This is a genomic window from Pilosibacter rotomagensis, assembly GCF_045062245.2.
GTDB lineage: Bacteria > Bacillota > Clostridia > Lachnospirales > Lachnospiraceae > Pilosibacter.
The window spans coordinates 2,155,283-2,212,953 of sequence record NZ_CM170323.1 but is presented as its reverse complement, the minus strand read 5'-3'; the positions used below and the strand labels follow the sequence as shown (position 1 = coordinate 2,212,953).

The following is a 57,671-nucleotide window of genomic DNA, read 5'->3' as shown; positions in this document are numbered from 1 at the left end:
ACTTGACGGAGTAAACTTACGGGTCCGCCCCGGAACGGTCCACGCACTGATGGGAGAAAACGGTGCCGGTAAATCGACACTGATGAAATGTCTTTTCGGAATTTACAAGATGGATGAAGGCGAAGTCTATATCGACGGAGTGAAGACGGAGATCGCAAACCCGGATGACGCGCTCAAAAAGGGACTCGCCATGGTTCACCAGGAGCTTCAGCCGATTCCGGAACGCTCCATTGCTGAGAATATGTATCTTGGACGTTATCCGATGAAAAACTTCGGACCGGTCAAGGTCGTTGACCACGCGAAGATGAACAGCGAAGCTGAGAAATGGCTTCGGGACGTTAAGATGGATTTTAACCCGAAAGCGAAACTCGGCACATTATCAATCGGACAGATGCAGTCAGTAGAGATCGCAAAAGCGGTCAGCCAGAGCGCAAATCTTGTAATTCTGGATGAGCCGACGTCCTCCCTGACTGATAACGAGGTAGAGGCATTATTCCGGATCATCAGAGATCTGAAGTCCAGAGGTGTTTCTATGATATATATCAGCCACAAGATGGCTGAGATCCGCCAGATCTCCGACGATATCACGATCATGCGAGATGGTACATACGTTGGAACCTGGGCGATCGAAGATATCTCCGATGAGGAGATCGTAAAACAGATGGTTGGACGTGAGTTAAACAACGTTTATCCGCCGAAGGAAGATTACCGGACGGATGAGACAGTGCTCAAGGTCAGCCACCTGACAAGTATCTTACCGAATTCCTTTAAGGACTGCTCTTTCGAGTTAAAGAGAGGCGAGATCTTAGGATTCGGCGGACTTGTCGGCGCACAGAGAACAGAGCTTATGGAAGCGATCTTCGGAATGCGCCACATTGAGAGCGGTACCGTTGAGATCCTCGGAAAAGAGGCCCACATCAAGAGACCGCAGGATGCGATCAACAGTTCCGTGGGAATGATTACAGAGGACCGCCGTGGTAACGGTATTTTCGGATGCCTGAGCATCAATGATAATACGGCGATGGCTTCCTACAAAAACTACACCCATATGGGCAAGATCAACAGGAAAGAAGTTGACGCGGTCGTAAAGGACAGCATCGCGAAATTAAAGATCAAGACACCGAGCGGAAAGACCCTGATCCAGTCTCTCTCCGGTGGTAACCAGCAGAAAGTAATTATCGCAAGATGGCTTGCAAACAATCCTGATATCCTGATCATGGATGAGCCGACCCGAGGAATCGATGTCGGAGCCAAGTATGAGATCTACCAGATCATGATCGATCTCGTAAAACAGGGCAAATCCATTATTATGATCTCGTCGGAGATGCCGGAGCTGATCGGTATGTCCAACCGAATCATCGTAATGTGCAACGGTCACATTACCGGTGAGGTGGAAGGAGAAGACGCAACTCAGGAGAAGATCATGTCCTTCGCCACAAAGTTTACTTTAAGCGGCAAGGAAAACAAGTAGATTACAGGGAGGTTCAGTCATGACAGCGAAAAAAATAAATGCAAAAGATTTCCTTATCAATAATGGAATCATCGTCGTCCTTTTATTACTTGCAGTGTTTACTGCAATCAAACAGCCTACATTTTTCACACGCAACAACCTGATCAATATTGCGTTAAACGTAGCGCCGCGATTCATCATCGCCTGCGGCGTTTCCGGATGCCTGATTACAAAAGGTACAGATCTTTCCGCAGGACGTATGGTTGGTCTTTCTGCCTGCTTAGCAGGTACATTACTTCAGAAACCGGATTACAGCGGTAAGTTTTTCCAGAACCTTCCGGACTTCGGAAACGCATGGCCGTTATGGGTTCTCGCGGTTCTTCTGATCTGCGTTGCAGTCTGCTGTATTTTTGGTTTCATCAATGGTATCGTAATTTCCTACTTACAGGTTCCGGCTTTCATCGGAACTCTTGGTATGCAGCTTATCGTTTACGGTGTTTGCCTTGTTTACACAAACGCAACCCCGATCGGCGGTTATCACAACGCATACACAGCAGTAGCAAAAGGTAAACTCTTTGGTGCGATTCCGTACCTGTTCCTGATCGCCCTTGCGGTTGGTCTTGTTATGTGGTTCATCTACAACATGACTCCTCATGGAAAATACATGTATGCGATCGGCGGCAACGAGCAGTCCGCAGAGGTTTCTGGTGTCAACACAAAGAAGACAAAGATCATCATCTACATGACAGCTGCAGCTCTTTACGCACTGGGCGGCTTCCTTGTAGGAGCGAAATCCGGTGGTTCCTCCGTCAACATGGGTAACGGATGGGAGCTTGAGGCTATCGCAGCCTGCACCATCGGCGGCGTATCCGTAAACGGTGGTATCGGACGTATCTCCGGTGTTCTCATCGGTGTCCTTGTATTCGAGATCTTAAAGACCTGCTTACAGTACTTAGGAGTAGATACAAACTACCAGTACATTGCACAGGGTATCGTTATCGTAGTTGCGATCGCACTCGATATCAGAAAGTACATTGCAAAGAAGTAATAAAGAAACTGTTGTCAGGCAGTTTGAGAGAACGGGCGGCGGATGAGTTCCGAAGCCCGTTCTTTGTTTACGCGAACAACGAGCCAAAGTCCACGCTTGCGCGGACCTTGGCGACTGTCGCGATAACAAGGGGAAACTCGCAAAGTGTGTTTTCACTTGTTGCTGTTGTGTGAATCCGGAAAAAGCTGGAGGTGAGAGGATGGAAGAAGAGATGGAGAAGATGGGGGAGGCTGAGACTGTGGCTGAGGCCGCCAAAGAGGCTGTGGAGACCTTGAAGGAAAAGAGCCTGGAAGAACTCGCTGAAGAAAATAAACGGCTTCAGGAGGAGAATGAGAGGCTGAAAAACAGATCCATCAAGGAGCGCATGTACGATAAGATCAACGTGTCGGTCCGGACGATCGATATCTTTATCGGGTGCATGTGCGTGTTGTTTGTGGCAGTCGTGGTGATGGGAATGCTGAAATAGAAGAGTGCAGATCCGGGCGAAGAAGCGGAGACTGCGTGAAAAAGTCCGGACCGTGAAAGATATCTGCCTGAAACCAGACGAAGATGTGAAAATATGATCGGGCATAAGAAAAAGCTCTGAAGAACAATGTGAAAAGGTTCTTCAGAGCTTTTTAATGATTAGGGGGAAATCCAGATGGAATTTCCTGCTTAAATGAAAGAATGCTTTTGATGTAGGTTGTCAGCCGGATCTTTGAAATCGTGATTTCGGTTGAAGAATCTATTTTTTGTACAGGATCCGGATGGAATTCAATACGCAGAGGATCGCCACTCCTGTATCGGCGAACACGGCGAGCCACATGGAGGCGATTCCCATGAGTCCCAGTACCATGACGAGTGCCTTTACTGCGAGTGCGAACACAACGTTCTGGTTGGAGATCGCGCCGGTGCTCTTTGCGATCCTGATCGCGGTCGGGATCGCGTCCATGCTGGAAGTCATAAATACGACATCAGCAGCCTCGATCGCGGCATCCGCACCACTGCCCATCGCAGCTCCGACGTCGGCGCCTGCGAGAACCGGTGCGTCATTGATCCCATCGCCGACGAACATCGCGCTGCCGCTCTCGGCGCGGAGTTTCTGCAGGATTTCCAGTTTGTCGGCAGGGAGAAGCTTTGCATAAACATGGTCGATCTCGACAGCATCCGCAACAGCTTCGGCAGCGGCTTCCCCGTCACCGGTGAGCATTGCGGAGCGGATCCCCATGGATTTTAATGTCCTGATCGCATCCTTTGCCTCTGGCTTGATTGTGTCGGAGATCTGGATCGTTCCGGCGAAAGTACCATTGATCGCTACATAAACGGTGGTGACGGCTCCGTTTTCATCGTAAGTACCGCAGTCCACGTTGAACTCGGTCAGGAGCTTTCTGTTTCCGCAGAGGACATCTCCACAGGAAAGTCTGGCATGAATGCCCTTTCCGGAAATCTCTTCAAGCTGTGCCGGGTTTTCGAGGCTCAGATCCTGCTCTTTTGCTGCGAGAAGGATGCTTGTGCCGATCGGGTGGGTGGAAGCGGTCTCGCATGCAGCTGCAGCCTGAAGGACTTCGGCTGCTGTGTAATTTGCGGAAGGAACAATGTCCTGGACAATGAAATTGCCCTTTGTGATGGTTCCTGTCTTATCCATGACGACGGTCTTTACATTTTTCAGTGTTTCCAGGGCGATCCCGCCTTTAAAGAGGATCCCTTTTCTGGATCCGGCGCCGATCCCGGAGAAGAATGCGAGCGGTACGCTTAAAACGAGGGCACATGGACAGCTGATTACCAGGAAGGTAAGCGCTGTGTAGATCCAGTGGGACCAGTTTCCGGTGATCAGGGACGGAATGATCGCGGTCGCTGCTGCGAGAGCAACGACGAACGGGGTGTATACCCGTGCAAATTTTGTGATAAAGCGTTCTGCCTGTGGCTTGCTGGCTGCAGCGTTCTCTACAGAATCCAGGATCCTTGTGACCATGGACTCGGAGAGCTCTTTTTCCACGCGCATCTTTAAGAGACCGGAGGTATTGACGCAGCCGGAGGTCAGGGTGCTTCCGATCGTTACGGATACCGGAACCGGCTCTCCGGTGATCGGGGAGGTATCGATGCGGCTCTCGCCCTCGACAACGACTCCGTCGAGAGGGATGCGGTCGCCGGGGCGGATCTGCACGATATTTCCAACGGCGGCAGAACCAGCCGGGATCTCCCGGACAGTGCCGTTCTCATCCAGAAGAACAGTCTCCGGGCGGAGATCGACGGCTTCCATGATCTGACTGCGGCTCTTCTCGACTGCGCGGTGCTCGAACGCTTCACCGACACGGTAGAAGAGCATAACGCCGACCGCCTCGCCGAATTCACCGATCGCGAACGCACCGATCGTTGCAACGCTCATCAAGAAGTTTTCGTCCATGACATGGCCGGACTTCATGTTCTTGAGTGCGGTGAGGAGGACTTCACGTCCGAGGATCAGATAGGCGATCACAAAACAGCCGATCGATACCGGCGGCATCGAATGGGAGAGAAGCTCACCGATGATAAATAAAGCAGCTCCGGCGAGCAGCTCCGGAATATCGTGGTCGTGTTTGTCATCGCGGGTGTCGGAGGACGGCTTTCCTTCCTCACGGATCTCGATGACGGTTCCAGGTTCGATCTGATCAGCGATCTCCTGCATCTTCGGGAGAAGCTTTGTCCCCTCGGAAGAGTAGACACGGAGCTGTCTTGTCGCGAACGTCAGGATACAATCGTCGACTTCCGGGAGTTCCTGGATCTTTTTCTCGATCTTTGCGGAACAGTTCGCGCAGTCGATGTTTTTCATCACATAGACTGTGCAGACAGCCTTTGGATTCTTCGGGCGGACCTCGATGATGGTTCCGGGTTCGATCTGATCGGCGATCGCCTGCATTTTCGGGAGAAGTTTGGTGCCCTCGGAAGAGTAGACACGGAGCTGCCTTGTCGCAAACGTCAGGATACAGTCATCGACTTCCGGGAGTTCCTGGATCTTTTTTTCGATCTTTGCGGAACAGTTTGCACAGTCGATGTTTTTCATCACGTAGACGATGCACTCAGATTTCGGAGTGGAAGCGTGGTGGTGTTCCTCGTGACCTTCGTGATGCTCGCCGTGCTCATGTCCACAGTGATCGTCATCATCGTCATCATCGCAGCAGTGGTCCTCGCCATCGTGGTGATGGTGGTGTCCGCAGCTGCACTGTTCATGTTCATGGTGCTCGTTATGATGCTCGCCGTGCTCATGTCCACAGCAATCGTCATCATCGTCATTATCGCAGCAGTGGTTCTCGCCATCGTGATGATGGTGGTGTCCGCAGCCGCAGTGTTCGTGTTCATGGTGCTCGTCGTGATGCGCGTCATGATGCTCGCCGTGTTCGTGTCCACAGCAGTGGTCCTCATCGTGGTGATGATGGTGTCCGCAGCAGCATTCTTCAGCTTCATGCTCATCCGGTTCCTGCTTGGTTCTTTCTAATTCATCCATAGAGTCGGCCTCCTAAGAATTATATTTGCAATCTATTTATACATAAACATATGAACCATCGTTCATATGTTTAATATAATACAGTCCGTCGGGAAATGCAAGGTTGTTTTCAGTATTGCCCAAAGAACTAATAAAATAAGGTTTTGCCGGGAAAACAGGATGAAAAAGAAGCAGAAAAGAGAAAAACAAAAAGAAAGACTGTCCGCAGAAACAAACAGCGGACAGCTTTAAACATGCAGAAGTATGAGACTTAGATAACTCCGAACATCCGGTCCTCGATCAGATGGATCCCATGAAGGAAACACTCGCAGACCGGAGTCTCAACGCCGAGTTCTTTCCCGAGACGTACAACGGTACCGGCAAACATATCGACTTCCGTATGCTTTCCGGTTTCCAGATCCTGGAGTGTGGACGGCTTATTTTCATATGGAAGACGTCCGATCGTGTGCTCCTGGCGGTCGATCTCGTTCTGACCAATGTCGATTCCAAGTTTATTGGCGACATGGATCACTTCCCACATGGCTTTGTGACGGAAATAATTGGCGTCATCGCTCTTCTGGAAAGCGCCGAACGGAACGCCGAACATCGCACAGGTCATATTTTCGGCGACATTGCACATGAATTTGAACCAGATGCCTTTTAACATGTCTGCATCGACCTTATAGTCGATCCCGCAGAGATCGAACAGATTCTTTACTGCGAGAACATTCTCGGAATAGTGTTCCGGATCATTCTTCAGATCCCCGAAGTGGATCGAACCCTTGTGAGGATCGAACTCTGTCTTTCCGTCCTTCATGACAATGCTGATCCGCATGTAGGAATACAGGACATGTTCTTCTCCATAGACAGCTGCAACCTGCTTTTCACTCTCGACGCCGTTTAATACGGAGAGGATGATCGTGTCCTTTCCGACCTGATTTCTGATATCTTTGATCGCCTGCTCCAGATCATATCCTTTTACCGCGATGATGACGAGATCTGCCGGATCTCCCTCTACATCCGGGGTGATGATCGGAAAGCGATAATTGATCGTGTTGACGGTCACACCTTTTCGCTCCAGGCGCTCTTTTCTCGCACCATCCGCGAGGATCCGGAAATCAGCCCCAAGTTTTTCTGAAATACGCGGCGCAAAAAATACCCCCATCGCGCCGAGACCGATCAACGTCACCTTCTTTATGTCCTTCATAATACCTTTTATCCTCCTTATTTTGCCCCCTCTCCGCAGAGACGGGAGAAACTGCCGGAAACTGCCGGAAATGGCAGGCGGCAGACACTGTTTCCTCTTATTGTATAGTAAGTCGGGGAGAGTGTCAACGAATTACGGATTTTCAGACCAGAAAATCCACAGCGAAAAGTATCCTGCGGAATTTTCGGAGTGGAAAATTCTTACAAAATAATAGTATAAAAATTCCACAAGATGGAATATCAGGGGAAATCCTCCTTGTCTTGACGGAAAAAAGGTGATATGATGGAAAAGTATGGAGAAAAATTAACAATAAAGCGGAGAGGATCCGGTCACTGCGGCGCCTTTCAGAAGCTTTTTGGGGGAGAACATATATGATGGAAATCACGAGAGAAGACAGGCGGTCGGTGATCGATCACTGTTATCTGGCTTATTTTATCAGCGGAATGGTCATCCTGATCTTCGGAGTCATCCTGCCAAACCTGATCGAAGAGAGAAACCTGAGCTTTACGGCGGCGGGCGGTCTGCTGTCGTTCCTGGCGATCGGAAACTTATGTTCCAGCCTGGTCTACCCGGTATTTTGCGGGATGATGTCCCAGAAGATGGCTGTCGTGGTCCTCGCGATCCCGTATCCGGTCTGCCTGCTTTTATTTACATTCGGACTTCCGGTCCCGGTTCTCTATGTGATGATCTTTCTCATCGGTATTACAAAGGGAATGATCACGATCATCAATAACCACGCGATCCGTCAGGTGACGGGGAGCTCCAACAAATATTTAAACCTGCTCCACATGTGGTATGCGGTGGGCGCGTTCCTGTCCCCGTTTGTCACCATGATCCTTATGGGTGCGGGGATGAACTGGAAGACGATCTTACAGCTTCTTGCAGTCCTCACGGTTCTCATCGTTGTTTCTTATGCGACGATGGATTACCGCAAGATCGAAAAGGAAGAAAAGAAACCGGCAGGAGAGGAGAATGGTCCGGCATCAGGACAGAAGGACAAGCTCTGGTTCTTAAAAAATACAGGATTTCTCCTGGCAGTCGGCGCCCTGTTCTTCTATATGGGACTTGAAAACTCCGTAAACGGGTGGTTTGTTACCTATTTAAAGAGCACTGGATTTATGTCCGCAAGTCTCGCGACCGTTATGGTGTCTGTAACCTGGATCATGATCATGATCGGCAGGATCGTGATCGCTTCGATCTCGAAGAATGTGCCGCCGGCAAAGATCCTGGCTGTGATCTCCGTTCTTCAGTTTGCCTCGGTGCTGATCCTTGTATTCGCAGGCAATACGGCGATGGCGGTGGCAGCCCTGGTTCTTCTCGGTCTTGGCATGGCGGGCGCATTCCCGACAACGACGGCCTTTACCGGCGATCTCATGGGAAATTCCCCGCTTGGAATGTCGGTGTTTACGGGGATCGGTTCCCTAGGCGGGATCCTGACCCCGCAGGTGATCGGAGTCCTTGCGGACAGGCTGGGCTTCCAGGCGGCGATCATGTTCCTGGTGCTGGACGCTTTCCTTCTGGCACTTTTTGGCGTCGGAGCACTCCGGTACGCCGTGAAAAAAGTCAGATAGTCAGATAGGATGACAAAAATTGTCGTTCTGCATAGAATGCTGTCAGGGTCAGGAGTTCCGATGCTTTCTGTAGGTCTGTCTGCGGAGATAGGAGCGGACTTCTGACCACAATATCATATAAAAAGGGGTATAGAACATATGGATATTCGCTATTCCGCAAATCAGAGAGATGTAAAACGCTACACGACAGAAGAACTGAGAAATGAGTTCCTGATCCAGGATCTCTACCGCCCGGACGAGGTGGTATCTGTCTACTCTCATGTAGACCGCATGGTGACACTGGGCTGCATGCCGGTGAAAGAACATGTTTCCATCGAAAAAGGGATCGATTGCTGGAAAAACTTCGGGACTCATTACTTCCTTGAGCGCCGTGAGATCGGGATCTTCAACATCGGCGGTTCCGGATCGATCACAGCCGATGGGGTGGAGTACCATCTTGATTATAAAGACTGCCTTTACATCACAAAAGGTACGAAAGAAGTGATTTTTGCCAGCGACAATGAAAATGCTCCGGCAAAATTTTATATGGTGAGTGCGCCGGCCCACACATCTTACGAGACGAGACTTATCACGTTAAAGGATGCTGCGAAACGTCCGCTCGGTGATTCCGACACTTCCAATAAGAGAGTCATCAACCAGTTTATCCATCCGGACGTTTTAAAAACATGCCAGCTGTCCATGGGAATGACGGCCCTGGAACCGGGCAGTGTCTGGAACAGCATGCCGTGCCACACACATGAGCGCCGCATGGAGATCTATATGTATTTTGAAGTTCCGGAGAACCAGGTGGTCATGCATTTCATGGGTGAGCCGACGGAGACGAGACACATCGTCATGAAGAATGAGGAGGCGGTGATCAGCCCGTCATGGAGCATCCACTGCGGAGCCGGAACCTCCAACTACACCTTCATCTGGGCGATGGGCGGAGAGAACCAGGAGTTTGACGATATGGACACGATCACTCCGACAGATTTAAAATAAGATATCCTGAACGAAAGAACGGATGACGGCAGGATGATCGATACCTTATTATTAGAGAGAAAGGAAACAGACAAAATGGATAAGAAAAACATGTTTTCCCTGGAAGGAAAGATCGCTCTGGTAACAGGCGGGGCACACGGGATCGGTTTCGCGATCGCGGAGAGCTACGCGGAAGCGGGAGCGACCGTAGTGTTTAACTGCAGCAATGAGGAGTCCTTAAAGCGCGGACTTGCCGCATACAAAGAAAAAGGCATCGATGCCCACGGATATGTCTGCGACGTCACGGACGAGGAAGCGGTAAAGAAGATGATCGCTGACATCGAGGAGAAGATCGGCACTGTGGACATTCTTGTAAACAATGCGGGAATGATCCGGAGGATCCCGATGCATGAGATGAGTGCGGAAGAGTTCCGCAAGGTCGTTGATGTCGACCTGAACGCACCGTTTATCATGGCGAAGGCGGTTCTCCCGTCGATGATGAAAAAGAGATCCGGCAAGATCATCAACATCTGCTCCATGATGTCCGAACTCGGAAGAGAGACTGTATCCGCATATGCGGCTGCAAAGGGCGGATTAAAGATGCTCACAAAGAACATCGCCTCCGAGTACGGAGAATACAACATCCAGTGCAACGGCATCGGACCTGGCTATATCGCGACATCCCAGACGGCGCCGTTAAGAGAGCGCCAGGCGGACGGCTCCCGTCACCCGTTTGACCAGTTCATCATCGCGAAGACACCGGCAGCGAGATGGGGGACTGTCGAGGACTTAAAGGGACCGGCGGTATTCCTCGCATCTGAGGCATCTGATTTCGTGAACGGACATATCCTCTACGTCGACGGCGGAATCCTTGCTTATATTGGAAAACAGCCGTAAATCGGGAACCATATCTGAGACTGTGACTGCCCGTCGATTCATGCATATCATGCAGGAGTTGACGGGCGGTTTTTGCGAACTCGCACGAAGCTGAAGACTGTCGCAAGCGAAGTACTCCGGCGCAGGAATGTGCCGGGACAGCAGTGAAAACGGAACGGTCAGGACTGGAAAACAGTACTAACAGAGTAGGTTTGCCGATATAAGGACATAAGCTGTACTTGTCTTTATATCACGTTGAATTAGTATATTTGATATATTTTTTTCAATCGGCTTTGTTGACATTTGCGCAGAAAGCTGATATACTCAAATTACGATATTGTGAAAACTGCATAGAAACAAGGTGATTATGGGTGCTGATTTGTCAAGTACCCTTATGCGCCGAGAAAAATGTGGAATGTATTTCACAATACGGAATAACTAACCAACAAAAGTTTCTTAAATGAAACGAAACGAAGGAGGTGCGGTAAGTATATGTGGACAGGCGGTATGACCGTTGCGGATTCGATTGTCATTTCACTCGTTGGATTGTTAGTCGTATTCTCAGCACTTGCAGTGCTCGCAATCGCGGTTATCATTATCTCTAAGGTCATCGGTACATTATTTAAGGAGAGTGCGCCAAAGGCAGCTGCGGCAGTTGCAGCACCGGCTCCGGCTATCGATGAGGAATCCTATGCAGTGCTTCTCGCGGCAGTCAGTGAGGAAGCAAGATTGTCCGGGGAAGAGTTCCGTGTAGTAAGTATCAAGGAACTGTAAAAGACCCAAATGTAAAAGCAAAAGCAGCTATGCGAATATGAATCAGCTGCACGCAAAAAAAGGAAAGGATGTATTAAAAGAAATGAAATACGTTGCAACATTAAACGGAAAAAAGTATGAAGTTGAGATCGAGAGAGTAGACGAGTACAGACCGCTTGACAGAGGCGCGCAGGTAAGCGCACCGGCACCGATCCTCGCAGCAGCACCGGCACCGAAGGCAGCTCCGGCTCCGGCAGCAGCACCGGCACCGAAGGCAGCTCCGGCACCGGCTCCGGCTCCAGCACCGGCAGCAGCTCCGTCCGCAGGTGGACAGACAGTAGAAGCTCCGATGCCAGGTAAGATCCTTGACATCAAGGTTAAAGTCGGTGACGCAGTAAGCTACGGTCAGTGCGTAATCGTTATGGAAGCTATGAAGATGGAAACAGAGATCGTTGCTCCGGCAGCAGGAACTGTTGCAGCTATCAATGTAAGCACAGGCGATTCCGTTGAGACAGGTGCAGTTCTGGTTACCTTAAACTAAGCGGGAGGTGCCACACGTGAATATACTTTCAGTTTTCTCGGAGCTCCTCGCTCAGTCAGGTTTCGCCGCAATCACCTGGCAGCAGGGTGTTATGCTCCTTGTATCCTTCGTTTTATTATATCTTGCAATCAAGAAGCAGTTTGAACCGCTCCTTCTGCTCCCGATCGCATTCGGTATGTTCCTTGCGAACCTTCCGCTTGCAGGTCTTATGAATGAGGCAGATCACTGGTATCAGTCCGGTGTGTTAAGAATTATGTACATGGGCGTTAAGTCCAGCTTATTCCCGTGCCTGATCTTCATGGCAGTCGGCGCGATGACAGACTTCGGTCCGTTGATCGCGAACCCGGTCAGCCTTCTTCTCGGTGCAGCCGCTCAGTTCGGTATCTATGTTGCATTTGCACTCGCAAATGCAACCGGACTTTTCACACCGGGTGAGTGCGCAGCAATCGGTATCATCGGTGGTGCCGATGGCCCGACCGCGATCTATATCGCAAACAACCTGGCTCCGGATCTTGTAGCTCCGATCGCTGTAGCCGCATATTCCTATATGGCTCTGATCCCGCTGATCCAGCCGCCGATCATGAAGCTCCTCACAACAAAGAAAGAGCGTCAGATCGTTATGAAGCAGTTAAGAAAAGTCAGCAAAGTCGAGAAAGTCGTTTTCCCGGTATTCGTTGTTCTGTTCTGCTCCCTGCTTCTTCCGTCCGTAGCACCGCTTCTTGGTATGCTGATGCTCGGTAACCTGTTCCGTGAGTCCGGCGTTACCGGAAGACTTTCCGATACTGCACAGAACGCACTCTGCAACATGGTTACGATCATGCTCGGTACAACCGTAGGTGCTACAGCAAATGGTGAGATCTTCCTTCGTGTCCAGACACTTGCCATCATCGCTATGGGTCTTCTTGCTTTCGCTTTCGCGACAGTCGGTGGTATCCTGCTTGGTAAAGTTCTCTGCGCGATCACAGGCGGTAAGATCAACCCGTTAATCGGTTCCGCAGGTGTATCCGCAGTTCCGATGGCAGCCCGTGTTTCTCAGACAGTTGGTGCGAAAGAGAACCCGACCAACTTCCTTCTGATGCACGCTATGGGCCCGAACGTAGCTGGTGTTATCGGTTCTGCAGTAGCAGCCGGTTACTTCATGCTGATGTTCAAATCTTGATAAAATCCATTCCAGAAATGGAATCGAAGTTGAAATCCGTTTCATAACATGGTATATTTTTACAGGAACTAAAAAGCAGTTCAGGCCTGTCTGAGGAGAACAGGCAGGCCTTTTAACTGCAAATATAAATAAAGGAGGCTTTATTGTGGCTAATAAAGTTATGTCATTACACGACGCCGTAGAGAAGTACGTACATGATAACGATGTACTCTGCCTCGGCGGATTTACAACAAACCGTAAACCGTATGCTGCTGTTTACGAGATCCTTCGTCAGGGTAAAACTGGTTTTGTAGGCTGGTCCGGCCCGGCAGGCGGAGACTGGGACTCCTTAATCGGTGAGGGTCGTGTAAGAGCTTACATCAACTGCTACACAGCAAACTCTGGGTATACAAACGTTGCACGTCGTTTCCGTGCTGCAATCGAGAAAGGTGAGCTTACATATGAGGACTACTCCCAGGACGTTCTTATGTTACAGCTTCACGCAGCTTCCCTTGGTCTTCCGTACCTCCCGGTAAGAATGATGCAGGGCTCCGGTCTTGTTAAATTCTGGGGCATCAGCGAAGAGAAGAGAAAAACAATGGAAGGCGTTGACAACCTCAAATGCGTAGATATCGAGAACCCGTTTGAGCCGGGCGAGAAACTTCTTGCTGTTCCGGTTCCGAAGCTTGACTGCGCGATCATCCATGTACAGCAGGCATCTCCGGATGGAACCTGCATTATCGATGGTGATGAGTTCCACGATGTTGATATCGCAATCGCTGCAAAGCGTACGATCGTTACATGCGAGGAGATCGTAAGTGATGAATATATCCGCCGTGATCCTACAAAGACAAGAATCTTCGGTGAGTGCGTAGACGCTGTCGTTCGTACTCCGTACGGCGCATGGCCGGCACAGTGCTATGGCTACTATGATGATGATGATAAGGGACTTAAGGAGTACGATAAGGCTTCCAAGTACCTTGATGCTGAGGATGCTAAGGCACAGCTCGCAAAGGCTGCTGCAAAGGCTGAGAAGGCTGCTGCTGCTAAACCGGAAGACGAGAAGCTTGCAAAGGCTGCAGAAGTTGCAAAACAGGCTGCAGAGGATGCTGCTAACGGCACAAAGATTCCGGAGACCTTCAAGGATTACCTCCAGAAATACGTATACGGCTGCAAGGATCAGGATGATCTTCTTAATGTCCTTGGCGGCGCTCGCCTCATGAACCTTAAGAATGAGCCGCATCTTGGCTATTCTACCAGACACTAATTGAGGGAGGGAAATTCAAAAATGGCTGATTATACAAAGTATACAAAGCAGGAAATGCAGGCTTATGCCATCGCAAAAAATATTAAAGAAAATCAGATCGTTATCGTTGGTACCGGTCTTCCGTTAATCGGTGCTTCTCTTGCGAAGCGTGTGGTTTGCCCGAGCTGCCATCCGATCGTAGAGAGCGGACTTATGGACTGCTCACCGGTAGAGGTACCGCGTTCCGTAGGTGATAACCGTTTCATGGCTCACTGTGCAGTACAGTGGCCGAACGTTCGTTTCGTAGGCTTCGAGGCGAATGAGTGGCTTCATGACGCTGACCGTATGATCGCTTTCATCGGCGGTGCTCAGATCGACCCGTATGGTAACGTTAACTCCACATGTATCTTCGGTAAGGGCGACTACGTTCAGCCGACAACCCGTTTCACAGGTTCCGGCGGAGCTAACGGTATCGCTACATTCTGCAACACCATCATTATGATGCAGCACCAGAAGAGAAGATTCATGGAGCATGTTGACTACATCACAAGCTGCGGCTGGATGGACGGCCCTGGCGGACGTGAGAGAGCAGGTCTTCCGGGCAACCGCGGACCGCAGATGGTAGTTACAGATCTTGGTATCATGAAGTTCGACGAAGAGACCAAGAGAATGTACCTTGCTTACTACTATCCATTCTCCTCTCCGGAAATGGTTCAGGAGAACACAGGTTTCGAGATCGATACCACAAGAGCTCAGCTTATGGAAGGTCCGGATCCGGAGATCATTCGCGTAATTCGTGAAGAGATCGACCCAGGTCAGGCTTTCATCAAAGTTCCGAAGGAAACAAAGTAATCGAAACGATCATTTAAAATATAATCATGCCGCGGTCAGTGACTGGCAAAAACCGCTGACCGCAGCGATCGCGTATATATAAGGAGGAAGAACATGGGTTACTTTTCCATGCCGAAATATTTCCAGGAAATGCCTACTGTTGGTAAAGAGCTGGTAAATGTAAATGACGAGAACGCAAAAGAGATCAAAGCCGTAGAGGCTGACATCCATGAGTCCATCGAGAAAGCTCTTGCAGCTGGTATCACAACAGAAGAGAAGTTAAACGAGCGCGGACAGCTCTCCGCAATGCAGCGTATCAACGCTCTCATTGATGAGGGAACATGGTGCCCGTTAAACAGCCTTTACAACCCGGAAGGCAACAAGTTCGGTACAACAAACATTCTTAACGGACTTGGCCGTGTAAACGGAAAATGGGTTTACATCATCGCTTCCGATAACAAGAAGATGGCCGGCGCATGGGTACCAGGACAGGCAGACAACCTTCTGCGTGCTTCCGATGCAGCTAAGATGCTCCACCTTCCGCTCGTATATCTGTTAAACTGCTCCGGCGTTGAGTTCCCGAACCAGGATAAGGTTTACCCGAACAGACGCGGCGGCGGTACACCGTTCTTCCGTAACGCTGAGTTAAACCAGCTTGGTGTTCCGGTTATCGTAGGTATCTACGGAACAAACCCGGCAGGCGGCGGATACCACAGCATTTCCCCGACAATCCTTATCGCACACAGCCAGGCAAACATGGCAGTAGGCGGCGCTGGTATTCTTTCCGGTATGAACCCGAAGGGATATATTGACGAAGAGTCTGCTGAGCAGATCATCGCAGCACAGATCGAAAACGGCAAGAAGCACGTTCCGGCTCCGGGTTCCGTTCCGGTTCACTACGACGAGACTGGTTTCTTCCGTGAAGTATATGAGAACGATTACGGCGTAATCGAGGGCATCAAGAAGTACGTTAGCTACCTTCCGGCATACAACCTCGAGTTCTTCCGTGTTGATGATCCGAAGGCACCGGCTCTTCCGGCAGAGGATCTTTACAGCATCATCCCGATGAACCAGAAACGTCCGTACGATATCTACGATGTAATCGGCCGTCTCTTCGACGGCAGTGAGTTCGCTGAGTACAAGAACGGTTACGGCCCGGAGGTTGTAACAGGTCTTGCTAAAGTAAACGGACTTCTCGTTGGTGTTGTAGCAAACGTTCAGGGTCTCCTTATGAACTATCCGGAGTACAAACAGAACTCTGTTGGTATCGGCGGAAAGTTATATCGTCAGGGCCTGATCAAGATGAACGAGTTCGTAACACTTTGCGCTCGTGACAGAATCCCGCTGATCTGGTTACAGGATACAACTGGTATCGATGTAGGTGATGACGCTGAGAAGGCTGAGCTTCTTGGTCTTGGTCAGTCTCTGATCTACTCCATCCAGAACTCCAAGCTTCCGTCCTTAGAGGTTACACTTCGTAAGGCATCCGCAGCTGCTCACTACGTACTTGGCGGACCGCAGGGCAATGATACAAACGTATTCTCCCTTGCAACAGGCGCTTCTGAGTACTATGTAATGCCGGGTGAGACAGCAGCAAACGCTATGTACTCCAGAAAACTTGTTAAGGCTAAGAAGGCCGGCGAGGATCTCCAGCCGATCATCGACAAGATGAACGACATGATCCAGATGTACCACGACAAGTCCCGTCCGAAATACTGCACAATCAAGGGTATGGCTGACGAGATCGTTGATCTTACAGAGATCCGTCCGTACATCCAGGCATTCACAGAGTCTGCTTACCAGAATCCGGAGTCTATCTGCCCGTTCCATCAGATGGTAACACCGCGTGCGATCCGTGAGTGGAACACATTTAAAAAAGCTTGATTCTGACTGAAGGATAGAGTAAAATGATACGTATCCAGGCCAGGGGAGTACTTTCTCTGGCCTGGATATACTGGTATAACAAAGCCAGTTTCATTTTACATTTTCAGTATACCCGGAGGTTATTATGAGTGCAATTTACACCCTGGGAATTGACGTAGGATCCACGGCATCCAAATGCATCATGCTGAAGGATGGCGAGGAGATCGTAGCGAAATCCCTGATCGATGTAGGTGCAGGTACCAGCGGCCCACAGCGCGCGATCGATGCAGTGCTGGAAAACGCAGGTATGAAAAAAGAGGATGTGGCTTTTACCCTGGCAACAGGATACGGTCGTAACTCTTTAATGAATTTTGCAGACAAACAGATGAGTGAGTTATCCTGCCATGCAAGGGGGGCTTACTTCCTGTTCCCTGACGTTCACACTGTCATTGATATCGGCGGTCAGGACGTTAAGGTCCTTCATATTGACAACGGTGCAATGACCAACTTCCAGATGAACGACAAGTGCGCTGCAGGAACCGGAAGATTCCTCGACGTAATGGCAGGCGTTCTTGAAGTAAAGGTCCAGGATCTTGGTCATCTTGATTCCCTCTCCAAAAAGAGAGTCGAGATCAGCTCCACATGTACCGTATTTGCGGAGAGCGAGGTTATCAGCCAGCTGTCGATGGGAACCGACAAATGCGATATTATCGCAGGTATCCACCGCTCCGTGGCTCACCGTGTCACTGGACTCGCACACCGGATCGGAGTGGTTCCGGCACTCGTCATGACTGGCGGTGTCGCACAGAACGACGGTGTTGTCAAAGCTCTTCAGAATGAGCTTGGATGTGAGATCCACAGATCTCCTCTGACACAGTATAACGGTGCGCTTGGTGCAGCCTTATATGCATATCAGGCAGCAAGCCGCCGCGCATAAGACAGTTTGATGTTTATCGTCCATGCAAATCTGCATGGATCGGTGAAACAGAATTAGGTTATGCAATTTTATGGCTGAAAAACAGCTGCGGGATTGTCCCGCAGCCGCGGTCGGTCATGATTGATAAGAAATGGAGGATATTTATTATGGCAAAGCAGGTTAGCCCTGGTGTTCTTGCGCTGCGTAAAGTCGTAGACGACGTTCATAAAGACGCGCGTGAGGCCAAAAAGAGAGGCGAGTTAGTTGGATGGTCTTCTTCCAAATTCCCGTGCGAGCTCGCAGCAGCATTTGATTTAAACGTTATGTACCCGGAGAACCAGGCAGCTGGTATCGCAGCAAACCGTTACGGTGAGCTTATGTGCCAGGCAGCTGAGGATATGGGTTACGATAACGATATCTGCGGTTATGCACGTATCAGCCTTGCATATGCAGCTGGTGTCCGTGTTGCTCGTAAGTTTGACCCGGAGACAGGTGAATACATCATCGATCCGAGCACAGGTAAGCCGTTAAAGGATGCTGACGGTAACGTAGTGATCGACGAGGCAACTGGCAAGCCGAAGAAAGATCCGAAGACTCAGACTCCGTATCTTGAGGTTGTAAACCTTCTTGAGCTTGAAAAACTTCCGGATGGACCGGATAAAGAGCGCCGCATCGCAGCAATCTCCCCGATCCGTCAGATGCAGATCCCGCAGCCGGATTTTGTTCTCTGCTGCAACAACATCTGTAACTGTATGACAAAGTGGTATGAGAACATCGCTCGTATGTGCAACATTCCGCTTATCATGATCGATATTCCGTACAACAACTCTGTTGATGTTGCTGATCAGAATGTTCGCTATGTTCGTGGACAGTTCGACAAGGCAATCAAGCAGTTAGAGGAGCTTACAGGCAAGAAGTTCGACGAGAAGAAGTTCGAGCATGCATGTGAGAACGCAAACCGTACAGCAAAAGCATGGTTAAAAGTCTGTGATTACTTACAGTACAAACCGGCTCCGTACAGTGGTTTCGACCTGTTCAACCATATGGCTGACGTCGTAACTGCACGTGCAAGAGTTGAGGCTGCTGAGGCATTTGAGCAGTTAGAAAAAGACCTTGACGAGACGATCGCTAAGGGCGAGACAACAACTCCGTTCCCGGAGAAATACCGTGTAATGTTCGAGGGTATTCCGTGCTGGCCGAAGCTTCCGGCACTGTTCAAACCGTTAAAGGCTAACGGCGTCAACGTAACAGCAGTTGTATACGCACCGGCATTCGGTTTCGTATATAATGGTCTGGATGAGATGGCACGTGCTTACTACAAAGCACCGAACTCTGTATGTATCGAGCAGGGTGTTGCATGGCGTGAAGGCATCTGCCGCGACAACAAGGTAGATGGCGTTCTCGTTCACTACAACAGAAGCTGTAAGCCGTGGTCCGGTTACATGGCTGAGATGCAGCGTCGCTTCACTAAGGATCTTGGCATCCCGTGCGCAGGATTCGATGGTGACCAGGCTGACCCGCGTAACTTCAATGCCGCTCAGTACGAGACTAGAGTACAGGGTCTTGTTGAGGCTATGGAAGCAAACATCCAGGCAAAGGAGGCTAAATAGACCATGAGTATCAACGCATTATTTGACGAATTTAAAGTAAAAGCTGCAACTCCGAAACAGCAGCTTGCTGAATATAAAGCACAGGGCAAGAAGGTCATCGGCGTTCTCCCGTACTACGCTCCGGAAGAGCTTGTATATGCTGCAGGCATGGTTCCGATGGGAATCTGGGGCTCCAACAACAAGACAATCAGCCGTGCAAAAGAGTACTGTGCAACCTTCTACTGCACAATCGCTCAGCTCGCACTTGAGATGCTTCTTGACGGAACTATGGATCAGTTAGACGGAATCATCACACCAACAATCTGTGATACATTACGTCCGATGAGCCAGAACTTCCGTGTTGCTATGGGCGACAAGATGAAAGTTATCTTCCTTGCTCATCCGCAGAACCGTTTCGAAGAGTTCGGACTTAAGTTCTGTGAGGAGGAGTACGCAAACGTTAAGGCTGACCTCGAGGAAGTATGTGGCCACGAGATCACCAACGATGCGATCCTTGACGCAATCAAGGTTTACAACAAGAGCCGTGCAGCCCGCCGTGAGTTCGTAAAACTCGCTAACGAGCACTGTGACGTTGTAACTCCTACAAAGCGTTCCGCAGTATTAAAGGCATTCTTCTTCATGGAGAAACCGGAATACACAGCGAAACTCGAAGAGTTAAACAAAGAGCTCGCAGCTCTTCCGGTATGTGACTGGAAGGGAACAAAGGTTGTTACATCCGGTATCATCGTTGACAACCCGAAGCTTCTTGAGATCTTCGAGAACAACAACATCGCGATTGCAGCTGATGATGTTGCTCATGAGAGCCGTTCCTTCCGTACAGACGTTCCGGAGGACGAGCAGGATGCTCTTAGAGCTCTTGCAAAACAGTTTGCAAACATGGACTACGATGTCCTTCTTTACGATCCGCAGTCTTCCAAGAACCGCCGTGGTGAGTTCGTAGCTGACATGGTTAAGAAGAGCGGCGCTCAGGGTCTTGTACTCTTCATGCAGCAGTTCTGCGATCCGGAGGAGATGGAGTATCCGTACCTCAAGAAAGCTCTCGACAACGCAGGTATCCCGCACATCAAGCTTGGTGTTGACCAGCAGATGAGAGACTTCGGACAGGCTGCAACTGCTATCGAGGCATTTGCGGATGTTCTTGAGATGAGAAAGTAAATAATTCATAATAAATAGGGGCAGGCGTTCCTGTTTCTTAGTGTTCACGCGGAGTCAGGCGAAAAACCGCCGTACCGAACATGATTTCCTTTTGGGGAGATCGTGGAGGTGCGGCGGTTTTTTCTGCTTTATGGGATGCTGTGTCATAGTGGCTCCGGGTACGCGCAGGACCGTCTCCTGCCCCGGATGCTGGTGGATTCCAGGGGCGGTTCCTCTAAGCTCCCGAAAGAATGCTAAGGGCGGAGAACAGGGGACACAACTCGCCTGTGGCTCAAACAAGTGACCCCTGTCATCCAACGCATTCTCCCGGAAGCCAAGAGGAAGCCATGCCCCTGAAATCAGACACCCGTGTCCGGAGATGGTCCTGTGCTGAGGGGCTCGGTGATAGGGAAAAGAGAAAAAGAGGTTCCATGTTGGGGGGATAGAGGAAGGTTAGCCTGCAGATATAAATTTAACAACACTTTGCAAGAATTCTCCCATCCTCTCTAGGTGGTGAGATGAATTGCCTTTTGGGAAAATCATGCAATATCTGGCATCTTAAAACTCAACTTAAATGAAAAACTAAATTCGTCCGCATGCCCTCAAGACATATGGAATTAACTCTTGCATTCTGGAATTTAGTATTGCATTTAACTATCTTAAAACTCACATATCTGTGCACATAAATGAAAACAAACGCAGAAGAACAAATGTTCTAAAACACATAGACAAACAAGTGTTCCTGTGTTATGATATAATCAGTCGGAAGTAAAAGGAAAGGCTGATTTTATGAGAAAATTGGACAGTAATGCGCATTCAGTATTTCTACTCTGTTATCATTTGATTCTGGTTATAAAATACCGAAAAAAGATACTGACGGATCCTGTTTCTGATCGGGCTCGGGAGATTTTTGAATATATCGCTCCGAAGTATCATATTACGTTAGAGGAATGGAATCATGATCGGGATCATGTTCATATCATGTTTCGGGCCCATCCAAAATCGGAACTCAGCAAATTTATTAATGCGTATAAAAGCGCAAGCAGCCGATTGATTAAAAAAGAGTATCCGGAGATTCGGCAGAAGCTTTGGAAAGAAATGTTCTGGAGCCAGAGTTTTTGTCTGTTAAGTGCTGGTGGTGCACCCATTGAGGTTATCCGCCAGTACATAGAAACACAGGGAGAAAATAAGAGTGAACATCGTGTACCGTTTTCGGATCTACCCGAATAAATCTCAAAAAGAACTATTTGCAAGGACATTTGGCTGTGTGCGTTTCGTGTATAACCGGATGCTGGCAGAGAAGAAAGAATATTATGAGAAAACCGGAAAAATATTAAAGGTTACGCCTGCAAAATATAAGGCAGAGTTTCCGTGGCTGAAGGAGGTAGACAGCCTGGCATTGTGTAATGCACAGCTGCATCTGCAGACAGCCTACAGGAACTTCTTTCGAGATTCTTCGGTTGGTTTCCCGAAGTTCAAGTCAAAAAAGAATCCGGTAAGAAGTTATACGACAAACTGCGTAAATGGAAATATTACTTTGCAGAATACGAAACTGAAACTTCCGAAAGCAGGTTGGATCCGCATAAAACAGCATCGGAGCATCGATGATCGTTACATATTGAAGGGTGCCACCGTCAGCCAGGAAGCAGATGACAAGTATTATGTATCATTACTGTATGCGGCAGAAGAAGCGGAACATGAAATCAGGCCAGTAAAAACCGCAATCGGACTTGATTTTTCCATGAGCGAATTGTATGTAGATTCCCATGGAGCTCATGCAGATTATCCCCACTTTTTCCGAAAATCCCAGGAAAAACTTGCAAGGGAGCAGCGCAGGCTGAGTCATTGCGAAAAGGGGAGCAGCCGTTACATGAAGCAGAAAAAGAAAATAGCCAGACTCCATGCTCATATCGCACGTCAGCGGAAAGATTATCTACACAAGGAATCCAGAAAGATAACCAATTTTTACGATCTTGTGTGCATAGAATCTTTGAACATGAAAGAAATGAGCCAGGATTCAAGGTTCGGAACGAGTGTTCATGATAATGGATGGGGAATGTTTACTGAGTTTCTTTCCTACAAATTAGCACGTGCCGGTAAGAAACTGGTTCGTATTGATAAGTGGTATCCCAGTTCAAAAATCTGCAGCTGTTGCGGAAAACTCAAAAAGGAGTTGAAACTGGAAGACCGTATCTATAGATGCACCTGCGGAAATCAGATGAACCGTGATGAGAATGCAGCTATCAATATTTGCAGGGAAGGATTGAGAATATCGGGAGTTGAACTTGATACAGAAAGAAAAATTTCCTGATTTTCCCAAAAAACGTAGATTTTGTTCGGGACTGCGTAGATACGAAACAGTCCCGCTCATAATAACAGAACCGTGGGACACACGGGGATAGCTCGCCTATGCTTTGCCTAATAGGGCAATCGAACGAGAAGTCCCCACTTCAAGCGTTAGCTAAGTGGAGAGAGTATGTCACGTAAAGAACACTATCGGAAAATACTAAAATGTGGTATATTAGTTTGTAAAGATAATTACCGCGGCATAATATATGATTCTGAGAAAAAGGAACATTAATGCAAAATAAATGGAAAATTCAGAGAAAATAGTGTGTACAACTGTACAGATAAACATAAGTTTTAGCAGGGAGATGGAATCATGGGAAACACAAACTGGAATTACGTTATTGCTGCTGTGGAAGAGATGAATTTTGCAAAGGCCGCAAAGCGACTGTATATTTCGCAGCAATCATTGAGTAATTATATTGCAAAATTGGAAAAACAGTTTGGAATAGAGTTTTTTAACAGAAAGAATACGCTTACCCTGACAGCTGCAGGGGAAAGCCTGTACCGATATGCAAAATTTATCAAGATGGCGGTAGGAGAGTATGCGTCAGCACACAATGAGCATTTTATGGTGGATGAGCATTGGATCCAGTTGATGACAAGAGTGATGTGTATGGCAGCAGTAGCATTCCAGAATGAAAGCAGGGAAATACATGAATAATAAAAAAGAACGTATTGCAGATGTGATCGATCGCAGCAGGGATGAATTGTTTGAATTGTCAAAGAAGATCCATGATCATCCGGAACTTGGTTTTGAAGAGTTTCAGGCGGTGGAGGCAATTTCTTCGGTTCTGGAGCGTCACGGATTTCAGGTGCAAAAGGGGTATGGAGGTCTTCAGACTGCCTTTCGCGCAGATAAAGCGGGAAAAGGGAAGGGACCGAATGTTGCATTTCTGGCGGAATATGACGCACTCAGAGGCATTGGTCATGGCTGTGGTCATAATCTGATTGCCACCTGTTCGACGGGGGCATTTTTAGGACTTGCCTCCATGATGGCGGAATTAAACGGAAATGTTTGCCTGATCGGAACTCCGGCGGAGGAAGGAGGAGCTGGAAAGGTAAAACTTCTCAGAAATGGAGCATTTGACGATGTAGACTTCGCTTTGATGATGCATCCGTCATCCGGAGGAGCGAATCTGGTTGGCAGAGGCGGCAGGGCAGCATGTACGCTGACAATTAGTTTTACGGGAAAAGGAGCGCATTCCTCCGTGCCGAAGAATGGAATCAATGCGTTAAGTGCTGTTCTTCATGTGTTCCAGCAGATTGATCTTCTACGTCCGACATTCGATCCTCAGGACAATATCAATGGAATTATTACAAACGGTGGCAGCGCTGCAAATGTGATTCCTGCGCAGGCAGAATGCGAGTTCTGTGTCCGGGCGGATACGATGAAGAGGACGGAAGAACTGATTGAAATTTTGAAACGCTGTGTAGAAAATGCAGAAAAACTGACAGGAGCAAAGGCTTTGATCAATTTGGGCGATATCTATGCAGAACGATATCCAAATCAGCCGATGTGTCAGGCATTCAAGGATAATATGGAATTGATAGGAGTTCACATGGAATGGCCGGATCCGAAAAAGCAATACGGTTCTTCGGATATCGGAAATGTATCCATCAAAATTCCGGCGATTCATGATTATCTGTCCATCACAGATGACAAAACAATTCAGGGTCATACGATAGAGTATGCAAATGCGGCAGGAAGCTTAGAGGCGCAGGAAATCTGCTTAAAAGGCGCAAAAGGACTTGCCATGACTGGATATGATATTTTGGTGGATCCTGATTTTCAGAAAAATATCCGCACATATCACGAAAAACAAATCCCCAATTTTTATAAAGAAAAATAATTTGGAGAATGTATTGGCACTGTTGTTTCTTTTTATAGAGCAACAGTGCTATTTTTTGTGGCTTTTGTATAAGAAATATGATAAAATGGAAAAAAAGAGTGAATAGTAGAACTGAATATGAAAGGGATAAACAAAATTTGATCGAAATCAAAAGGGGGATTTCGGGGAGTGAAGGGAAAGAGAAACGTATGGGCGTTGTTCCTTGGAATTGCAGTTGCGGCGATGAGTGCGGCGGGCTGTAGCACAGGGGAGAGCAGCGGTCAGGGACCGGAGAAAGTGAGTGCGGAGAAGAGACTTACGGTGTATACTTCTCACAAGCAGGAGGTCTATGCGCCGATTATAAAGGAGTTTGAGGAGCGGACCGGAATCTGGGTAGAAGTGGTTCCCGGGGGAACGACGGAGCTTCTGGAGCGGATCAGGGAAGAGGGGGAAAAGGGATCCTGTGACGTGATGTTTGGCGGAGGTGTGGAGAGCTATGAGGTCTTTAAGGACTGCTTCGTGTCATACGAGAGTACCCAGAGCGATCATATCGAGAGTATATACCGGACTGAGGATCATGTCTGGACTCCGTTTACGGAGCTTCCCATTGTTCTGATCTACAACAATAAGCTGGTGGACGCGGCTTCCGCCCCGCGGGGATTTGAGGATCTGTTTGACGGGAACTGGGACGGAAAGGTGTCCTTTGCGGATCCGGGAAGATCCGGCAGCAGCTGCACGATGTTGGAAACGATGATTCAGGTCCTGCCGATGCGTGAAAATGAGGTCCTGGAACAGTTTGCCAGAGTGCTCGGCCGCCGGATGGCGGCGGGGTCAGGCGCCGTGCTCGATGAGGTGTCAGAGGGAACATATCTGGTTGGTCTGACTTTGGAGGAAACTGCGAAAAAGTATATCGACCGCGGCGCGGCGATCTCGATCGTCTATCCACGGGAGGGAACTAGCGCGGTGGCAGACGGATGCGCGGTGATCAAGGGTGCGGAGCATGAAGAAAACGCGAAGCTTTTTGTGGATTTTATCGTGAGTCCTGATGTCCAGAGACTGGCTGTCGAGAAGCTTTACAGACGGACGGTCCGCGATGATATTACCCCGGATCAGAAGGAAGAGGGCTCGATCATGGACTTCGATCTTGGATGGGCGGTGAAAAACCAGAAATCCATTTTGGAAACATGGGCGGCGCTCATGGCAGGAAACGGAGGTGGATCATGAAGAACTTTATCCAGAGATCTTTCCGGCGTGAGCTTCTTGTGAGTTTTCTCGCTGTGTCTGTTCTTCCACTGATCGTGTGCTGTGTGTTTCTGATTCAGATGTTTAAGGTGAAGGTCGGAAGAGATTTTGAGAAAAAGGATATGGAGCTTGCCGGTGCGGTAGAGCAGCAGCTGATGACGCTGTTTGACGCTTACCATGACGCGGCGGAGGAACTGTGTACGGATCCGCTGGTCGCCGAGGCGCTGGAAAAGGAGAGCTTTGGAAAGAAAAATGAAGTGTACCGCAGCCTGTACGGGGCGACCGCTGCATGCCGTGAGATGGCGGGATTTCATCTCTACAATGCGGACGGCTCCTGCCTGTATTCTACGGGAAACCGTACCTACGGACAGATGCTGCCGGTATACTGGGGGATCCTGAGAGAGGCTCATGCCCATCCGAATGACCTGATCATCCGGAGTGATCTGGAGATTGGCGGTGATGAGGTCCTGCGGTTTGCCAGAGCGGTGACCGGAAATTCAGAGGAATGTTCCGGATATTTTGTGGTCACAATGACGGCGGAGCATTTCGCAAAGGCGCTCTCCGGCACATACAGCGGTCAGGATGGAATCTGTATTCTTAATGGATTCCTGGAGACCGTGTACAGCGTAGGCACGGCATCGGGGGAGACGGTCGGAGATGTTCTGAGAAGCCGTTTTCTACAGGGAGAATCTCTGACGGAGGTTTGGAACAACAATAGTATTTACGTTTCAAAGCTGGGTAACACAGGACTTTACAGTGTCCTGATCCGTCCCCATGTTTTTACGAGTGATACCACGAGATCCATGTATACAGTTCTTCTTTTCATGGCCACGGGAAGCTTTCTTTTAAGTGTTGGTGTCGCGATCGGGATCAGCTCTTTTCTCTCCAAGCCGATCCATGTGCTTCATGATGCCATGGATGAGGTTCAGGAGGGAAATCTGGATACCCATGTGGACATGGAACGTCAGGACGAGTTTGGGGAGCTGGCGGAAAATTTTAATATCATGACAAAGAGGATCTCATCCTACATGGAGGAGCGTGTGCGGCGTGAAAAGGAGCTGAACGAGACCCAGATCGCCATGATGCAGTCCCAGTTAAACCCGCATTTTCTCTACAATACCCTTGATACGATGAAGTGGGTAGCGAAGGCGAACCATATTCCAGAGATCGCGACGCTGGCGGCAAAGCTTGCGAAGATCTTAAGGACCAGCATCTCAAGCGCCCAGTTTATCACGCTGCGGGAAGAGATGACATTGGTGGAAAGCTATGCAAAGATCCAGAAGATCCGGTTTAACGGAAAGTTTGATTTCTGCTATGAGATCGCTCCTGAGACGGAGGAGATCCTGGTTCCAAAGCTCATCGTTCAGCCCATCGTGGAGAATGCGGTGATTCATGGGCTGGCGGATGCGGATGAGGGACATATTTTTGTCAGGGCGTATCTGGAAAGGAAGGAGCTTGTGATCGAGGTTTCAGATGACGGATGCGGGATCAGTGATGAAGTGATCCGACGGCTCGGAAACCGGGACAAGGAACAGAAGAATGGCCACATCGGCTTTTACAATGTGGATACGATCATCCGGCTTCATTATGGAAAAGACTACGGTCTCAGGGCAGAGCGACTGGCTGCAGGCGGAACAAAGGTAACGATAAGAATACCGGTGAATGGCTATGGACAGCCGGATCCCGGTATGGAAAACAGATCCTGATGACCAATAGGGAAAGGAAATAAGGAAGGGGGGAGCTGTTATGATAAAGGTGATCGTTGTAGATGACGAGCGGTTCGTCCGGATGGGAATTGTCGGCGAGACGGACTGGGCCTCGCTGGGATGCGAGGTCGTCGGTGAGGCGGAAAACGGGTTGGACGCGCTGGAACTGGTCCATGAAAAGAATCCGGACCTGATGATCTGCGATATCCGGATGCCTAAGATGAACGGTCTTGAGATGTTAAAGAAGCTTCGGGAAGAGAAAAATCCGGTACAGGTGATCTTTCTGACCGCGTACAGCGAGTTTTCCTACGCCAGAGAGGCGTTGAAGCTTTATGCATTTGATTATCTGTTAAAGCCTTTCGAGGACGGAGAGCTGGAGAGCGCGATCCTCAGGGCGAAAGAGCGGATCGAGACAGATCGGGGGAAGCAAAGAGATACCGGTCTGAACAGATCTGTCCCGGATAAGGCACCGGTAAAGGGGCAATATCCGGACGCTTTGGAAGGTGACGGACCGGAGACCAATGCCACGATGATCCGGCTCTGCCTTCCATTCGATGAGAATACCGCGGGACTTACCGGATACGTCCGGGACGCGGTGCTTTATATGGCATCTCATTACGGGGAAAGTACGATCAATGTGGCGAAGATCGCAGGTGCGGTGGGGATCAGCGAAGGCCACCTGAGCCACTGCTTCAAGAAAGAGACGGGATATACGGTGATGGGGTGGCTCACGCGGTATCGGATGAAAAAGGCAGTGGAATTGCTTTTGGATCACCGGAACAAGGTGTACGAGGTGGCAGAAAAAGTCGGATATAAAGATATTGCGTATTTTTCTAACACATTTAAAAAAATTGTGGGCGTTGCTCCATCGGAGATACAGGAAAAATAATCGGAATCCTGAAAAAGCAAGTCGGTGGAGTCTGCCAATGGAAAAGGTAAGAATTAAAATAAAAATACAGGAGGAATCAGTATGAATGTAAAGATGTTTGGGGAGATCTGTGATGCGTTTGGACCGAGTGGTTTTGAGGAGGATGTAATCCGCACGGTTGCAAAGTACTGTAAAGGACTGGAGCTGGAAAATGACGCGATGAATAACCTTTATGCGCGTATGCCGGGTGAGGATCCGGAGAAACCGGTTGTGATGCTGGATGCCCATACGGATGAGTGTGGATTTATGGTACAGAGCATCAGAGAAAACGGAAGCCTGGAGATCCTCATGCTCGGTGGAGTGATCCTCACGAACCTTCCGGCACACACAGTGATGATCCGGACCAGAAGTGGGAAACTTGTGCGGGGAATTATTTCGTCCAAGCCGATCCATTTTATGAATGAGGCAGAGCGGGCTTCTCAGTCGCTGAGTATTGAGACACTGAGCGTGGATGTCGGCGCAGTGAGCAGGAAAGAAGTGACAGAAGTATTCGGTATTTCCATTGGAGATCCGGCAGTCCCGGAAGTTTCATTTTCCTACGATGAGGAACGTGACCTCTGCTTTGGAAAAGCGTTTGATAACCGTGCAGGCTGTGCATGCATTATTGACACCATGACCCGTCTGTGCGGGGAGAAAGATCAGCTGGCGGTACGGGTGACCGGAGCGTTTGCGGCTCAGGAGGAAGTTGGAACAAGAGGTGCCACAGTCACATCCCAGATTGTCCGTCCAGACCTGGCGATTGTCTTTGAGGGCTCCCCGTCGGATGATTTCTATTTCAGTGCAGCCCAGACTCAGGGGCATATGCGGGGCGGTGTCCAGATCCGCAGGATGGATAAGAGCTATATTTCAAATCCGGTGTTTATCGAGTATGCGGAGGAGCTTGCGAAGAAATTCGGAATCCCATTTCAGGAGACGGTCCGCCGCGGCGGAAGTACGAACGCGGGAAAGATCAGCCTGACAGCAAAGGCAGTTCCGGTCCTGGTTCTCGGCGTCCCGAGCCGGTATGTTCATACCCATTATAATTTCTGTGCGAAATCTGATCTTGAAGCGGCAGCAGATCTTGCTGTGGAAGTGATCCGGGGACTTGACGCGGAAAAGATTCGGCATATCTGCAGACAGGATATTTTAAAATAAGAAGATCCCAGAGACCTGAAAGCGGCAGTGTCCCTCAGACGGGTGAAGACAGAACAACAGAAAAAAGCGTTCGGATCCATAGGAATGGATTCCGGACGCTTTTTTCGTAAAAATGAGGAACTATATAAAGGAAGATAAGTGTACAGGATGTACCCTCGCGCAAATTGTCTGCTCAGGGGCGTGAGGGTCCGATCTTATACAATCCGGAAATGGGAAAACTCAGAGGCGGAGGTTTGTGGGGGTTATGCCTCTAATTTTTTCCCGGTGATCATCTCATATGCTTCCAGATATTTCGCGATGGTCTTATCGACGATCTCCTGCGGAAGTGTCCAGTCGTTGCCCGGATGGGAAGTAAGCCAGTCGCGGGCGAACTGTTTGTCGAAGGACGGCTGACCGTGGCCTGGCTCGTAGCCTTTTGCCGGCCAGAAGCGGGAGCTGTCCGGTGTGAGCATCTCGTCACCGATCACGAGGTTGCCCTCCTCGTCAAGACCGAATTCGAATTTTGTATCGGCGATGATGATTCCCTTTGCGAGGGCGTACTCTGCACATTTTTTATATAAAGCGATGGTGTTGTCACGAAGAAGCTCCGCATACTCGCGGCCCTTTCCCGGGAAGTATTTCTCGAGATGGTCGATGCTCTGCTCGAAGGAAATATTCTCATCATGGTCGCCGATCTCAGCCTTTGTGGACGGAGTATAAATCGGCTCCGGGAGTTTATCGGATTCCTTTAAGCCTTCCGGAAGACGGATTCCGCAGACGGTACCGTCTTTTTTGTAGCTTGCCCAGCCGCTTCCTGTAATGTATCCGCGGACAATGCACTCGATCGGCAGCATATGTAACTTGCGGCACATCATCGTCTTTCCTTCAAATTTTTTCTGCTGGAAGAACTCCGGCATATCCTTTGTATCAACGGAGATCATATGGTTCGGGAGAATATCCTTTGTCAGGTCAAACCAGAATTTGGACATCTGGGTCAGAACAGCACCTTTGGAGGTAACCTCATTGTGAAGGATCACGTCAAAACAGCTGATACGGTCGGTGGCAACCATGATCAGGCTGTCGCCATTGTCATAAATTTCGCGTACTTTTCCTTCTTTGATCGGTTTTAATTCCTGCATGTCTACACCTCTTCATTATATTTTCTTATACAGCGTTTGTCGTATCATGAAAACGCTGAGCGAACTTACAGTAAAGTTACCATTAAATGGCGGTTTCTGTCAATGTTCAATTTGCACAATATTTACATAAGAAAAAATAAATGTTTTGGAAATTGAAGAATAGTTGCAATTTCAAAAGTTTTTGACTGAATACTTAAAAGATTTGCTAATAATTATAAATAAGACATACTAATATAAAATAAGACATTTATAAGAAACGGAAAGCGCAAAGGAATCGGATTTTTCCGATGCTTCGCATTTTGAATCGGCAAAATTCGCGGCCACAACTGTATCATACGGAATTTTCCGTTCAGAAAATTCCTACCCGGGAAAAGTAATGAAAAGTTCCTTGACTTAATATATCGGAGCGGCAGAGAAACACAAGGCGATTCAGGCATTGAGAGATGTACTAATATATAAGAAAACATTTATAAGAATCGACTGCCGTTTTTTGTAAACGGAATTTTCCGGGCTGAAGAACCTGTATCATGCAGTTGTGGATTCTGGTGGTTTATGTAAAAAATTTCAAAAATTCCTTGACCGGTAGTCACAACCGAATCCTATAATCAATGGCAACAACCGATAGAAACAATCGGATCACAGGATCGTAAATCGGGCGTGTTCTGTGCGCCGGGAGATTTGCATCCGGCAGCAGGGACAGGAGCGGAAGATCCATGAGAGTATACGGCTGAAAAAAAGTAATAGGATCAGACAATATGAAGGAGGAAACTATCATGAAGGAGTTTGTTTATTCGTATCCAATGAAGGTATATTTTGGAGAAGGCGCGGCAAGAAAGGCGATCGCGGCAGAACTTGGAAGGTTTGGAAAGACTGTGATGCTTGCATACGGCGGAGGTTCGATCAAAAAATCGGGAGTTTACGACGAAATGAGATCTCTGCTCACAGAAGCAGGGAAGGAGATCGTGGATTTTTCCGGGATCATGCCGAATCCTACATATGCGAAGGTACAGGAAGGTGCAGCTCTTGTCAGGGAAAAGAAAGTAGATTTTATCCTGGCTGTCGGCGGCGGAAGTGTCATTGACTGCTGCAAAGTAATCTCTGCGCAGGCAGTTCTTGATGAGGATATCTGGGACATGGAATATGGTAAGGGAAAATTCCCGACGACCGGGATCCCGATGGGAGCTGTTGTCACAGCATCCGGAACAGGTGCGGAGATGAATGCCGGGTCCGTGATCACTTGTGAGGAAAAAATGTGGAAGGGACCGATCTTTGGCACTGCGGCATCATTTGCGGTCCTGGATCCGTCCTACACGATGACGGTACCGAAGATGCAGGTGCTCTCCGGCGCATTTGACACATTGAGCCATGCGATGGAAACATATCTCGGGACTTCCGATCAGGACAATGTTTCCGATGATGTGGCATTAGCAGTCATGAGAAATACGGTTGTCAATATGCGGCGCGTTCTTGTGGATATCAATGATATTCAGGCGCGAGGCAATCTGATGTGGGATTCTGCGATGGCGGAGAATGGAATCCTGAAAGTGGGCCGTGTGACCGATTTCCAGGCTCATCAGATCGAGCATCAGCTTGGAGCTTATACGGACTGCAACCATGGACAGGGTCTTGCGGTGATCCAGCCGGTTTACTATCGTCATATTTTGAAAGACGCAGAAGAAAAATTCACACGTTTTGCGAAAGCAGTGTTTGGCGCTGATACAGCAGAGGGCGGAATAAAAGCATTGGAAGAATTTGTGAAAGAATGCGGTTTTCCGACGAAGATGAGCCAGCTGGGATCAAATGTGGAGATCACACCGGAGGTACTCCGGAAAGTTGCTGATACCTGCAATATCATAAAGACAAATCCGCGTGAACTGGATCGCGAAGAAATCTATCAGATCCTGATGGAGTGCATGTAAATGCCGGAAATGCGTACGGCAACGGCAGCGGATCTTGATGGACAGAAAATTTTCTGAATTGTAAATGCTGAAAGATGCGGCTGAGGACAGATCCTGCGGCTCTATAATAGAAAGAACCGGTAGGATCTGTCTGCAGTGTGCGGGCGGGAAATATCCGTGCATGATGACAACTGCAGGGGACTTTGCAAAGATACACTTGACAATTCGAAGAAATGATGATAGGATTTGGGTTACATAAGGGTGTAGTTTTTGGTCCGGGGTCGCCCAGAAAAAACAATGCCGTGCGACAGAGACTGCAGACAGACTCTGCCTCAGCTTAACTCCGAAGAGAGTGCCAGTAAGGGCTTGTACTGGTTTCGACGGGGACTTTGAAGCTGGTGAAGCTATCCGCATGCAATGCGTTAAATGGCAAACCTAAATATAAACGCTAACGACGAATTAGCATACGCAGCCTAATTTAGGCAGCTGTCGGCCTTAGAAGACCTGCATTTTAAGTCACCGGCATCATTTAAAGCAGGAAACGACACGTGCAAAGCTTTGCGCACGTGGGCGTATCATGAAGCTACCAAACGAGTCAGGATGTCTGCTTTCGGGCGCGGGAGGGAATTTTAAATAACAGACTATGATAGTAGAAGAACAGGGGATTGGTTTTCGGACAGGGGTTCGATTCCCCTCAGGTCCACTAATAAGAATCTCAAGAATCCAGTGTTTATGCGGGGTTGCGGGGTTCTTATTTTTTTAAAGAAACAGGATACCTGATTGACAAACTCAGCATTATCCCGTACACTTTTATTACAGAGAATATAAAAAGCAAAGGAGAACTCTTATGAAAAAACGGGGCGATTATTTAAAGAAAGCATATTATCACTTAATGAAGATCGAACAGAAGAAGAACAAGATCTTCGGAGTGGAAAACTACGGCGAGATCAATGCGGAATTAAACCGCAAGTTCGCGAAAGGCGAGTATTTTGATTCCAGCGAAGTTTATGTTGAAGATGGTTACCTCTGCGTAGGCGAAGGTTTCTTCCGCCTGTCCGGAAAAGAGCAGGACGCTCTGATCGAGTATCTCTGCCCGGAAGATGACAGCACAGAGGAATAAAAATGAACCTTTTTGCGTAACGGGAAGTTATCATGACAGTCGCCAAGGTCTCGCGCAAGCGCGGACTTTGGCTCGTTATTCGCGTAAACAAAAAAGACCGGATCCGTTCTTTACGCAGGATCCGGTCTTTTTGCAATTATAAAATACAGTTTAAATTTTTGATAAACGCATCTTTATCGGAAATCTCCGCGGCGTCAGCGAGAAGTTCGGCAATCCCGTTTACGGTCTCCTCGTCAGCTTCGAAAAATTCTGCCCATGCGTAAAACATGCATTTTAAATGCTCCATTTCATCCTCGCCTGCTTTTGCCAGCGCGATCATTTTATCGAGAAACTCTTTTTCAGTAATTCCCATCGCTGTAAACTCCTTCCATTATGATCCGGATCCGGATCAGATTATGCGGCTGACCTGGCTCGCGGCAGCCACACCTAAGATTCTTCATATCCGAGTTTCAGGGTGATCAGTGAGTCGTCATCCAGAACCTCGCCCTTCTTATAGATATAATCGCGGATCAGAACCTTCAATTTCTCATTGACGGCCGGACTTGAAAAAATAGTATCCGGAACCGACTTTACGAACTCTTTGAGCCCCATTCCTGCAGTTCCCACCGGGCATGGGAGCGAAGCCTCGCGGCATGCCATACCAACTGCACAGGATAATTCCATGTGATTGATCAGCCGTGCCGGTGTCTCAAAGTTTTTGATCTTGATCTTCACGGACATCGGAACAAGCGTATGTACCATCGGCAGGATCTCCTTTCTGCCCCTCGCGGTCACGGACCATCTTCCAGATCAGGTCATGCATCCACTGGACAGTCTCCTGAAGCTTTGAATTTTCTTCTTTCAAACGGGCAATCTCGGCTTCCAGTTCCTGAATTTTTGCATCTTTTTCTTCGGACATGGTAAAAAACCTCCCTGAAAACTGTATGAGAACAGAACAAGTATAACATCAGAACAGAAAACTGTCCAGTGCGGGAAAAACGAAATCGCTATGTGAAATCACTCTGGGATATGGGATCAATACTTTTCCGGATGGAAAAGAGTGATTGATTCGATCGCGACTTTGAGATATAATAACCTTTGTTTATATTTCTGCCAAAAAGACATAAAAAGAGGGACATGAAAAATGAGTGCAGTATTATTGAAAGCGGGATGTTTTTTTCTGATCATCCTGATGGGATACGGTTTAAAAAAGATTGGTCTTTTGCATCAGACGGATCTTCCGGTCTTCTCAAAACTTGTCACAAAGATCACGCTGCCGGCGGCGATCATCCATAATTTCGGCCAGGCGACCATGGATGTCTCCATGCTGGTGATCGTATTGATCGGCTTCCTGTGCAGCGGCGCGTACGCGGTGATCGGCTACGGACTGTTCGCAAGGGGAACGAGAGAGCAGAAGGCCTTTGGTCTTGTGAATGCTTCGGGATATAATATTGGATGTTTTACCATGCCGTTCGTCCAGGGATTTTTAGGTGCGCCCGGCGTGGCGTGCACGAGTCTCTTTGATACGGGAAACGCGGTGGTCTGTACCGGCGGTTCCTATGCAGTGGCGATGTCAGTTGCCGGAAAAGGAGAAAACGGGGATAAACACCAGATCCGCAGGATCGTGGTGCAGCTTTTAAAGTCGGTTCCTTTTGACTGCTATGTGATCATGACGGCGCTGACCATGGCGGGACTCCGGCTTCCGGTCTTTGCGGACCAGGTTGCTGAGACGGTGGGAAATGCCAATACATTCCTTTCCATGATAATGATCGGTCTGGGACTGGAATTACATATGACGAGAGAACAGACAGGCAGTGTGGCGAAGATCCTGGGAACCCGCTTCATGATCTCGGCGGTCCTGGCGGTCCTGTTTTATCAGTTCCTTCCATTTTCCCAGGAGATCCGCAGAACACTTGCGATCTTGATGTTTGGTCCGGTATCGGCGCTCGGAGTCGCGTATACGTCCATGCTTGATGGAGATATCAATCTGGCCAGTGCAGTGAACTCGGCATCGATCATTCTGGGGATCGTGAGCCTGACAGCGGCGATCATTGTCTTCCAGTAATAGTTCTGAAAAAATAGTTGCGACACAAGCATTCTGGTGATATGTCAAGAGTTTTTAAAAAAGATTTTGATATATTTTTCAGGAAAAAGGGTAACTTTAATAGACCTTCGGCGGAAAATCCAAAGGCGAACATCAGTTCTTGTTGATATTTGATTGAGTGTCCAGCTTTTCGCCGGTGTACAGTTGGTTTTTGACCAGCAATCCAAAAACAAGCCGTACAAGTTTACGAGATGTAAGCGCGAGTGCTCTTTTGTGCTGATGCTTGGTAACTTCAGCATATTTTTTTGCATAATACTCAGTGTATTCTGGCACATGCTTCCTGACGCTGTTAGCCGCTTCTCCCAGATAATAGCGCAGATACGGATTCCCGACTTTTGAGACTTGATTGTCCTCGGAAATAAAATCGCCGGAATCGTTTTTCAGCCAGTACAAACCGGCATACTTTGCAAGTGCATCGGATGAGTGGAACGCAGTTATGTCGCCTATTTCGGACAGCATGCCGGAGGCCCATACCGGTCCGATACCGGGAATGGACTTCAGGATAAGAAACGCATTCGGGTTCATCCCATTGATGCACTTTTCAATTGCCTGCTCTATCAGTTTTATTTCTTTTTGATAGGCCTGGATGCAGTTAAATGAGCTTGCAAGTGAAATATTCAGTGGTTCATACATGCATTGATCCAAACGGTACGAGTCCCTTGCGGCTTTCCGCAAAAGCTCGGATGTCCTGGATATGTCAGAAATACGGTTCCTGCTTTTTTCAGCGAGGAACGAAAGGAGTTCTTCCTCTGAGAGGTCGATGATCTCCTGGGGGGACAGGAACTCCGTCAGTATGGCAGAAGATGTTGCGCCGTAAATATTGCTGAACGGCTTGTTATCACCCTCAAGAAGCTGCAGTTCGCTGAACTTCAGATACAGGTTTGAAACCATGTAGGTCTTTTCCCTGGTAATGCATTCTGACAGGTGCATGCGATGCCTGGTAAGACGCTTCAGGGCGATAAACTGGCCGCCGCGCCAAGGCTCAAGCTTTTTCGTCCTGCCGACCCTTGCGAAGTCAGCAATGAGAAAAGCATCGATAGGATCCGTCTTTTCCATTCCGATATAGGATTTACGGTAATTGGATGTAGCCTTGGGGTTGACACAGAAAACATAGGGCTTGTACGGCATAAGCGTCTCACATGTAGAAAGAAAATTTGCGATATGGACGCTGTAAACAGAGGTAGACTCTAAAGCAACGATGATTGTATCAAGGTTTTTATGTTTCTGCATGCATTTAGCGATCATATCGGCAAGTTCATCAGCGCCGGGCTGATTGTTGCCAAATGAGGATGAGATGTACTTGTTTTCTTCAAAATCCATGGCATAGACCGCATTGGATTTTGAGCTTACATCAATACCTACAAACAAGGTGGACATATAGTTGATCTTTAACAAGATATCACATCCTTTCCGATCTGGATTTGTGGAGCCTGAAGTAAAAGGTTTATCCTGTGCTGCATATGGTGACCGAAGCCTCGCGCAATGAGCATGCACCCGGCCAGCCTTTCTTGCTGGAGCTACGGCGGGGGACGAAAATTCTGTGTTAGCGGAATGTGCCATATGTGCCAGGCTGAATGCTAAAAAAGCAGTCACGGCCAAAGCCGGCTGAAAGGAGGAAAAGCAGTGCCTTCGGACATCAGACTCTGCCTGATATCATAACACAGGATGAATCATATAAAAAGTAACTGTTGACCGTATGGATGGGATTCAGGATGAGGGGAGTTCCTCTTGGATGTCCTTACCATCTATACCCATAAAAAGAATAAGTTCATAAGCGATATTTCTTGCCTACGAACTTATTATACGAGGAGGAATAAGATGGAATTACGGAATGAAAAGGATGCGAGGTTTATCATCCGGCACCATGTGACGGAAGAAAAGCTGCTTCATCTGGAAAAAGGAGTCCGGAAACTTGGTTTCCAGTCCGGCGGAAAACGCATCATGTCGATCTTTCTGGGGGTGTTCCTGCTCTGCATGGCAGCGAAGGCGATCGTCGGAGGCACGATCGGGGATGCGCTGATGATGATCGGGATCCTTTGTGCCATGGGCTTCCTGTTCGGCGGATATGCGCTCCTCAAAGGTTGGATGGATGCGAAGAAACAGATCCATCTGCAGTTTGAGGCAGGAAAGATGGATGACAATTACCAGTGGGAATACCGCTTCTATGATGACGGATATGAGGTTGTCGGAAAGAATGAGAAATCCCGTGTGAAGTACGATAATGTGGGACGTCTCATCGATATGTCCGGCATGTATGTGATCGTGGAACGCGGAAATGTGGTCCGGTATTTCATGAAGGATGACGCGGTGCAGGGAAATTCCACGGAACTTGCAGGTTTCCTCACGGAAAAATGTCATCTTCCGATGGAACAGCTCACGGTACGATAGGAGGTGCAGGATGGAACCAATATACGCAGTAAGATCAACATATGATGAAGATATGTTTTATCATCAGGTCGTGGCATCCAAACCGAGGATGATGCCGAAGGAAGAAAACGGAAAGAAGATCCGGTTTCAGCTCCCGGATTTCGGACTGAAGGATACATTGATGGCGCTTCTTGTGGGAGCAGCTGTTTACATGGCGTTCGGACAGCTTGAAACGTCTACGAGGATCCTGCAGGCGGTGCTCTGCGGCCTTGTGGTAGCGGTGGTCTTGAGACGAATGAATGAGAGACAGAACGGGGAGACTTCCGGGAAAAAGACAAATTCGATATCGGCAGATAAAAATCAGGCTCTGCAGCTTCTGGAGAGTTCCGGCTTAAAAGGAGAGCGCTGCACCCTGAATTTCTATGAGGATACCTTTACCGTGGAGCGTCCGGGGATCATCACGGAGTACCAGTACGAAGGGATCGCATGGATCAAGGAGACCAGCAAATATTATATGATCTTCTGGAACCGTTCTCTTGCGATACCGGTGGAGAAAGCCGGTTTTTACCGCGGGAAGAAGGAGACTTTTGGAGGCTTCCTTGAGAAACGCTGCAATAAGGTGATCGAGAAAGTAAAAAATGCGTAAATGGATCAAAACTTCCTGCCTGGGACAGGGACTGTGCGGGATGAGTGATCTGCGCGAAAAATAAAACGGAGAGGATTGTGGGGATGAAGATCAAGAAAGAAGAGAAGATGCAGATCGAGAAACTGCCGACACTCAAACTGAAGTATACGTTGGTGGTGCCGTTCATGGGGATCGTGGATGTATTGACAATGGGGAGCTTTTTTATGAATCCGGCAGCGGATGGAAAACCGTTTATCAAGGCATTCTATGTTATCTGCGGGATCGCTGGTCTCCTGTTTGCTCTTTGGGGGCTTTTATGGAAGACTACGATCGATGGAAAGACGATCCGGGTGAATCCTGTGATCGGAAGGAAAAAAGTGGTCCCATTTACGGATCTGAAAAAAGCGGTCGTGTATAAGAAGAAAAAGACGGGTTCGATCGTGAGTTATGAACTGATCGATAAGAATGACAAGCCGATCGTTACGATCTATCCGCTCATGAAGGACAGCAGCACGCTGATGGAACGCCTGAAGAGACTGAAATATCCGGTGGAAGAGGCGTAAAACAGGCAGAAAATAACGACTGCGTGGTGCAGATATGCCAGAAAAAGGTTCCGTGGTGAATAATCCGGGACCTTTTTGTTCATAATGATCTCTGAAAAGAAAAGGAGGTCATGTTATGACAAAACTGGACTGTACAGTGACAACATGTGTTCACAACGCGGAAAAATGCTGCTGTAAAAATACGATCCTCGTGGAGGGCGCACAGGCGAGAAACTGCTGTGATACCTGCTGCGGGAGTTTTGAGGAAAATCGCGGAGGTCTTTTTAAGAACCTCTTTAAGACACCGGAATCGAAACTGCAGGTCGACTGCGATGTGATGAACTGCCTTTACAATGATGACCGCACATGCCGGGCAGAGCGGATCACGATCGCCGGTGACGGGGCTATGGCGGTCGGACAGACAGAGTGTGCGAGCTTCAGGGAAAAATAAAAAAAGGAAGTGACGGGACGCAGCGGACATGGAATCCGGCTGCGTTCTGTGCGTTCCGGCTTTTTCACGCGGCTTATCGACCTGATACGAAGAGCGCGACGTCTGCTGATTTTTTTTAAAGAAAGGGATTGACAAAACGGGATTCCTATAGTAAACTTACATAAGTTGTGAGAACAACTGACAGGAAAGCAGGTATCCGCCTCACCCTGGCACGAGTAAGTGACCCGGGTTCATAGACATCGGTTTTTATCATGCAGCAGCATGCCAAACCAATGCAGTTACGAGCGGATAGTTACCTATCTGCTTTTTCTTTTCTATCGACATATGTAGAGTATGAGAGTTGGAGGTGTACGGCTATTAGCGAGTTAATGATTAACGAGCAGATCCGTGATAAGGAAGTTCGTTTAATTGGAGAAAATGGTGAGCAGCTTGGAATCATGTCTGCAAAAGACGCTTACAAAATGGCGAGAGATGCAGAACTGGATCTTGTAAAGATTGCTCCGGCAGCGAAGCCGCCGGTATGTAAGATCATTGATTACGGCAAATACAAGTATGAGATGATCCGTAAGGAGAAGGAAGCGAAAAAGAAGCAGAAAACGGTTGAGGTGAAGGAAGTTCGTCTTTCCCCGAATATCGATACAAACGATCTGAATACAAAGATCGGATCTGCGAGAAAGTTCATCGAAAAAGGCAACAAGGTAAAAATTACGCTTCGTTTCCGCGGTCGTGAGATGGCTCATATGAACCAGACGAAGTATATTCTGGATGATTTCGCTGAGAAACTTTCCGATATCGCTGTTGTCGATAAGCCTTCCAAAGTAGAGGGAAGAAGCCTGGTAATGTTTTTAACTGCAAAACGATAAGGGAACAATTTTAAGGAGGAAACAACAATGCCTAAAATGAAAACAAGCAGAGCAGCTGCAAAACGTTTCAAAAAGACCGGAACTGGTCAGTTAGTGAGAAATAAAGCTTATAAGTCCCATATCTTAACTAAGAAATCCACAAAGCGTAAGAGAAATCTTAGAAAAGACATCGTTACCGATATCACAAACAGCAAGGTAATGAAGAAGATTTTACCGTATTTATAATTTGTTTTCGGAATTAAGATTAAGGAGGAAATTAAGCAATGGCAAGAATTAAAGGTGGCTTAAATGCCAAGAAGAGACATAACAGAGTGCTCAAGTTAGCCAAAGGTTACAGAGGGGCTCGTTCCAAACAGTATAGAGTAGCAAAGCAGTCCGTAATGAGAGCTTTAACAAGCTCCTACGCTGGCAGAAAAGAGAGAAAGAGACAGTTCAGACAGCTCTGGATCGCTCGTATCAACGCTGCAGCTAGAATCAACGGTCTTTCCTACAGCAAGTTCATGTTCGGCTTAAAGCAGGCTGGTGTTGTTATGAACCGTAAGGTATTATCCGATATGGCTATCAACGACGCAGAGGGCTTTGCAAAGCTTGCTGAGTTAGCAAAAACAAAACTGGCTTAATTGTCAGTGAGATAAGAGAAAACCTTCCTGATGGAGTGATCTGTCGGGAAGGTTTTTGCGTTTGTGGGGTGTCTGCTGCTGGGTGTTGGTTTGAAAGAGAGAAGTGGGTTGATTCATAGTGTCGGAAGGTATGGGCCGGTGAGACTCCGGGCCTGGACACTTCGGGATTCCGGGAGGGTTCCTCTAACCCCGCAGGAGAATGCGTTGGAGAGCGGCGGACACAACTCGCTGCGCTCAGACAAGTGTCCGCCGCTCTCCAACGCATTCTCCTGCGGGCTAAGAGGAAACCAGCTCCCGGGATCAGGCGGTCCATGCCCGGAGCCTCACCGGCACTGTGTGTTGGCGGAGAGGACGCCGACGCTGCGCTGGGCTGGTGATGGGGATGTTTGTAGCTTACGGAAATGCTTTTCTGAAGACTAAGAGAAAGTCGGATTCATGGGATTGGGCGGTCCATGCCCGGAGTCTTGCCGGCGCTGTGCGTTGGCGGAGAGGATGCCGACGCTGCGCTGGCGGTGGGAATGTTTGCAGCTTTCAAACGGTTTCCCAGAGGCGACGATCCAAGTCTGGAGCTTTATCGGTGATGGGATGGCAGTGAAAGGAACAGAGGGGAGGGATGATCGAGATGCGTATTGCACTGAACGGGCGAATTGGTGATGGGAAGTGCCATCGGAACTTTCTACTAAACAAAAAAGGCTTAAGCCTTTCGACTTAAGTCTTCGTGCAGAAGAAGGGACTTGAACCCTCATGATATTGCTATCACACGGACCTGAACCGTGCGCGTCTGCCAATTCCGCCACTTCTGCATCTCGTCAGATGACGTATCTCATTGACAAGATATATTATAGTATAAGGGAATGGATTTGTCAACAGTTTTTTGAATATTGCTAAAAAAATATTTTTTTTAAAAAATTCAAAAAAGTACTTGCCAAACATGAAAAGGTGTGGTATATTAATATGCGTCGGTGAGAGATACAAAATCTTGAAACACCCGATACGCGGAAGTGTCGGAACTGGCAGACGAGCAAGACTAAGGATCTTGTGGTGGTTACATCGTGTGGGTTCAAGTCCCATCTTCCGCATGAAAGACTCAAGTTGAAAGACTTGAGTCTTTTTGCGTTGTGGCGGAAAATCTTCTTTCCTTTTTTAGCCGAGAGTGGTAAGATTATACACATCAACAAAAACTTTATTTCTAAAAAGTTCATTGCCTGATTTCCCAGGCGTCTGTGGTATTCGAAAAACGAAGAAAAACTGCGGCACCTGATTTTAATGTGGATATAATATATCGTCAATTAGAGTTCGATCATGCTGATAAATGAATGTGATATAAGAGCGGAATCCTGGATTTGAGTGGGATTCCGCTCTTGCTTTACTATAGTAGAAAAATTTTTTCTGGAGAAAGTAAAAGGGAAAAGCAGACTGAACATAGCTGAGAATGATAAAACGATGAATCAAAATATCTTTAAAGATAATTTACGGACAAGTATTTGGACTTGGAAAGAATGAATGGATTATGTATAATGGAAGAGGTGAATGAAGGAACAGGAGATGATGATATATGGGAGTGCAGGCACGAACGCTGGTGGAACAAATTGCAGATGAAATTATGAATATGATTCAGAAAACGCCATACCGGGCGGGAGATAAGCTGCCTACGGAAAAAGAACTCTGTGAGAAAACGGGGGCTGGGCGTAATACGGTGAGGGAGGCGCTGAAGATCCTGGCGTCCAGAAATATATTGGAAATTCGACAGGGGGCAGGGACTTTTGTGTCAGGGAAACAGGGGGTTGCTGATGACCCTTTGGGATTTTCGATGGTTGAGGATCATGTGAAACTGACAAGGGATCTCTTGCAGGTGAGAATTATGTTAGAACCTCAGATCGCGGGACTGGCCGCCCAGCGAGCCAAAGAAGAGGATATTGAGGAGCTTGCCTCAATTTTAAGGGAAATGGAACTGGTGATGGAAAAAAGGAGATTATTCGGACCTGGATACAAAATTTCACACGAAAATTGCCGAATGCACTCATAATATTGTAATGGAAAACCTTTTGCCGGTAATCGGGAAAGGCGTTGCTGTCTTTGCAAGAGAGGTAGGACAGACGGAGTATGATCAGACACTGCTATCACATCGGAAAATTTTTCAGTACATCTGTGAGCACAAATCTTTTGAAGCGGAGATGGAAATGCGGTTCCATTTGCTCTACAATACGAACCGCTATGAGAGAGCTGGGAAGTGTATAAAATGCCGCAAACAGAAGTGATGAAAAAGAAAAACTGCCTGGAATTTATAGGATGAATTCTGGGCGGTTTTTCTTTTTTTATTGGAGAACGTAAGCAATTGTGTTGTAAAAAACTTGCAAAAACGCCAAAAGATAAGAAAAATTAACATAATACTTGAAAATGGAATGAGAGTATGATAAGATCTCAATATGAAAGGTAGGATGAATTACAAAAAACATTCTTAAAAGACATGAAAAATTGTATAAAATCTCGAAGAAGGAGAGGAAGTCGTGGGACCATTTGATGTGATTGTCATAGGCGGCGGTGTTGTGGGAAGTGCAATTGCAAGAGAGCTTACGAAGTATCGTCTGCACATTGGCGTATTGGAAAAAAATCTGGATGTCTGTTATGAGACCAGCGGCAGAAATTCAGGAGTAGTACACGGTGGATTTGCGTATGATGTGGGAAAACTGAAGGCGAAACTCTGTGTAGAGGGAAACCAGGGAATGGATGAATTGTCAAAGGATCTGGGGTTCAGCTTCAAACGCTGCGGAAAAGTGCTGGTGGGAAAGACGGCGGAAGATCTGGAGACGTTAAAGAGAACGATTGTTCAGGGAGAAAAGAACGGTGCGTCTGAACTTTATCTTTTAAGCAAAGAAGAACTTCATAAACTCGTTCCGACTGCGGTGGGAGAGTTTGCCATGTTCTCGAAAAACTCGGGAATTGTGGATCCGTTTAATTATACGATTGCTCTGGCAGAGAATGCAGCACAGAATGGAGCAAAATATTTCTTTGATCATGAAGTGACGGGAATTGACCGCAAAAAAGATGAAACAGGGAATTTCTTTTATATGGTGACTACAAAGCACGGGATTTTTAAATCGCGTTGGGTGATCAACAGTGCCGGTCTTGGCTGCGGAAAAATTTCTGATATATGTAAGATTATTGCAATGGCTAAAATATGTGTGAAAAGGCAAAAGAGATGAATATACAATATGAAGGGAGAATAGATGATGATCTATGCAGAAAAATCAGAAGCGGCATTAGCGGATCATGAGTGGAAGAGAATATTGGAAACGTGGATCAGCCAGGTGAAACAGGGAGAGAAGATTCTGATCCTGCCTCCGGACATTACGAGATGCTATTCTTATGCGGGAAAGATTACCGCGTATCTGTATGAAAAATTATCTGGGGAATGCAAAGTTCGGATTATGCCGGCGGTGGGGACACACCGGCAGATGACGAGAGAAGAGAGAATCAGATTTTTCGGAGCAATCCCGGATGTGTGTTTTTTAAGTCATAACTGGAAAAATGACACGGAAGATATCTGCATTGTGCCGGAAGAGATTGTTTCTGAAGCGACCGGCGGAACATACAGGAGAGCGATTACGGCTGAATTAAACAGAAACGTTCTTTCAGGAGAGTTTGACCGGATCGTATCCATCGGTCAGGTGGTTCCCCATGAGGTGGTGGGAATGGCAAATTACACGAAAAACCTGCTGGTGGGAGTCGGCGGCAGGGACATGATCAACCAATCCCATATGATCAGCGCCATCTGCGGAATCGAGAAGATCATGGGACGGGAAAATACGCCGGTGAGACGGATCTTTGACTATGTCCAGAAAAATTTCCTGGATCAGCTTAAAATCACATTCATGCTGACGGTGACCTGTGAGAAACATCAGGATTCTGATCTCTACGGTTTCTATATCGGCGAGGAGCGGGAGACGTTTTCTGCGGCATGCAGACTTGCGGAAAAGAAGAACATCACCTGGCTTCCAAAACGGGCGAAAAAGATTGTCACGTGGCTGGATCCGGCGGAATTCGGCAGTACCTGGGTTGGAAATAAAGCGGTCTACCGGACAAGAATGGCGATCGCGGATGGAGGAGAACTTCTGATCCTGGCACCTGGGATAAAATCCTTTGGGGAGAATGAGGAGGTAGACTCCTGTATCAGAAAATACGGTTACAGCGGCACGGAAACGATACAGAATGCCTATGAAAATGGGGAGTTCAACGGAATCGAGATGGCGGCGGCCCACTTGATCCACGGCTCGTCGGACGGTAGATTTAAGATCACCTACGCGGCAGATCCAAAACTTATGCCGGAGGAGATCATGAGATCCGTGGGCTATGAGTGGACCGATATCGGGCCGATGATGAAAAAATACCAGCCGAAGGGAAAGGAAACGGGCTGGTATGAGGACAATGGGGAAGAGTATTATTTCATCAAAGCCCCAGCGGTTGGACTGTGGAGAGTAAAGGGAGAAGCGTGAGAAAAAACTATGGATAAAGTTAATTGATAGCTATCAGTTATACAAATTGTACAAATAAAACATGCTATTAAAAAAATAAAAAAAGTTTAAAAAAGTACTTGCCAAACATGAAAAGGTGTGGTATATTAATATGCGTCGGTGAGAGATACGAAATCTTGAAACACCCGATACGCGGAAGTGTCGGAACTGGCAGACGAGCAAGACTAAGGATCTTGTGGTGGTTACATCGTGTGGGTTCAAGTCCCATCTTCCGCACGAAAGACTCAAGTCGTGAGACTTGAGTCTTTTTGCGTTACAGGGTGGGGAGCGCCGGATTCTCTATGAGAATTCTTATTTCATGGAGAAGGTAAAGAAAAGAGATGCAAATAGGAAAAATGTAAATGGTTGCGGATGGTGTAATTTATAATTCTATGAATGAGTGTGTCCGGAAAGATATTTTGAGAAGGAACAGAGCGGAGATAAAGTTTCGCTGATAGATAAAGATGAAAACAATATAAGAACGGAATCTCTGACTAAGGTAGGATTCCGTTCTTTTTATAAAATTGTAAATAAAAAGAAATATGCCACGCGGATCAGTTGTGGTAAGATGATACTAGGATAAAAGACCGCAAGTGCGTAATTGTTCAGGAGGCAGCGGTATCATAAATGACAAAATACATCAGAAGAGAGGTTTTTCCTATGCCGGAATTAAGCAGAAGAGTACAGACATTTACGGACTCCGTCATCCGGAGAATGACGAGAATTAACGATATGACGCCGGGCAGCATCAATCTGAGCCAGGGATTCCCGGATTTTGATCCGCCGAAGGAGATCCTGGAGGCATTGAAGGTGGCGGCGGAACATGGCCCTCACCAGTATTCGATCACATTCGGAGCGAAAAATTTCCGCGATGCTCTGGCAGACATGTATACAAAGAAATGGAATCGTCCGATCGATCCGGATAAGGAGATCGTTGTGACCTGTGGAGGAACGGAGGCCATGATGGCAGCGATGATGACGGTGTGCAATCCGGGAGACAAGGTTGCGGTTTTCAGCCCGTTCTATGAAAACTATGGGGCAGACGCGATCCTCTCCGGGGCAGACCCGATCTATATTCCGCTTGTGCCGCCGGATTTCCATTACGACAGAGCGGTCCTGGAGCAGGCGTTTCGGGACGGAGCAAAGGCGCTGATCCTCTGTAATCCGTCGAATCCGTGCGGAAAAGTATTTACTATGGGAGAGATGGAGGAGATTGCAGAGCTTGCGAAGCGGTATGATGCATTTGTGATCACCGATGAGGTGTACGAGTATATTATTTATGATGGAAACCGTCATATTTCCATGGCGGCACTCCCGGGAATGTACGAGCGGACGATCACCTGCAGCTCGCTTTCAAAGACGTATTCCATGACCGGATGGAGACTGGGCTATCTGATCGGACCGGAGCGCGTGATCGAGGCGGCAAAGAAGGTTCATGACTTCCTCACGGTGGGCGCTGCGGCACCTCTTCAGGAAGCAGCAGTCACAGGCTTAAAATTTGGACCGGAGTATTATGAATGGCTGAAAGACCTTTATACAGAAAAGAGAGATTATCTCTGCGGAAGACTGGAGCAGATGGGACTCCCGCACACAACTCCGCAGGGCAGCTATTTTGTTCTTGTGAATATTTCTGGATTCCTTGAGAGACCGGAATTTTCCGGATGGACAGATCTGGAGTTCTGTGAATGGATGATAAAGAAGTATGGTGTGGCGGCAGTGCCGGGCTCCAGTTTCTTTAAGGAGCCGGTGAACAACTATATCCGCCTGCATTTTTCCAGAGGGAAAGAGACATTGAAAATGGCTGCTGACCGTCTGGAAAAGATGGCGAAGGATTACGGATTCTGCTGATCGTCTTTTTTGTTCCTGCCGCGGAGATATTTTAAGATCAGCGCGTAGCCGTAGAGCATCACCGGGATGACGATGACGCAGAAGAGAAGTGCCATGATGACATTTTCGGAACCTCCGGTGAATGTCAGGACGATGAGGGAGAGAAATACCGCGGCGATGATGAGGATTCCCACCCAGGCAAAAAATCGTTTCATATAAAAATCCTTTCGTGTGAGTTTCTTTGTCAATAATAGTAAGGATTCGCCTGTCCTCGATGGACGGCGAAAGGATTGCAGACCAGAAATCAACCGCGGTCAGTATTGTTCTGACGGGGCCGAGTCCGTGAAAGTGCTGACTTTGGATGAAACAATCCTTTATTCAGTATAAATGATTTTACACACAGATTCAACCGATAATAGTAAGGATCCGTCTGCTCCTGATATGGATGAGAACGGAGATTTAACAGAAGCGGCGGACAGGACGCTTGGCAGCCCGGCTGTCAGAAAGCAGATGGCCGGCAGATCTGTGCCGACAAGTCAGACTCTGTAAATGAATGGCTGCGGATCATAACAAACAGAAAACAGCGGAAAACGCGGAAAGGAGGACTGTCTGTGAAGAAGAATAAAAAATATGCGTTGACGGCCGCAGCCCTCGCACTGACTGCCATACATGCCATGACGTCATTCGCCGCGGACGGGACGTGGACACTCACGGATGCCGGGTATACGTTCAAATATTCGGACGGAAGAGCGGCGCGCGGCACCTGGGAGGATCTTAACGGTGAGTGGTATCATTTTGATCAAAACGGGATCATGGAGACGGGATGGAGAACGGTCGGAAACATTCGTTACCACTTTAATACGGATGGTTCCCTCTCGGAGGGCTGGCAGTACGATGGTCCGGGCGGCGGAAACTGGTACTATTATGATCCTTCGGGAAATGCGATGATCCAGTGGTTTCAGGATAAGGGAAAGTGGTACTGGTTCGATGCGGACGGAACGATGAATCAGGAGGCTGTTCGCACGATCCGGGGAAAGACTTATGCGTTTCGTCCGGACGGGAGCATGCGCGTAAATGAATATGCCGGATTTTCCTATATTGACTATGACGGACAGCCGGATCCGGCCGGGGATATCCGGGCAGTGAACGCGGATGGGACGAAAAAAGATGTGAGCCCGGAGGAAGAAAACATGATTGCCGGATTTATCAATGCGTTCCCGGATGGGTGGAGAAAGAAATTCCGCGATGACGGCTGGAGGTTTGTGTATGACCCGTCCGGCGGGGAATACAGGGGTTTTAAAGATAAGAGAGGAAACCCGCTGTATTCCTGTTTTTATTCCCTCGACGAGAAGAAAAAGGAACTGCGTTTTTCAAAGCCGGATGCGGTGAAGGACGGATTCGGGGCATATATCTATGAAAATTCCGGGGATGAGATGAAAAAAGACCAGTTCCCGAAAGCTGCGCGATACCGCTTTGACGAGATCTCGGAGGCGACGGGACTTCCGGAAGGTGCGAGAAGAGAATATGACGTGATCTTCGGAGCACTGTTTCGTGTGTACCAGGATCCGGATGCCTGGGAAAAACTGAAAGGTAAGGCCGCGGATATCGCCTGGACGATCGAGCGGATCGCGGTGAACCGGTCAGCGGAGGGAAGGCTGGACCTGGAATAAAAAGCTGAAAAGAACATATGTACGTCGAAATCATGATTCCGCTTGACGGATTCCATGCAATCTGTTACTATACACATATAACAAATGGAATACAATGATACCGGGGCTGTTTGCGCGGTCCCGGTATCAAAAATCTAAAACAAAGACGGTGATAGAATGGTATTGAAGATTGATTTTGACAGTGAGGAAGCGCTCTACACCCAGCTCTGCAACCAGATCATCTGTGGCATTGCGATGGATGTGCTTCACGACGGGGACAGCCTTCCGTCGGTCAGACAGCTTGCGGATGAGATCGGAATTAACATGCATACAGTCAATAAGGCATATGCTGTATTGAAACAGGAAGGCTTCCTGCGTCTGGACCGCAGACGCGGGGCCGTGATCGCCCTGGATATGGATAAACTGCGGACGATGGAGGAGATGAAAAATGATCTTGCGCTGATCGTGGCGCGCGGGATCTGCAAAAACGTCGGCAGAGACGAGATCCACAACCTTGTGGACCAGATCTATGATGAGTTCGGCGGACAGGCATAAAGGAGGAACATTCATGCTTTGTGAACATTGCAAAAAACGGGAAGCGACCGTAAAATACGTGGAAGTCATCAACGGCGTGAAGACCGAGCACAACCTCTGTACCCAGTGTGCCGCCCATGCGGACCTCGGACAGTTCTCCGCACTCTTTGAGGGAGAGTTCCCGTTGGGAAAACTTCTCTCAGGACTCCTTGGAACCCAGGAGACGGAGGAAGAGGATGAAAAATATTCCGGCGTCGTATGCCCGACCTGCGGAACAACGTATGAGGAATTTGTAAAGGACAGCCGGTTTGGATGCCCGGACTGCTACAGTGTTTTTGATCCGCTGATCAGCGACCACATCCGCCATCTTCAGGGCAGCGAAAAACATGTCGGAAAACATCCGGCAGGATTTCAGCCGGATCCGGCGGTGATCGGAGAAGCTGCCGGACCGGGAGAGGATCCGGTGAATATCCCGGAACTTTCAAAAGAGGAAAAGATCCGCCTGATGGAAGCGAGATTAAAAGACGCGGTGCGCCGGGAAGAGTACGAGGAGGCCGCGAAGCTCAGAGATGAGATCCGGGCGTTAAAAGAGGAGAAACAGAATGGATAAATGGTATGAGATGCCTGGAAAGACAGGTACAAATGTGATCTACAGCCGGATCCGTCTGGTTCGAAACCTGAAAGAGTACCCGTTCCCCGGGCGTCTCACAAAGGAACAGAGTGTGGAGCTTTCAGAGAAACTTCTCGGCGGACTCACCGGTATCGCCTCCATGGACCGGATGCAGTACCGGTTTACACACCTGGAGAGGATGGGAGATCTGGAAAAGACTGCACTTTTAGAGCGGCGGGCTTTAAATCGCAGCGTGATGAAGAAAAAAGATCCGACGGGGATGATCCTGTCGGAGGATGAGTCCACGGCGATCCTCTTAAACGGGGATGACCATGTGCGGATCCAGACGCTGCAGACGGGGCTGACCCTGGACCGGCTTTACGAAAAGGCGGACCGGATCGATGATTACATCGGAGAACGGTTTGACTATGCGTTTGATGAAAAATACGGATATCTGACCTCGTTCCCGACAAATGTGGGGACGGGACTCCGGGCAGCAGTGGTCCTTCATCTGCCGATGCTGTCGAAAAACAAAAATTTCAGCAGCCTGGTAGCGGATATGGGCCGTTTTGGGACTCAGGTCCGCGGCGTTTACGGCGAAGGCGCGGAAAACTTCGGTTCCCTGTACCAGATCTCGAACCAGAAGACTCTGGGTCAGACAGAACAGGAGATCATTGATATCGTGCGAAAGGCGGCGCTGGAGCTGGATGCCCAGGAACGCCGGATGCGCCGGGAATACCGCCAGAGAAAGCCGGTGCAGGCAGCGGATGAATGCTATAAATCGTACGGAGTCTTAAAATATGCGAGACGCCTGACGAGAAAGGACGGAATGGAATTTCTGTCCCAGATCATGACTGGGATCACAGACGGGATCCTGACGGTGAAGGAGCCGTGTTCTGTTTACGGACTGATGATCGGGATCCAGCCTGCAAATCTTCTGAGTCTGGCAGACCGTCCGCTCGATAAAGATGAGCTGGATGCTGCGAGAGCGGAATTTTTGAGAAAACGGCTGCCGGAAATTATAGAGCCGGAGGCATGATCTCCGGAAGAAAAGATAGAAAATCGCAACTGTTCAGCAGGTTTGTGCCTGCGCCTGTAAGGGCACTGAACGGCTGCAGAAAATCAGAAATGACCGAAAAAACCAGGACACCGGTCGGTGCGGGGTCTGCGGATATTTCTGATCGATCAGGAGGAAAGAAAACAGATGGCACAATATACGGAAAAAGCCCAGGAGGCGCTCGTTCTTGCCGGTGAAGCGGCGGAGGATATGGGGTCCCATGTGATCGGGACGGAGCACATCCTGGTGGGGCTCATTGAGGAGGGAAGCGGAACCGCTGCCATGGTCCTCGAGGCCAATGAGGTGAAGCTCGACAGACTGCTCGCTCTTGTGGAGCAGCTTGTCTCTTCCTATCAGAACACAGCCACCAAAGAACGCGATGGCTACACGCCGAGCGCGAGACATGTGCTGGAAAACAGCTATAAAGAGGCGGTGAGGTTCCATGCGCCGTTAATCGGGACGGAACACATCCTGATGGCGTTACTGAAAGAATCGGACTGTGTGGCGGTCCGCCTGTTAAATACACTGAATATCAACATCCAGAAGGTCTATATCGATCTTTTATCCGCGATGGGAGAGGATGGAAACGCAGGAAAAGAGGAACTGGCTCAGGGACGCCAGCCGCGGGGCGGACAGAGTGCGACTCCGACGCTTGACGCGTACAGCCGCGATCTCACGGTTCTCGCAAAAGAGGGAAAACTGGATCCGGTCATCGGCAGGGAGAAGGAGATCCGCCGCGTGATCCAGATCCTGAGCAGAAGAACGAAGAATAACCCGTGTCTGATCGGAGAACCGGGCGTCGGAAAGACAGCCGTGATCGAAGGTCTCGCGCAGCTCATCGCTTCCGGTGATGTTCCGGACACGATCCGCGGAAAACGCGTGGTGATCCTGGATCTCTCCGGAATGGTTGCAGGATCCAAATACCGCGGCGAGTTCGAGGAGCGGATCAAAAATGTGATCAGTGAGGTGACCGAGGCGGAGAATGTCCTGCTCTTTATCGATGAGATCCACACGATCATCGGTGCAGGCGGAGCGGAAGGCGCACTGGATGCGTCGAATATCTTAAAACCGTCCCTTGCCCGCGGTGAGATCCAGCTGATCGGCGCGACGACGATCGAGGAATACCGGAAATATATCGAAAAAGACGCGGCTCTGGAGCGCAGGTTCCAGCCGGTGACTGTGGAGGAGCCGACGGAGGACGAGGCGGTCCAGATCTTAAAGGGACTCCGCCCGAAATATGAGGAGCATCATCATGTGACGATCACAGATGCGGCGTTAAAGGCAGCAGTCCGCCTTTCTGCCCGCTACATCAATGACCGGTTCCTGCCGGACAAGGCGATCGATGTAGTCGATGAGGCGGCCTCCAAGACGAGACTCACGGTCTATGTGGAGCCGAAGGGCATCAAGACACTCGAGGAGGACATCAGAAAGCTCGAGAAAGAGAAAGAGGACGCGATCCGCAGCGAGGCATACGAGCTCGCCGGTGAGATCAAGAAGAAACAGGCTTCGAAGCGGGAGAAGATCCGCAAGATGAAGGAAAAGTGGGAGAGTGAGAAGGAGAGCAGGCAGCTGACTGTGGACGAGAACGACATTGCGGATGTGATCTCCGGATGGACAAAGATCCCGGTGAGCAAGCTCGCAGAGGGAGAGACAGAACGTCTCTTAAAACTGGAATCCATTCTCCATGAGCGCGTGGTCGGACAGGACGAGGCGGTTGTTGCCGTCGCGAAGGCGATCCGTCGCGGAAGAGTCGGATTGAAAGACCCGAAGCGCCCGATCGGCTCCTTCTTATTCCTCGGACCGACCGGAGTCGGAAAGACGGAGCTCTGCAAAGCACTTGCGGAGGCAATGTTCGGAACGGAAAATGCCCTGATCCGTGTTGATATGTCGGAGTATATGGAGAAACACAGTGTTTCCAAGATGATCGGATCCCCGCCAGGATATGTCGGATACGAGGGAGGCGGACAGTTAAGCGAAAAAGTCCGCAGAAATCCGTATTCTGTGATCCTTTTTGATGAGGTGGAGAAAGCCCATCCGGATGTGTTCAATATCCTTCTGCAGGTGCTGGATGACGGTCATATCACGGATTCCCAGGGCCATAAGATTGATTTCAAAAATACGGTCATCATCATGACATCCAATGCCGGTGCTGAGAACATCATCGCGCCGAAGCAGCTCGGATTCATGTCCCAGGACGATGAGAAAGTGCGCTATCAGCGCATGAAGACCGGAGTCATGGACGAGGTAAAACGGATGTTCAAGCCGGAATTCTTAAACAGGATCGATGATACGATCGTGTTCCACCCGCTGACGAAGGATCACATGAAGGAGATCGTGACGATCCTCTTAAATATCCTCGAAAAGCGGACAAAGAGCCAGATGACTATCCGCTTAAATGTCGGTGATGACGTGAAGGAATACCTTGTCGAGAAAGGATACGATGAGAAATATGGCGCGAGACCGTTGAAGCGCACGATCCAGAATCTCATTGAAGATAAGCTCGCGGAGCTCGTCCTGGAAGGAAAAGTCCGGGAGGGAGATTCCGTGAAGATCACCTGTAAGGACGGAGAACTGAAATTTTCTGCAAGACATCCACAAACTGCTGGAAAAACTTCCGCCAGTGTGGTAAAATCATAGGCACGACGATGCAGTGATGACCTGGTCCGGTAATCAGATCCCTGCAGCATTTACAACAGTGAAGGGGAGAAAGCCCTCTGTTGAAATACACAAAAGGAGAGTAAGCATTATGTCAGTAATCAACGAACTGATCCGTACAGAGGCAAACGGGACATTAAGTTTCGGAAACTACAGCCTCGCAGCAAAATCTAAAGTAGAAGACTTCGAGCACGAAGGTGATCTTTATAAAGTTAAGACGTTTAAGGAAATCACAAAGTTAGAGAGAAACGGAATGTTCGTTTATGAGTCTGTTCCGGGAACTGCTGTAAAGGATTTTGCAGTGACCGATACAACAGTGACATTCAAAGTCGAAGGATTTGAGGATGCCCAGATCACAGTACAGTTAGAGGATGACTGCGAGTATGAGGTTTTCGAGGACGGCGTTGGCGTCGGCGGTATGAAGACAAATATGAGCGGTAAACTGAGCCTTTCTGTTGAACTTAATGAGGGCAGAGAAGTAGAGGTCAAGATCGTTCGCAAGTAAATAGGAAAATCAGAAATCACTGTCCGGACAGGATATGGACGGCAGTATCACAGAGCGCTCCGGGGATACACTTCGGAGCGTTTCCTGTACAGGGAGAATATCGTGGCAAAAGCAAGAAATACAGCTTTTTTCTGTAAAGAGTGCGGCTATGAGTCCGCAAAATGGCTCGGACAATGTCCGGTGTGCAAGGAATGGAATACATTTGTCGAGGAACCGGTTGCCCAGACGAAAAAAGCGCCGGCCGGACAGATCAATGCGGTCGGAGCCGGAAAGACGGCGGTCCCGGTCCACATCTCGGAGATTTCTTTGGAGGAGCAGGACAGGACGCCTACGGGCTTTGGAGAGCTTGACAGAGTTCTTGGAAGCGGGATCGTAAAGGGAAGCCTTGTGCTGGTCGGAGGAGATCCGGGAATCGGGAAATCGACGCTGCTTTTACAGGTCTGCAGAAACCTTGCAGGGGCCGGAAAACGGGTCCTCTATATTTCCGGAGAGGAATCGTTAAAGCAGATCAAGATGCGTGCGAATCGCATAGGGGAGATTTCGGGAGATCTTCTGTTTTTATGCGAGACAAATCTCGACACGATCCACAGCGCGATCGAGCGCGCAAAGCCGGATGTGGTGATCATCGACTCGATCCAGACAATGTTCCGGGAAGATATCTCGTCGGCACCTGGAAGCGTGAGCCAGGTCCGGGAATCGACAAATCTCCTGATGCAGATCGCAAAGGGATACGGGATCACGATCTTTATCGTCGGCCATGTGACAAAAGAGGGCGTTGTCGCGGGACCGCGTGTGCTGGAACATATGGTGGATACGGTTCTCTACTTTGAGGGAGACCGGAATGACGCATACCGGGTCCTCAGGGCAGTAAAAAACCGTTTCGGGTCCACGAACGAGATCGGTGTGTTTGAGATGGAAGAAAAAGGACTTTCCGAGGTGCTAAATCCGTCGGAGATGCTGATCTCCGGGCGTCCGAAGGAAGCGTCTGGGGCGGTGGTAGCCTGTTCATTGGAGGGAACGCGACCGATCCTCCTGGAGGTCCAGGCGCTCGTGACAGCGACGAATTTCGGAATGGCAAGACGGACGGCGAACGGCGTCGATTACAACCGGATCAACATTTTACTCGCGATCCTGGAAAAGCGATGCGGGTATGCGATGAGCCGGTATGACGCCTATGTGAATATCGCGGGCGGAATGAAGATGAACGAACCGGCGCTGGATCTCGCCGTTGTGATGGCGCTTGTGTCGAGCTTTAAGAACCGGGAGGTGGATCCGGGGATGCTGATCTTCGGGGAAGTCGGTCTTTCCGGCGAAGTCCGCGGAGTCTCCCAGGCGGCCCAGCGTGTGTCGGAGGCGATCAAGATGGGCTTTACAAGCTGTCTGCTCCCGAAATCAAATCTGGAGAAGTTAAAGGATGAGAAACGGATCAGACTGATCGGGGTGGAGAATGTGAGAGAGGCGATCCAGCTGATCTGATCGGAAAAGTACGGAGGATGCGGTAATGCTTTGAGCGGAAAAGGATCGGTCTGCAGGTTGGCATAAGGCAGCTGATTTTTTCGCTCGAAGTGCCGGATACAAAAATATAAGAAATTTTCAAATTAGTGTTGACAATTAAAACATTTCATGCTACTATAATGGAGCATTAAGTGATGCGCAACAAAATATAGGGGAATAGTTCAATGGTAGAGCAGCGGTCTCCAAAACCGTAGATGGGGGTTCGAGCCCCTCTTCCCCTGCTTCTGATGTACCGGAAAAATTATTTTTCCGGTTATTTTTTTATCCTGAAAGAGGTGCGGGATCTGAATGAAGAATTTATCGGAGCAATTCACAAAGAAACGCCGGCGCATCCAGGGCGCCGCATGGCGGAGACTGGACAACACGGCAAAACTTTTTGCGGCGGTGTCCGGAGAAGATCTGAGCAGTGTATTCCGGATCTCGGCGAATCTGAAGGAGGCGGTGGATCAGGAACTTCTCCACAGAGCCTTGCTCCTGACACTCCCGGAATTTGAAAATTTCCGGGTGAAGCTTCGGAAGGGATTTTTTTGGTACTATTTTGAGACGAACGACCGGGATCCTGTGATCGAGAAAGAGCAGAGCGCACCGTGCCGGTTTATCGATCCACATCGTGCGGCGAGATTTCCGTTTCGTGTCAGCTACTTCGGAAACCGCATCAATTTTGAGGTTTTCCACGGGCTGACAGACGGACTCGGAGCTCTCCGGTTTGCCTCGCGGCTGACGGAGCATTATCTGGAGTTAAAGAAAAATCTTCCGGTTATCACGGAAGAAAAAGAATTTTCTCCATTAAAAGAGGATGATTATCTCCGCTATTACAGAAAATTACCGAAACGCCACTATGAGAGCGAACCGGCACTTCAGGTAAGTGGGGAATTTCTTCCGTTTGACCAGATGGGGATCTTAAAGGGAACACTGCAGGTCGCGGATCTAAAAGCACAGTGCCGGAAATACGGGGTCAGTATCACAAAATACCTGGCAGCAGCACTTCTATGGTCTGTCATCCGGACAGAGACGAACGGGAAGAACCTGAAAAAACCGGCAGCGCTCAATCTTCCGGTCAATCTGCGGAGCTTTTTTGACTCGGAGACGCTCGCAAATTTTTTTGCGGTAGTCAATATCTCCTGGCCGAAAGGCAGGGCGCCGGAGAACTTCCGGGAGGTCCTCACAAACGTCAGTCGTCAGATGGACGAACAGATCGTGAAGGAGCGACTGGAGGAGACGATCTCCTACAATGTATCCAACGAGAAAAAGTGGTATGTGAGGGCGATCCCTCTGTTTATCAAGCATCTGGCGATGGAACTGATCTTCCTTCGCACAAGCCGCGCCCATACGATGACCTTTTCCAACATC

At 48.7% G+C, this 57,671-nt stretch carries 54 protein-coding genes, 4 tRNA genes and 1 other RNA gene (2 of these 59 running past the window's edge); 50 read left to right on the top strand and 9 right to left on the bottom strand.

Annotated features, from left to right (window positions below; genetic code table 11):
• The 3 genes from ACI3EW_RS09895 to ACI3EW_RS09885 form a co-directional block, all read left to right on the top strand.
• On the top strand, window positions 1-1,471 hold the 3' portion of the coding sequence (locus tag ACI3EW_RS09895) for a sugar ABC transporter ATP-binding protein (RefSeq protein WP_118529646.1). 62 nt of this gene lie to the left of the window's left edge; only the last 1,471 of its 1,533 coding nucleotides appear in the window; its start codon lies beyond the left edge, outside the window; it ends in the stop codon at window positions 1,469-1,471.
• A 19-nt stretch (window positions 1,472-1,490) separates the two neighbouring features.
• Window positions 1,491-2,498, top strand: coding sequence for a galactose/methyl galactoside ABC transporter permease MglC (locus tag ACI3EW_RS09890; protein ID WP_118529647.1), 1,008 nt, complete (start codon window positions 1,491-1,493; stop codon window positions 2,496-2,498).
• Window positions 2,499-2,697: 199 nt separating this feature from the next.
• A complete protein-coding gene (locus ACI3EW_RS09885) occupies window positions 2,698-2,964 on the top strand; it encodes a coiled-coil domain-containing protein (RefSeq protein WP_243022216.1) in 267 nt (88 codons plus the stop codon).
• Window positions 2,965-3,222: 258 nt separating this feature from the next.
• Here ACI3EW_RS09885 and ACI3EW_RS09880 read toward each other — a convergent pair whose 3' ends face one another.
• Together ACI3EW_RS09880 and ACI3EW_RS09875 are read right to left on the bottom strand one after the other, a co-directional pair.
• Window positions 3,223-5,958 carry a heavy metal translocating P-type ATPase gene (locus tag ACI3EW_RS09880; protein ID WP_243022217.1) on the bottom strand — a complete coding sequence of 912 codons (2,736 nt, stop codon included), beginning with the start codon at window positions 5,956-5,958 and terminating at the stop codon, window positions 3,223-3,225.
• A gap of 250 nt (window positions 5,959-6,208) precedes the next feature.
• Window positions 6,209-7,144 (bottom strand): ketopantoate reductase family protein, encoded by a 936-nt coding sequence (locus tag ACI3EW_RS09875; protein WP_118529650.1) that lies wholly within the window; start codon window positions 7,142-7,144, stop codon window positions 6,209-6,211.
• A gap of 371 nt (window positions 7,145-7,515) precedes the next feature.
• Between ACI3EW_RS09875 and ACI3EW_RS09870 the strand changes: the two genes are divergently transcribed.
• The 20 genes from ACI3EW_RS09870 (at window position 7,516) to ACI3EW_RS09775 (ending at window position 29,771) form a co-directional block, all read left to right on the top strand.
• Window positions 7,516-8,715, top strand: a complete 1,200-nt coding sequence (locus tag ACI3EW_RS09870; protein ID WP_118529651.1) for an MFS transporter — start codon at window positions 7,516-7,518, stop codon at window positions 8,713-8,715.
• Window positions 8,716-8,853: 138 nt separating this feature from the next.
• Window positions 8,854-9,696 (top strand): 5-dehydro-4-deoxy-D-glucuronate isomerase, encoded by an 843-nt coding sequence (kduI, locus tag ACI3EW_RS09865; protein ID WP_118529652.1) that lies wholly within the window; start codon window positions 8,854-8,856, stop codon window positions 9,694-9,696.
• A gap of 75 nt (window positions 9,697-9,771) precedes the next feature.
• Window positions 9,772-10,572, top strand: coding sequence for a gluconate 5-dehydrogenase (locus ACI3EW_RS09860; protein WP_118322394.1), 801 nt, complete (start codon window positions 9,772-9,774; stop codon window positions 10,570-10,572).
• A 471-nt stretch (window positions 10,573-11,043) separates the two neighbouring features.
• Window positions 11,044-11,325 (top strand): OadG family protein, encoded by a 282-nt coding sequence (locus tag ACI3EW_RS09855; protein ID WP_118322395.1) that lies wholly within the window; start codon window positions 11,044-11,046, stop codon window positions 11,323-11,325.
• Window positions 11,326-11,407: 82 nt separating this feature from the next.
• A complete protein-coding gene (locus ACI3EW_RS09850) occupies window positions 11,408-11,845 on the top strand; it encodes an acyl-CoA carboxylase biotin carboxyl carrier protein subunit (protein ID WP_118322455.1) in 438 nt (145 codons plus the stop codon).
• A 16-nt stretch (window positions 11,846-11,861) separates the two neighbouring features.
• Complete coding sequence (locus ACI3EW_RS09845) at window positions 11,862-13,004, top strand: sodium ion-translocating decarboxylase subunit beta (protein ID WP_182426733.1); 1,143 nt, start codon at window positions 11,862-11,864, stop codon at window positions 13,002-13,004.
• A gap of 145 nt (window positions 13,005-13,149) precedes the next feature.
• Window positions 13,150-14,250 (top strand): CoA transferase subunit A, encoded by a 1,101-nt coding sequence (locus ACI3EW_RS09840; RefSeq protein ID WP_405578914.1) that lies wholly within the window; start codon window positions 13,150-13,152, stop codon window positions 14,248-14,250.
• Window positions 14,251-14,271: 21 nt separating this feature from the next.
• Window positions 14,272-15,081 carry a glutaconate CoA-transferase subunit B gene (gene gctB, locus ACI3EW_RS09835; protein ID WP_021904092.1) on the top strand — a complete coding sequence of 270 codons (810 nt, stop codon included), beginning with the start codon at window positions 14,272-14,274 and terminating at the stop codon, window positions 15,079-15,081.
• Between the two features lie 93 nt (window positions 15,082-15,174).
• On the top strand, window positions 15,175-16,944 hold the full coding sequence (locus ACI3EW_RS09830) for an acyl-CoA carboxylase subunit beta (RefSeq protein WP_118529655.1): 1,770 nt from the start codon (window positions 15,175-15,177) through the stop codon (window positions 16,942-16,944).
• Window positions 16,945-17,068: 124 nt separating this feature from the next.
• Window positions 17,069-17,860 (top strand): (R)-2-hydroxyglutaryl-CoA dehydratase activase HgdC, encoded by a 792-nt coding sequence (gene hgdC, locus ACI3EW_RS09825; protein WP_118529656.1) that lies wholly within the window; start codon window positions 17,069-17,071, stop codon window positions 17,858-17,860.
• 146 nt (window positions 17,861-18,006) lie between these two features.
• On the top strand, window positions 18,007-19,449 hold the full coding sequence (gene hgdA, locus ACI3EW_RS09820; RefSeq protein ID WP_118529657.1) for a (R)-2-hydroxyglutaryl-CoA dehydratase subunit alpha: 1,443 nt from the start codon (window positions 18,007-18,009) through the stop codon (window positions 19,447-19,449).
• A gap of 3 nt (window positions 19,450-19,452) precedes the next feature.
• Window positions 19,453-20,604, top strand: coding sequence for a (R)-2-hydroxyglutaryl-CoA dehydratase subunit beta (hgdB, locus tag ACI3EW_RS09815; RefSeq protein ID WP_118529658.1), 1,152 nt, complete (start codon window positions 19,453-19,455; stop codon window positions 20,602-20,604).
• Between the two features lie 768 nt (window positions 20,605-21,372).
• Complete coding sequence (gene tnpA / locus ACI3EW_RS09810; protein ID WP_118529659.1) at window positions 21,373-21,813, top strand: IS200/IS605 family transposase; 441 nt, start codon at window positions 21,373-21,375, stop codon at window positions 21,811-21,813.
• On the top strand, window positions 21,776-22,894 hold the full coding sequence (locus ACI3EW_RS09805) for an RNA-guided endonuclease TnpB family protein (RefSeq protein ID WP_118529660.1): 1,119 nt from the start codon (window positions 21,776-21,778) through the stop codon (window positions 22,892-22,894). The genes tnpA and ACI3EW_RS09805 overlap by 38 nt, the downstream gene beginning before the upstream one ends.
• 351 nt (window positions 22,895-23,245) lie before the next feature.
• On the top strand, window positions 23,246-23,593 hold the full coding sequence (locus ACI3EW_RS09800) for a LysR family transcriptional regulator (RefSeq protein ID WP_118529661.1): 348 nt from the start codon (window positions 23,246-23,248) through the stop codon (window positions 23,591-23,593).
• Complete coding sequence (locus tag ACI3EW_RS09795) at window positions 23,586-24,782, top strand: M20 family metallopeptidase (protein WP_118529662.1); 1,197 nt, start codon at window positions 23,586-23,588, stop codon at window positions 24,780-24,782. Before ACI3EW_RS09800 ends, ACI3EW_RS09795 begins: the two co-directional genes overlap by 8 nt.
• A 168-nt stretch (window positions 24,783-24,950) precedes the next feature.
• On the top strand, window positions 24,951-25,985 hold the full coding sequence (locus tag ACI3EW_RS09790; RefSeq protein WP_118529663.1) for an ABC transporter substrate-binding protein: 1,035 nt from the start codon (window positions 24,951-24,953) through the stop codon (window positions 25,983-25,985).
• A complete protein-coding gene (locus ACI3EW_RS09785) occupies window positions 25,982-27,709 on the top strand; it encodes a sensor histidine kinase (RefSeq protein WP_118529664.1) in 1,728 nt (575 codons plus the stop codon). The genes ACI3EW_RS09790 and ACI3EW_RS09785 overlap by 4 nt, the downstream gene beginning before the upstream one ends.
• Window positions 27,710-27,749: 40 nt before the next feature.
• Window positions 27,750-28,598, top strand: a complete 849-nt coding sequence (locus ACI3EW_RS09780) for a response regulator transcription factor (RefSeq protein ID WP_118529665.1) — start codon at window positions 27,750-27,752, stop codon at window positions 28,596-28,598.
• Between the two features lie 81 nt (window positions 28,599-28,679).
• A complete protein-coding gene (locus ACI3EW_RS09775) occupies window positions 28,680-29,771 on the top strand; it encodes a M42 family metallopeptidase (RefSeq protein ID WP_015554214.1) in 1,092 nt (363 codons plus the stop codon).
• A 242-nt stretch (window positions 29,772-30,013) separates the two neighbouring features.
• Here ACI3EW_RS09775 and ACI3EW_RS09770 read toward each other — a convergent pair whose 3' ends face one another.
• Window positions 30,014-30,889: a phosphoribosylaminoimidazolesuccinocarboxamide synthase gene (locus tag ACI3EW_RS09770; RefSeq protein ID WP_118529666.1), complete on the bottom strand. Its 876-nt coding sequence runs from the start codon at window positions 30,887-30,889 to the stop codon at window positions 30,014-30,016.
• A gap of 773 nt (window positions 30,890-31,662) precedes the next feature.
• Here ACI3EW_RS09770 and ACI3EW_RS09765 point away from each other — a divergent pair.
• From ACI3EW_RS09765 to ACI3EW_RS09755, 3 genes are all read left to right on the top strand, one after another.
• A complete protein-coding gene (locus ACI3EW_RS09765; RefSeq protein ID WP_118529667.1) occupies window positions 31,663-32,808 on the top strand; it encodes an iron-containing alcohol dehydrogenase in 1,146 nt (381 codons plus the stop codon).
• Window positions 32,809-33,149: 341 nt separating this feature from the next.
• Window positions 33,150-33,493: a transfer-messenger RNA gene (gene ssrA / locus ACI3EW_RS09760) on the top strand.
• Window positions 33,494-33,634: 141 nt separating this feature from the next.
• Entirely contained in the window at window positions 33,635-33,907 is a 273-nt protein-coding gene (locus tag ACI3EW_RS09755) for a hypothetical protein (RefSeq protein ID WP_118529716.1), read from the top strand.
• Window positions 33,908-34,043: 136 nt separating this feature from the next.
• On the opposite strand, the gene ACI3EW_RS09750 is transcribed toward ACI3EW_RS09755, so the two are convergent.
• From ACI3EW_RS09750 to ACI3EW_RS09740, 3 genes are all read right to left on the bottom strand, one after another.
• On the bottom strand, window positions 34,044-34,259 hold the full coding sequence (locus tag ACI3EW_RS09750) for a hypothetical protein (RefSeq protein ID WP_118529717.1): 216 nt from the start codon (window positions 34,257-34,259) through the stop codon (window positions 34,044-34,046).
• A gap of 74 nt (window positions 34,260-34,333) precedes the next feature.
• Entirely contained in the window at window positions 34,334-34,648 is a 315-nt protein-coding gene (locus ACI3EW_RS09745; protein ID WP_118529718.1) for a DUF3837 family protein, read from the bottom strand.
• Window positions 34,596-34,805, bottom strand: coding sequence for a hypothetical protein (locus ACI3EW_RS09740; RefSeq protein WP_118529719.1), 210 nt, complete (start codon window positions 34,803-34,805; stop codon window positions 34,596-34,598). Before ACI3EW_RS09740 ends, ACI3EW_RS09745 begins: the two co-directional genes overlap by 53 nt.
• Window positions 34,806-35,030: 225 nt before the next feature.
• Here ACI3EW_RS09740 and ACI3EW_RS09735 point away from each other — a divergent pair, with 225 nt between their 5' ends.
• Window positions 35,031-35,951, top strand: coding sequence for an AEC family transporter (locus ACI3EW_RS09735; protein ID WP_405578929.1), 921 nt, complete (start codon window positions 35,031-35,033; stop codon window positions 35,949-35,951).
• A 132-nt stretch (window positions 35,952-36,083) separates the two neighbouring features.
• On the opposite strand, the gene ACI3EW_RS09730 is transcribed toward ACI3EW_RS09735, so the two are convergent.
• Window positions 36,084-37,385 carry an IS110 family RNA-guided transposase gene (locus ACI3EW_RS09730; RefSeq protein ID WP_227117340.1) on the bottom strand — a complete coding sequence of 434 codons (1,302 nt, stop codon included), beginning with the start codon at window positions 37,383-37,385 and terminating at the stop codon, window positions 36,084-36,086.
• 423 nt (window positions 37,386-37,808) lie between these two features.
• Between ACI3EW_RS09730 and ACI3EW_RS09725 the strand changes: the two genes are divergently transcribed.
• The 7 genes from ACI3EW_RS09725 (at window position 37,809) to rplT (ending at window position 41,458) form a co-directional block, all read left to right on the top strand.
• Window positions 37,809-38,378 (top strand): hypothetical protein, encoded by a 570-nt coding sequence (locus ACI3EW_RS09725; protein WP_118529721.1) that lies wholly within the window; start codon window positions 37,809-37,811, stop codon window positions 38,376-38,378.
• A 10-nt stretch (window positions 38,379-38,388) separates the two neighbouring features.
• Complete coding sequence (locus ACI3EW_RS09720) at window positions 38,389-39,003, top strand: YcxB family protein (RefSeq protein WP_118529722.1); 615 nt, start codon at window positions 38,389-38,391, stop codon at window positions 39,001-39,003.
• A gap of 83 nt (window positions 39,004-39,086) precedes the next feature.
• A complete protein-coding gene (locus ACI3EW_RS09715) occupies window positions 39,087-39,545 on the top strand; it encodes a DUF6560 family protein (RefSeq protein ID WP_118529723.1) in 459 nt (152 codons plus the stop codon).
• 115 nt (window positions 39,546-39,660) lie between these two features.
• Entirely contained in the window at window positions 39,661-39,975 is a 315-nt protein-coding gene (locus ACI3EW_RS09710) for a DUF1540 domain-containing protein (protein ID WP_118322093.1), read from the top strand.
• Between the two features lie 368 nt (window positions 39,976-40,343).
• Entirely contained in the window at window positions 40,344-40,838 is a 495-nt protein-coding gene (infC, locus tag ACI3EW_RS09705; RefSeq protein WP_118298421.1) for a translation initiation factor IF-3, read from the top strand.
• Between the two features lie 27 nt (window positions 40,839-40,865).
• On the top strand, window positions 40,866-41,063 hold the full coding sequence (gene rpmI / locus ACI3EW_RS09700; RefSeq protein WP_021906099.1) for a 50S ribosomal protein L35: 198 nt from the start codon (window positions 40,866-40,868) through the stop codon (window positions 41,061-41,063).
• A 38-nt stretch (window positions 41,064-41,101) separates the two neighbouring features.
• Window positions 41,102-41,458: a 50S ribosomal protein L20 gene (gene rplT, locus ACI3EW_RS09695; protein ID WP_118298422.1), complete on the top strand. Its 357-nt coding sequence runs from the start codon at window positions 41,102-41,104 to the stop codon at window positions 41,456-41,458.
• A gap of 719 nt (window positions 41,459-42,177) precedes the next feature.
• Here rplT and ACI3EW_RS09690 read toward each other — a convergent pair.
• Window positions 42,178-42,261 (bottom strand) — tRNA-Leu (locus tag ACI3EW_RS09690).
• A gap of 192 nt (window positions 42,262-42,453) precedes the next feature.
• On the opposite strand from ACI3EW_RS09690, the gene ACI3EW_RS09685 reads away from it, so the two are divergent.
• From ACI3EW_RS09685 to ACI3EW_RS09655, 7 genes are all read left to right on the top strand, one after another.
• A tRNA-Leu gene (locus tag ACI3EW_RS09685) sits at window positions 42,454-42,537 on the top strand.
• 476 nt (window positions 42,538-43,013) lie between these two features.
• Window positions 43,014-43,484, top strand: coding sequence for a FadR/GntR family transcriptional regulator (locus ACI3EW_RS09680; protein ID WP_279220222.1), 471 nt, complete (start codon window positions 43,014-43,016; stop codon window positions 43,482-43,484).
• A gap of 7 nt (window positions 43,485-43,491) precedes the next feature.
• Window positions 43,492-43,716, top strand: a complete 225-nt coding sequence (locus tag ACI3EW_RS09675; RefSeq protein ID WP_485662897.1) for a hypothetical protein — start codon at window positions 43,492-43,494, stop codon at window positions 43,714-43,716.
• A gap of 249 nt (window positions 43,717-43,965) precedes the next feature.
• Window positions 43,966-44,661 (top strand): NAD(P)/FAD-dependent oxidoreductase, encoded by a 696-nt coding sequence (locus ACI3EW_RS09670; protein WP_405578944.1) that lies wholly within the window; start codon window positions 43,966-43,968, stop codon window positions 44,659-44,661.
• A 24-nt stretch (window positions 44,662-44,685) separates the two neighbouring features.
• Window positions 44,686-45,951: a nickel-dependent putative hexonate epimerase gene (locus ACI3EW_RS09665; protein ID WP_215702773.1), complete on the top strand. Its 1,266-nt coding sequence runs from the start codon at window positions 44,686-44,688 to the stop codon at window positions 45,949-45,951.
• A gap of 171 nt (window positions 45,952-46,122) precedes the next feature.
• A tRNA-Leu gene (locus ACI3EW_RS09660) sits at window positions 46,123-46,206 on the top strand.
• A gap of 423 nt (window positions 46,207-46,629) precedes the next feature.
• Window positions 46,630-47,817 carry a pyridoxal phosphate-dependent aminotransferase gene (locus ACI3EW_RS09655; protein ID WP_118529926.1) on the top strand — a complete coding sequence of 396 codons (1,188 nt, stop codon included), beginning with the start codon at window positions 46,630-46,632 and terminating at the stop codon, window positions 47,815-47,817.
• Here ACI3EW_RS09655 and ACI3EW_RS09650 read toward each other — a convergent pair.
• Window positions 47,802-48,011 carry a hypothetical protein gene (locus tag ACI3EW_RS09650; RefSeq protein WP_147352380.1) on the bottom strand — a complete coding sequence of 70 codons (210 nt, stop codon included), beginning with the start codon at window positions 48,009-48,011 and terminating at the stop codon, window positions 47,802-47,804. The two genes, ACI3EW_RS09655 and ACI3EW_RS09650, sit on opposite strands and share 16 nt — an antisense overlap.
• A 396-nt stretch (window positions 48,012-48,407) precedes the next feature.
• Between ACI3EW_RS09650 and ACI3EW_RS09645 the strand changes: the two genes are divergently transcribed.
• From ACI3EW_RS09645 to ACI3EW_RS09605, 9 genes are all read left to right on the top strand, one after another.
• Window positions 48,408-49,466 (top strand): N-acetylmuramoyl-L-alanine amidase family protein, encoded by a 1,059-nt coding sequence (locus ACI3EW_RS09645; RefSeq protein WP_118529726.1) that lies wholly within the window; start codon window positions 48,408-48,410, stop codon window positions 49,464-49,466.
• A gap of 156 nt (window positions 49,467-49,622) precedes the next feature.
• Complete coding sequence (locus ACI3EW_RS09640; protein ID WP_118298427.1) at window positions 49,623-50,000, top strand: GntR family transcriptional regulator; 378 nt, start codon at window positions 49,623-49,625, stop codon at window positions 49,998-50,000.
• 13 nt (window positions 50,001-50,013) lie between these two features.
• A complete protein-coding gene (locus ACI3EW_RS09635) occupies window positions 50,014-50,589 on the top strand; it encodes a UvrB/UvrC motif-containing protein (RefSeq protein ID WP_118529727.1) in 576 nt (191 codons plus the stop codon).
• Complete coding sequence (locus ACI3EW_RS09630) at window positions 50,582-51,628, top strand: ATP--guanido phosphotransferase (protein WP_118322088.1); 1,047 nt, start codon at window positions 50,582-50,584, stop codon at window positions 51,626-51,628. The genes ACI3EW_RS09635 and ACI3EW_RS09630 overlap by 8 nt, the downstream gene beginning before the upstream one ends.
• Before the next feature lie 165 nt (window positions 51,629-51,793).
• On the top strand, window positions 51,794-54,283 hold the full coding sequence (locus tag ACI3EW_RS09625; RefSeq protein WP_118529928.1) for an ATP-dependent Clp protease ATP-binding subunit: 2,490 nt from the start codon (window positions 51,794-51,796) through the stop codon (window positions 54,281-54,283).
• Window positions 54,284-54,392: 109 nt separating this feature from the next.
• Complete coding sequence (locus ACI3EW_RS09620; protein WP_118298430.1) at window positions 54,393-54,806, top strand: endosialidase; 414 nt, start codon at window positions 54,393-54,395, stop codon at window positions 54,804-54,806.
• 102 nt (window positions 54,807-54,908) lie between these two features.
• Window positions 54,909-56,282 (top strand): DNA repair protein RadA, encoded by a 1,374-nt coding sequence (gene radA, locus ACI3EW_RS09615; protein WP_118298431.1) that lies wholly within the window; start codon window positions 54,909-54,911, stop codon window positions 56,280-56,282.
• 189 nt (window positions 56,283-56,471) lie between these two features.
• Window positions 56,472-56,542: transfer RNA gene (locus ACI3EW_RS09610), tRNA-Trp, on the top strand.
• Between the two features lie 67 nt (window positions 56,543-56,609).
• A protein-coding gene (locus ACI3EW_RS09605) for a DUF6320 domain-containing protein (RefSeq protein ID WP_118529728.1) crosses the window boundary here: on the top strand, window positions 56,610-57,671 show its 5' portion. It continues 816 nt past the right edge of the window; only the first 1,062 of its 1,878 coding nucleotides appear in the window; its start codon is at window positions 56,610-56,612; its stop codon lies beyond the right edge, outside the window.

Excerpts from the sequence above, each read along its gene's own strand:
- ACI3EW_RS09775 (WP_015554214.1), top strand. The coding sequence starts at position 28,680 with ATGAATGTAAAGATGTTTGGGGAGATCTGTGATGCGTTTGGACCGAGT.
- ACI3EW_RS09795 (WP_118529662.1), top strand. The coding sequence starts at position 23,586 with ATGAATAATAAAAAAGAACGTATTGCAGATGTGATCGATCGCAGCAGG.
- ACI3EW_RS09650 (WP_147352380.1), bottom strand. The coding sequence starts at position 48,011 with ATGAAACGATTTTTTGCCTGGGTGGGAATCCTCATCATCGCCGCGGTA.
- ACI3EW_RS09870 (WP_118529651.1), top strand. The coding sequence starts at position 7,516 with ATGATGGAAATCACGAGAGAAGACAGGCGGTCGGTGATCGATCACTGT.
- ACI3EW_RS09750 (WP_118529717.1), bottom strand. The coding sequence starts at position 34,259 with ATGGGAATTACTGAAAAAGAGTTTCTCGATAAAATGATCGCGCTGGCA.
- infC (WP_118298421.1), top strand. The coding sequence starts at position 40,344 with ATGATTAACGAGCAGATCCGTGATAAGGAAGTTCGTTTAATTGGAGAA.
- ACI3EW_RS09675 (WP_485662897.1), top strand. The coding sequence starts at position 43,492 with ATGGAAAACCTTTTGCCGGTAATCGGGAAAGGCGTTGCTGTCTTTGCA.
- ACI3EW_RS09630 (WP_118322088.1), top strand. The coding sequence starts at position 50,582 with ATGGATAAATGGTATGAGATGCCTGGAAAGACAGGTACAAATGTGATC.
- ACI3EW_RS09710 (WP_118322093.1), top strand. The coding sequence starts at position 39,661 with ATGACAAAACTGGACTGTACAGTGACAACATGTGTTCACAACGCGGAA.
- ACI3EW_RS09830 (WP_118529655.1), top strand. The coding sequence starts at position 15,175 with ATGGGTTACTTTTCCATGCCGAAATATTTCCAGGAAATGCCTACTGTT.
- ACI3EW_RS09785 (WP_118529664.1), top strand. The coding sequence starts at position 25,982 with ATGAAGAACTTTATCCAGAGATCTTTCCGGCGTGAGCTTCTTGTGAGT.
- hgdC (WP_118529656.1), top strand. The coding sequence starts at position 17,069 with ATGAGTGCAATTTACACCCTGGGAATTGACGTAGGATCCACGGCATCC.
- ACI3EW_RS09745 (WP_118529718.1), bottom strand. The coding sequence starts at position 34,648 with ATGGTACATACGCTTGTTCCGATGTCCGTGAAGATCAAGATCAAAAAC.
- ACI3EW_RS09780 (WP_118529665.1), top strand. The coding sequence starts at position 27,750 with ATGATAAAGGTGATCGTTGTAGATGACGAGCGGTTCGTCCGGATGGGA.
- ACI3EW_RS09890 (WP_118529647.1), top strand. The coding sequence starts at position 1,491 with ATGACAGCGAAAAAAATAAATGCAAAAGATTTCCTTATCAATAATGGA.
- ACI3EW_RS09625 (WP_118529928.1), top strand. The coding sequence starts at position 51,794 with ATGGCACAATATACGGAAAAAGCCCAGGAGGCGCTCGTTCTTGCCGGT.
- ACI3EW_RS09855 (WP_118322395.1), top strand. The coding sequence starts at position 11,044 with ATGTGGACAGGCGGTATGACCGTTGCGGATTCGATTGTCATTTCACTC.
- rpmI (WP_021906099.1), top strand. The coding sequence starts at position 40,866 with ATGCCTAAAATGAAAACAAGCAGAGCAGCTGCAAAACGTTTCAAAAAG.
- rplT (WP_118298422.1), top strand. The coding sequence starts at position 41,102 with ATGGCAAGAATTAAAGGTGGCTTAAATGCCAAGAAGAGACATAACAGA.
- hgdA (WP_118529657.1), top strand. The coding sequence starts at position 18,007 with ATGGCAAAGCAGGTTAGCCCTGGTGTTCTTGCGCTGCGTAAAGTCGTA.
- ACI3EW_RS09725 (WP_118529721.1), top strand. The coding sequence starts at position 37,809 with ATGGAATTACGGAATGAAAAGGATGCGAGGTTTATCATCCGGCACCAT.
- hgdB (WP_118529658.1), top strand. The coding sequence starts at position 19,453 with ATGAGTATCAACGCATTATTTGACGAATTTAAAGTAAAAGCTGCAACT.
- ACI3EW_RS09885 (WP_243022216.1), top strand. The coding sequence starts at position 2,698 with ATGGAAGAAGAGATGGAGAAGATGGGGGAGGCTGAGACTGTGGCTGAG.
- ACI3EW_RS09740 (WP_118529719.1), bottom strand. The coding sequence starts at position 34,805 with ATGTCCGAAGAAAAAGATGCAAAAATTCAGGAACTGGAAGCCGAGATT.
- ACI3EW_RS09880 (WP_243022217.1), bottom strand. The coding sequence starts at position 5,958 with ATGGATGAATTAGAAAGAACCAAGCAGGAACCGGATGAGCATGAAGCT.
- tnpA (WP_118529659.1), top strand. The coding sequence starts at position 21,373 with ATGAGAAAATTGGACAGTAATGCGCATTCAGTATTTCTACTCTGTTAT.
- ACI3EW_RS09720 (WP_118529722.1), top strand. The coding sequence starts at position 38,389 with ATGGAACCAATATACGCAGTAAGATCAACATATGATGAAGATATGTTT.
- ACI3EW_RS09765 (WP_118529667.1), top strand. The coding sequence starts at position 31,663 with ATGAAGGAGTTTGTTTATTCGTATCCAATGAAGGTATATTTTGGAGAA.
- ACI3EW_RS09735 (WP_405578929.1), top strand. The coding sequence starts at position 35,031 with ATGAGTGCAGTATTATTGAAAGCGGGATGTTTTTTTCTGATCATCCTG.
- ACI3EW_RS09800 (WP_118529661.1), top strand. The coding sequence starts at position 23,246 with ATGGGAAACACAAACTGGAATTACGTTATTGCTGCTGTGGAAGAGATG.
- gctB (WP_021904092.1), top strand. The coding sequence starts at position 14,272 with ATGGCTGATTATACAAAGTATACAAAGCAGGAAATGCAGGCTTATGCC.
- ACI3EW_RS09875 (WP_118529650.1), bottom strand. The coding sequence starts at position 7,144 with ATGAAGGACATAAAGAAGGTGACGTTGATCGGTCTCGGCGCGATGGGG.
- ACI3EW_RS09655 (WP_118529926.1), top strand. The coding sequence starts at position 46,630 with ATGCCGGAATTAAGCAGAAGAGTACAGACATTTACGGACTCCGTCATC.
- ACI3EW_RS09715 (WP_118529723.1), top strand. The coding sequence starts at position 39,087 with ATGAAGATCAAGAAAGAAGAGAAGATGCAGATCGAGAAACTGCCGACA.
- kduI (WP_118529652.1), top strand. The coding sequence starts at position 8,854 with ATGGATATTCGCTATTCCGCAAATCAGAGAGATGTAAAACGCTACACG.
- ACI3EW_RS09665 (WP_215702773.1), top strand. The coding sequence starts at position 44,686 with ATGATGATCTATGCAGAAAAATCAGAAGCGGCATTAGCGGATCATGAG.
- ACI3EW_RS09635 (WP_118529727.1), top strand. The coding sequence starts at position 50,014 with ATGCTTTGTGAACATTGCAAAAAACGGGAAGCGACCGTAAAATACGTG.
- ACI3EW_RS09770 (WP_118529666.1), bottom strand. The coding sequence starts at position 30,889 with ATGCAGGAATTAAAACCGATCAAAGAAGGAAAAGTACGCGAAATTTAT.
- ACI3EW_RS09680 (WP_279220222.1), top strand. The coding sequence starts at position 43,014 with ATGGGAGTGCAGGCACGAACGCTGGTGGAACAAATTGCAGATGAAATT.
- ACI3EW_RS09850 (WP_118322455.1), top strand. The coding sequence starts at position 11,408 with ATGAAATACGTTGCAACATTAAACGGAAAAAAGTATGAAGTTGAGATC.
- ACI3EW_RS09640 (WP_118298427.1), top strand. The coding sequence starts at position 49,623 with ATGGTATTGAAGATTGATTTTGACAGTGAGGAAGCGCTCTACACCCAG.
- ACI3EW_RS09860 (WP_118322394.1), top strand. The coding sequence starts at position 9,772 with ATGGATAAGAAAAACATGTTTTCCCTGGAAGGAAAGATCGCTCTGGTA.
- ACI3EW_RS09620 (WP_118298430.1), top strand. The coding sequence starts at position 54,393 with ATGTCAGTAATCAACGAACTGATCCGTACAGAGGCAAACGGGACATTA.
- ACI3EW_RS09755 (WP_118529716.1), top strand. The coding sequence starts at position 33,635 with ATGAAAAAACGGGGCGATTATTTAAAGAAAGCATATTATCACTTAATG.